The 57,671-nt window shown below is 61.5% G+C and carries 39 protein-coding genes (1 of these 39 running past the window's edge); 10 read left to right on the forward strand and 29 right to left on the reverse strand.

Going from position 1 to position 57,671, the window contains the following annotated elements; translation table 11 throughout:
* The first annotated feature begins 115 nt into the window (after positions 1-115).
* Both ASF13_RS20090 and ASF13_RS20095 read left to right on the forward strand, forming a co-directional pair.
* Complete coding sequence (locus tag ASF13_RS20090) at positions 116-487, forward strand: type II toxin-antitoxin system RelE/ParE family toxin (RefSeq protein ID WP_056240725.1); 372 nt, start codon at positions 116-118, stop codon at positions 485-487.
* Complete coding sequence (locus ASF13_RS20095; RefSeq protein ID WP_056240727.1) at positions 468-770, forward strand: helix-turn-helix domain-containing protein; 303 nt, start codon at positions 468-470, stop codon at positions 768-770. The genes ASF13_RS20090 and ASF13_RS20095 overlap by 20 nt, the downstream gene beginning before the upstream one ends.
* 39 nt (positions 771-809) lie before the next feature.
* Here ASF13_RS20095 and ASF13_RS20100 read toward each other — a convergent pair whose 3' ends face one another.
* The 4 genes from ASF13_RS20100 to ASF13_RS20115 form a co-directional block, all read right to left on the reverse strand.
* Entirely contained in the window at positions 810-2,870 is a 2,061-nt protein-coding gene (locus ASF13_RS20100) for an AsmA family protein (protein WP_056240729.1), read from the reverse strand.
* Between the two features lie 58 nt (positions 2,871-2,928).
* A complete protein-coding gene (pdeH, locus tag ASF13_RS20105; RefSeq protein ID WP_056240733.1) occupies positions 2,929-3,705 on the reverse strand; it encodes a cyclic-guanylate-specific phosphodiesterase in 777 nt (258 codons plus the stop codon).
* A 151-nt stretch (positions 3,706-3,856) separates the two neighbouring features.
* On the reverse strand, positions 3,857-5,152 hold the full coding sequence (locus tag ASF13_RS20110) for an alginate lyase family protein (protein ID WP_056240736.1): 1,296 nt from the start codon (positions 5,150-5,152) through the stop codon (positions 3,857-3,859).
* Positions 5,153-5,292: 140 nt separating this feature from the next.
* The gene (locus ASF13_RS20115; RefSeq protein ID WP_056240738.1) at positions 5,293-6,786 is read right to left on the reverse strand and encodes a pitrilysin family protein; all 1,494 of its coding nucleotides are present in this window, start codon (positions 6,784-6,786) and stop codon (positions 5,293-5,295) included.
* On the opposite strand from ASF13_RS20115, the gene ASF13_RS24525 reads away from it, so the two are divergent.
* Positions 6,787-7,041: a hypothetical protein gene (locus ASF13_RS24525; RefSeq protein WP_146005453.1), complete on the forward strand. Its 255-nt coding sequence runs from the start codon at positions 6,787-6,789 to the stop codon at positions 7,039-7,041.
* 9 nt (positions 7,042-7,050) lie between these two features.
* Here ASF13_RS24525 and ASF13_RS20120 read toward each other — a convergent pair whose 3' ends face one another.
* Together ASF13_RS20120 and ASF13_RS20125 are read right to left on the reverse strand one after the other, a co-directional pair.
* Complete coding sequence (locus tag ASF13_RS20120) at positions 7,051-8,325, reverse strand: dicarboxylate/amino acid:cation symporter (RefSeq protein ID WP_056240741.1); 1,275 nt, start codon at positions 8,323-8,325, stop codon at positions 7,051-7,053.
* A 229-nt stretch (positions 8,326-8,554) separates the two neighbouring features.
* Positions 8,555-10,042, reverse strand: a complete 1,488-nt coding sequence (locus ASF13_RS20125) for an EAL domain-containing protein (RefSeq protein ID WP_056240745.1) — start codon at positions 10,040-10,042, stop codon at positions 8,555-8,557.
* Between the two features lie 293 nt (positions 10,043-10,335).
* Here ASF13_RS20125 and bcsE point away from each other — a divergent pair, with 293 nt between their 5' ends.
* Complete coding sequence (gene bcsE / locus ASF13_RS20130; protein ID WP_072166451.1) at positions 10,336-11,742, forward strand: cellulose biosynthesis protein BcsE; 1,407 nt, start codon at positions 10,336-10,338, stop codon at positions 11,740-11,742.
* Positions 11,743-11,789: 47 nt separating this feature from the next.
* On the opposite strand, the gene ASF13_RS20135 is transcribed toward bcsE, so the two are convergent.
* The 15 genes from ASF13_RS20135 to ASF13_RS20205 form a co-directional block, all read right to left on the reverse strand.
* On the reverse strand, positions 11,790-12,782 hold the full coding sequence (locus tag ASF13_RS20135; RefSeq protein ID WP_200929800.1) for a glycosyl hydrolase family 8: 993 nt from the start codon (positions 12,780-12,782) through the stop codon (positions 11,790-11,792).
* 15 nt (positions 12,783-12,797) lie between these two features.
* On the reverse strand, positions 12,798-13,262 hold the full coding sequence (gene bcsD / locus ASF13_RS20140; RefSeq protein ID WP_056240752.1) for a cellulose biosynthesis protein BcsD: 465 nt from the start codon (positions 13,260-13,262) through the stop codon (positions 12,798-12,800).
* 2 nt (positions 13,263-13,264) lie between these two features.
* On the reverse strand, positions 13,265-17,305 hold the full coding sequence (locus ASF13_RS20145) for a cellulose biosynthesis protein BcsC (RefSeq protein WP_056241187.1): 4,041 nt from the start codon (positions 17,303-17,305) through the stop codon (positions 13,265-13,267).
* Positions 17,305-20,241: a cellulose biosynthesis cyclic di-GMP-binding regulatory protein BcsB gene (gene bcsB, locus ASF13_RS20150; protein WP_072166452.1), complete on the reverse strand. Its 2,937-nt coding sequence runs from the start codon at positions 20,239-20,241 to the stop codon at positions 17,305-17,307. The genes ASF13_RS20145 and bcsB overlap by 1 nt, the downstream gene beginning before the upstream one ends.
* A complete protein-coding gene (gene bcsA, locus ASF13_RS20155) occupies positions 20,238-22,337 on the reverse strand; it encodes a UDP-forming cellulose synthase catalytic subunit (RefSeq protein ID WP_056240755.1) in 2,100 nt (699 codons plus the stop codon). Before bcsA ends, bcsB begins: the two co-directional genes overlap by 4 nt.
* A gap of 89 nt (positions 22,338-22,426) precedes the next feature.
* Positions 22,427-23,224, reverse strand: coding sequence for a cellulose biosynthesis protein BcsQ (gene bcsQ, locus ASF13_RS20160; RefSeq protein ID WP_056240759.1), 798 nt, complete (start codon positions 23,222-23,224; stop codon positions 22,427-22,429).
* Complete coding sequence (bcsO, locus tag ASF13_RS20165) at positions 23,215-24,219, reverse strand: cellulose biosynthesis protein BcsO (RefSeq protein WP_056240763.1); 1,005 nt, start codon at positions 24,217-24,219, stop codon at positions 23,215-23,217. Before bcsO ends, bcsQ begins: the two co-directional genes overlap by 10 nt.
* A 298-nt stretch (positions 24,220-24,517) precedes the next feature.
* Positions 24,518-25,525 carry a dipeptide ABC transporter ATP-binding subunit DppF gene (dppF, locus tag ASF13_RS20170; RefSeq protein ID WP_056240768.1) on the reverse strand — a complete coding sequence of 336 codons (1,008 nt, stop codon included), beginning with the start codon at positions 25,523-25,525 and terminating at the stop codon, positions 24,518-24,520.
* A complete protein-coding gene (dppD, locus tag ASF13_RS20175) occupies positions 25,515-26,501 on the reverse strand; it encodes a dipeptide ABC transporter ATP-binding protein (RefSeq protein WP_056240770.1) in 987 nt (328 codons plus the stop codon). The genes dppF and dppD overlap by 11 nt, the downstream gene beginning before the upstream one ends.
* An 8-nt stretch (positions 26,502-26,509) precedes the next feature.
* Positions 26,510-27,412 (reverse strand): dipeptide ABC transporter permease DppC, encoded by a 903-nt coding sequence (gene dppC / locus ASF13_RS20180; protein WP_056240772.1) that lies wholly within the window; start codon positions 27,410-27,412, stop codon positions 26,510-26,512.
* A gap of 8 nt (positions 27,413-27,420) precedes the next feature.
* Positions 27,421-28,440: a dipeptide ABC transporter permease DppB gene (dppB, locus tag ASF13_RS20185; RefSeq protein WP_056240776.1), complete on the reverse strand. Its 1,020-nt coding sequence runs from the start codon at positions 28,438-28,440 to the stop codon at positions 27,421-27,423.
* 191 nt (positions 28,441-28,631) lie between these two features.
* Complete coding sequence (gene dppA, locus ASF13_RS20190) at positions 28,632-30,242, reverse strand: dipeptide ABC transporter periplasmic-binding protein DppA (RefSeq protein WP_056240779.1); 1,611 nt, start codon at positions 30,240-30,242, stop codon at positions 28,632-28,634.
* A gap of 651 nt (positions 30,243-30,893) precedes the next feature.
* Positions 30,894-32,588, reverse strand: coding sequence for a kdo(2)-lipid A phosphoethanolamine 7''-transferase (gene eptB, locus ASF13_RS20195; protein WP_056240782.1), 1,695 nt, complete (start codon positions 32,586-32,588; stop codon positions 30,894-30,896).
* A 466-nt stretch (positions 32,589-33,054) separates the two neighbouring features.
* Positions 33,055-33,483 (reverse strand): organic hydroperoxide resistance protein, encoded by a 429-nt coding sequence (locus ASF13_RS20200; protein ID WP_056240785.1) that lies wholly within the window; start codon positions 33,481-33,483, stop codon positions 33,055-33,057.
* 110 nt (positions 33,484-33,593) lie between these two features.
* On the reverse strand, positions 33,594-34,052 hold the full coding sequence (locus ASF13_RS20205; protein WP_056240788.1) for a MarR family winged helix-turn-helix transcriptional regulator: 459 nt from the start codon (positions 34,050-34,052) through the stop codon (positions 33,594-33,596).
* A 62-nt stretch (positions 34,053-34,114) separates the two neighbouring features.
* Here ASF13_RS20205 and ASF13_RS20210 point away from each other — a divergent pair, with 62 nt between their 5' ends.
* Positions 34,115-34,720, forward strand: coding sequence for an HD domain-containing protein (locus tag ASF13_RS20210; RefSeq protein ID WP_056240792.1), 606 nt, complete (start codon positions 34,115-34,117; stop codon positions 34,718-34,720).
* Positions 34,721-34,852: 132 nt separating this feature from the next.
* Positions 34,853-35,476 carry a hypothetical protein gene (locus ASF13_RS20215; protein WP_056240796.1) on the forward strand — a complete coding sequence of 208 codons (624 nt, stop codon included), beginning with the start codon at positions 34,853-34,855 and terminating at the stop codon, positions 35,474-35,476.
* Between the two features lie 60 nt (positions 35,477-35,536).
* Here the strand turns inward: ASF13_RS20215 and ASF13_RS20220 are convergent, their stop codons facing one another.
* The 7 genes from ASF13_RS20220 to fepB form a co-directional block, all read right to left on the reverse strand.
* The gene (locus ASF13_RS20220) at positions 35,537-35,881 is read right to left on the reverse strand and encodes a CaiF/GrlA family transcriptional regulator (RefSeq protein ID WP_056240799.1); all 345 of its coding nucleotides are present in this window, start codon (positions 35,879-35,881) and stop codon (positions 35,537-35,539) included.
* An 82-nt stretch (positions 35,882-35,963) separates the two neighbouring features.
* Positions 35,964-39,164, reverse strand: coding sequence for an autotransporter outer membrane beta-barrel domain-containing protein (locus ASF13_RS20225; protein WP_056240802.1), 3,201 nt, complete (start codon positions 39,162-39,164; stop codon positions 35,964-35,966).
* 690 nt (positions 39,165-39,854) lie between these two features.
* A complete protein-coding gene (locus ASF13_RS20230; protein WP_056240805.1) occupies positions 39,855-42,092 on the reverse strand; it encodes a condensation domain-containing protein in 2,238 nt (745 codons plus the stop codon).
* An 89-nt stretch (positions 42,093-42,181) separates the two neighbouring features.
* Positions 42,182-44,317, reverse strand: coding sequence for a TonB-dependent receptor (locus tag ASF13_RS20235; RefSeq protein ID WP_056240809.1), 2,136 nt, complete (start codon positions 44,315-44,317; stop codon positions 42,182-42,184).
* A gap of 362 nt (positions 44,318-44,679) precedes the next feature.
* Positions 44,680-45,726, reverse strand: a complete 1,047-nt coding sequence (locus ASF13_RS20240; protein WP_056240812.1) for an iron chelate uptake ABC transporter family permease subunit — start codon at positions 45,724-45,726, stop codon at positions 44,680-44,682.
* A complete protein-coding gene (locus ASF13_RS20245; RefSeq protein ID WP_056240815.1) occupies positions 45,723-46,733 on the reverse strand; it encodes an iron ABC transporter permease in 1,011 nt (336 codons plus the stop codon). Before ASF13_RS20245 ends, ASF13_RS20240 begins: the two co-directional genes overlap by 4 nt.
* Entirely contained in the window at positions 46,730-47,695 is a 966-nt protein-coding gene (gene fepB, locus ASF13_RS20250; RefSeq protein WP_082502394.1) for a Fe2+-enterobactin ABC transporter substrate-binding protein, read from the reverse strand. The genes ASF13_RS20245 and fepB overlap by 4 nt, the downstream gene beginning before the upstream one ends.
* A gap of 138 nt (positions 47,696-47,833) precedes the next feature.
* Here fepB and ASF13_RS20255 point away from each other — a divergent pair, with 138 nt between their 5' ends.
* Positions 47,834-49,138 (forward strand): NtaA/DmoA family FMN-dependent monooxygenase, encoded by a 1,305-nt coding sequence (locus ASF13_RS20255; RefSeq protein ID WP_056240817.1) that lies wholly within the window; start codon positions 47,834-47,836, stop codon positions 49,136-49,138.
* Positions 49,139-49,255: 117 nt separating this feature from the next.
* On the forward strand, positions 49,256-53,845 hold the full coding sequence (locus tag ASF13_RS20260; RefSeq protein ID WP_082502395.1) for an amino acid adenylation domain-containing protein: 4,590 nt from the start codon (positions 49,256-49,258) through the stop codon (positions 53,843-53,845).
* A gap of 97 nt (positions 53,846-53,942) precedes the next feature.
* On the opposite strand, the gene ASF13_RS20265 is transcribed toward ASF13_RS20260, so the two are convergent.
* Positions 53,943-55,274 carry a condensation domain-containing protein gene (locus ASF13_RS20265; protein ID WP_056240820.1) on the reverse strand — a complete coding sequence of 444 codons (1,332 nt, stop codon included), beginning with the start codon at positions 55,272-55,274 and terminating at the stop codon, positions 53,943-53,945.
* Between the two features lie 243 nt (positions 55,275-55,517).
* Between ASF13_RS20265 and ASF13_RS20270 the strand changes: the two genes are divergently transcribed.
* Positions 55,518-56,621: an ABC transporter ATP-binding protein gene (locus ASF13_RS20270; RefSeq protein WP_056240824.1), complete on the forward strand. Its 1,104-nt coding sequence runs from the start codon at positions 55,518-55,520 to the stop codon at positions 56,619-56,621.
* Between the two features lie 38 nt (positions 56,622-56,659).
* A protein-coding gene (locus ASF13_RS20275) for an ABC transporter substrate-binding protein (protein ID WP_056240828.1) crosses the window boundary here: on the forward strand, positions 56,660-57,671 show its 5' portion. It continues 269 nt past the right edge of the window; 1,012 of the gene's 1,281 nt are visible here — the first part of the coding sequence; the start codon lies at positions 56,660-56,662; its stop codon lies off the right edge, out of view.

Here is a 57,671-nt window from a genome sequence, read left to right on the forward strand (position 1 = left end):
CTTCCTTGCATACTTTTTTTCAGCGCCACATTCCTGCCTGAAATCGTCGCCATCGACAAAAAAACCGTTCAGTTTATGCTCAAATATAGATTACACTCTATCAGGGAGCATAACCATGTGGACGGTGCTGACCACCGAACTGTTTGAGCAATGGCTGTGGAAACAGGATGTCGCCATACGTAATAAGACGCTGGCTACCCTCAGCCTGTTACAGAAAAGTGGCCCGGTACTCGGCAGGCCGCTGGTCGATAGCGTTAAAGGCTCCGCATTTATCAATATGAAAGAACTGCGAATACAGGTTAGCGGCGTGCCGTGGCGCGCATTTTTTGCATTCGATCCGCTACGCCGTGCAGTCATCCTTACCGCGGGGTGCAAAAAAGGTGATGAAAAGCGCTTTTACAGCCGGATGGTTCGCATCGCCGATGCACAATTTCAACTGCATTTAAACTCTATGGAAGGCCAACAAGATGGGCAGAACACTGAATGAAATACTGGCGCAGCTTCCTGATGAAGACCGCCAGGAAATCAACGACCTGACCCGCCAGCTGGAACTTGAGTACCACCTTTACCAGCTGCGTGAACGGCTTAATCTGACCCAGCGCGATCTGGCGCAGCAGATGGGCATCAGCCAGCCGACCGTGGCGGCGATGGAAAAACGCGGGCAGGATCTCAAGCTGATCACCCTGAAACGCTACGTGGAAGCGCTGGGCGGTGAGGTGAAGGTGGATGTCAGGCTGGCGGATGGCGAGCACTTTATCTTCGCCTTATAAGGGCAGAGCGGCCAGCCAGAAGACCGCTCTGCCCGCCCGCTACTTCCCGCTTTTCATCTGCTGCAGTACCCGCGTGCACTGGTTGTCGTCGTTATCGCTGGGGGAGATCAGCGCCAGCAGCGCGGCGGCCGGCGCCACTACCGCACCGAGCGCCACGGCGGCGGCACCGCGGGCGATCAGCGGCCCGGCTTTCACCCCGGCGTCCGGATTTTTAAAGGTGCCGCGCACGTAGAGCGGCGAGCGCAGGGTAATAATGCGGATGCCTTTGCTGTCCGGGTTGATGTTCAGATCCAGCCGTTCGTTAGCAAAGTTGGCGGTACCGGCGATGTTGATGATGGCGTTCTCGGTATCAAAGACAAACAGCCGGGTGGCGGCCAGCCCGTTATTCACCTGCAGGCTGGCCGCCGCACAGTTGATCTTAACCTCATCGTCGCCAAACAGCTTGCCGACCACGTAGTTGCCGACGTTCAGGCCGACGATCTCCATCAGGCTGCGGCTGATCACGCCGTCATTCATCAGCAGCTTCAGGTCGCCGTTGCTGGTCGCCAGCAGGTCGGCCACCGAGTTACCGCGCCCGCTCAGCGTCGCGTCGCCGTTCATCTGCCCGAGCGCGTTCTGCATCGCCTGCACGTCCGGCATCAGCTGGCGCAGCTTCAGCCCGCGGGCGTGAATATCCGCGCGCCCCTGCATCGGTGACTTATCCCCCGCAAGGTGGATGGTGGAATTGATGCTGCCGCCTGCCATGCCGAAGCGCAGCGGATCGAGGCGCAGATCGCCGTTTTTCAGCGTCAGATGGGTGGAGAGATCGCTTAGCGGCAGCGAGGTGCTGTGCTCAATGCGCTTGCCGCTGAAGCGCACGTCGGCGTCCATCACGTCCCAGTTTTTGGTGTCGAACTTATCATGCGGCAGTACGCGATCGGCCGGCTGGCCGGAGGCATCGCCGCGCTTCGCCTTCGCCCGTTCGGTTTTGTCACTGCCCTTACCGGAATTCACGCCGATCAGCGGGCCAAGGTCGGCCATCCGCAGCTGCTTCGACTCCAGCGACCCTTCCAGCTTGGGTCGTGGTTTGATCTGGCTGTAGGTCAGCGAGCCGTGAATGTCGCTGTCGCCAATGTGGCCGTTGAAGTTCTGATAGCGGAATACCGGCCCGCCCTTGTCGCGGAAGCGGGCGCTGAGCTGGCCATCGGTTTCATACGGCGGGGTATCCGGCAGCAGCACGCCGGTCAGGCCATAGAGGTTGGCCAGGGTATCGCCGGAGAAGCGCAGACGCAGGTCGATGCCGCCGAGGTTGAGCGGGTCCTGCACCGTGCCGCTAAGCCGCACGCGGGTGGTGCCGCTGCGCAGGTCGGCCTGAATCGGGAACGGCGTGGTCTGGCTGCGCAGCGACAGCATGCCGCCGATTTTGCCGTCACCGCTCAGCCGCTCGTTTTTATAAGTGCCGCTGGCCTTCCAGCCGAAGACAAAGTCCGCCGCGCCCTTCTCATCGTCCTTACCACCCGCCAGCTGCGCGTAAGGTACCGGTTTGCCCAGCGGGTTAACGGTGACCTGCACGTTGGCTTTATTGATCGCGTCGCGATAGCCGAGGGTGCCTTCGTCAAAGACGATATTGTCGAGGCGGAAGGACCAGGCGGAAGGGGTTTTAGCGGCGTCTTTATCGTCGCTACCGGCGAGGGTAAAGGACCAGTTATTTTTACCGTCGGCGGTCTGAACCAGCTTCGCCTGCGGCTGTTGCAGTTTGATCCACGGCAGATAAACCTGTTTGCCCAGCAGCGCCAGCGGCGACAGCGTGGCGTCCACCCGTGCCAGGTGCGCCATGGTGACGTCGGCAATTTCCGGCGGGTTGCCCAGCATAATATCCTGGGCATGAACCTGCGGCCACGGCACCCAGCGCCGCCAGCCCGGTTCGCTGCGGTTACGCTGCCAGCTGACGTCCAGATCGCCACGAATGGCAAACGGACGGTTCAGCTCGGCGGAAACCTTGCGGTTGATGGTCGGTTTCAGCCGGTTCCAGTCAAAGGTGGCAATCACCACCACGATGACCGCTACCAGCAGCACCAGAATGGCCGCTACCCAACTCACTACCTTGCCGCTACGAGACATTCCTGTTCCTCACACTGGCTCAACGCTTATGTAAAGATAGTCGAAAAGGGCGTAACGGCTATTTAATGAAGGTCAGCGGCAGCGTCTCCAGCTGCGCAAAAGGGGCCGGCCGGGCAAAGAAATAGCCCTGTGCGGCATAGGCGGGCGAGTTACGCACGGCTTCCCACTCCTCCGCGGTTTCCACCCCTTCGACGATCACCCCTTTGCAGTAGCGGTTGATCAGCGCCAGCAGCATGTTGAACAGGCTGCGCCCTTCATCGCTCTCACGCAGCATAATAAACAGCTCGCGCGCCAGCTTGATGTAGTCATATTTCAGTTCGGTCAGGGCCGAGAAGTTAGCCATCCCCGAACCAAAGTCATCCAGCCACAGCGGCCCCAGCTCCGGCATCTGTGCGACGATCACTTCCTGCGGCAGCACGTGGTGTTCCACCAGCTCGAAGCGCACCCACGGGCAGCGGGCAATCAGCTGGCGCACTTTCCGGTCATGCTGAATCGCCAGCAGCGTCGGCCCGTCAATATTGAGCGAAGCTACCGTATTGCTGGCGATAAAGACTTTTTCCCATTGGAGCAGCAGTTCAAGCTGCTCGGCGACAATCAGCAGGCGTTGAGGGATCTCAAGCGTTGCAAAGTAAAGCTCCGGCGATACTCGTTGGTTCGGGGCGGTGGGGTGAAACACCGCCGTCAGCAGCTCTATCGCCATCAGGCTACCGTCAATGCGGTAGATCGGCTGGAAGTTATAGGCGCGCTGGCACTGATGCCAGTAGGCACGCTCCTGAAGCTGCTGTTGAACGGCAATTGAGGACGGAAGCCGGTGGCTGAGTTGATCCAGCACCATGGTTAAGATCCTTAGGGTTGAGTCCGCCTTCGTTGGCATCCCGTGTGGCAAGTATCGGCACTGCACTGCGGAACTTTATGCACACTGTGATCACATATACCCCCCGATGGTAACAACCCCTGCGCGATTCAATCGCTGTAACAGACGCCTTTTAGGGCGTTTTATCATCATTTGGCCGCGGCTGAGCGCGGGCAAAGCGCGGCACCGACAGCAGCCAGGTTTCGCGCAGAGCGGCCTGTGTGGCTCCGCGGGCGGCCCCGGCCGGCGGCAGCGTCCAGTCCGCCTGTCCGATCTCACGACGGTAGCGATCGCCGCCCGTCGCGTCAGCGGCCTGCGCCAGCAGCGGAATCAGGCGTACCGCGATACGGTCGCGGTTTTTGTACGGCCACGGCCGGCCGGCGTCACTCCAGGGAGCCATAAAGTCCAGTGCGCTCAGCAGCCCCGGCTGCCCCGCCGCGCTGCTCTGCCACAGGTCACCGTTACCGCTGCGCGCAGCCAGCCCGGCCAGCGCGGTCAGCGCCTGTAAATTGAACCAGCTGTAGTGGAAAGAGCGGGTACGCGCCAGCTCCAGCGGCTGGCTGCCGTCGGCGGCAAGCTGACCGTTAAGGCGCTGCCGCGCCTGGCTGACCATTTCACGTACGATCTCAGGCCGCTGCAGGTACCAGGCGATGCCCGCCACCTGGGTACTGTACCAGCTGCCGTGATTGTTTTTCGCCGCGGCTTCGCCCAGCGCCCGTTTGCTGGTTAACAGCCAGTCGAGGTAGTCGCTCAGCCAGCGCCGCATCTGCCGTTCATCGGCCGCCTGCCAGCCGGGGGCCTGGCGCAGCATCACCAGCGCGTCGACCAGCCGGGTGGCAAAGTAGCGGCCGTCGAGCACGCCGGTGTGGCGGCCCGCGGCGATGCCGGGCACCCCCTGGGCAAAGTTCAGATTGGGGTTCATGCGGCTGGCCGGGTCAATAAACCAGTGGCGGATCAGTTCGATGGCGCGGGTGGCGTAGCGGGCATCGCCGGAGAAGTACCAGGCGAGAGTGAGTACCTGCACACGTGAGGTAAAGGTGGCCAGCCGCACGCCGTCGCTGTCGTCGTTTTTGCTGGCCGGGTTCACCTGCCCGTCACGCTGCCGCCAGGGGAGGCCGTCCGCTTTTTCCGGATCCGGCCACCAGTAGGCGCCCAGGCTGAGGTAGTCATGTTTTGTCCCGCCCGGAGGGGTCAGTCGCTTATCCGTCACGCTCAGCAGCGGCTGTTTCAGCGCCTTATCCGCCTCGTGCTGCAGCTGCTGCCAGGCGGTCAGGGTCAGCCCGGGGGCGTTGTGCTGCGCCAGCCGCTGACGGTTGAGCGCCAGGTCGGCAGCGTTAAGAAACGCGAACGACTCAGCCTGGCAGGCCAGGCTGAACAGCAGGCCGGCCAGCAGCAGCAGTCGACGTATCGGGCGGATAAGCGGGTTCATGGTGGACTCTCCGGACGGGTGGGACCGGTCGCCGGAGATGCGCGGGCGGGCGATGGTGCTGCAGACCTGCGCAGACCGGCGGTCAGGATGCAGGTGGCCTGAACGGCCACCTGCTACGGCTCACGCGAGTGAGCGTTGACTTACTGCGCGGCGCTGCTCTCGGCGGGTGCGGTGGCGTGGCCATCGTCAGCCGCCGCCGGGGCAGCGTCAGCGACCGGGGCCATCACTTTCTGCCAGTTCTGCTGCAGCAGCCTGACGTTGGTTTCCGGCTCGCCCGGTGGCTGCATCAGCACCATGGTCATATCCTGGCTTAGCTGCTGGCGCAGCTCCTGATTAAGCATCGGAAGCGTCAGGCCGGCGAGGAACGCCTGGCGCAGCTTCTGATACTGTTCCGGAGCGATATCCACCACCGCATTCTGCTGCGAACGCAGGCGCTGGCTCATCAGCACGTCCGTATCGGTGCGGGCATAGGTGGCAAACAGCTTGTTCAGCTCGTTAGTTTTCTGTGCCATCAGCTGATCGAACTCCGCCTGGCTCAGCCCTTTGTCACGCACGCTGGCCATCTCTTTTGCCAGCAGGTCGGTGGCGCTGACCAGCGCCGCGTTGTCGGCGTCCACATTAATGGCGCACTGCGCGCGCTGGTAGAGCACCCGGCAGTCGAAACCAACCTGCACGCCCTGGGTCTTATTCTCACCCAGGGTACGCTGTACGTGCCAGAACAGCGCTTCCCTTGCCAGGTCACTCTGCCAGTAACGCAGCAGGTTTTGTGATTCGCGGATCGGCGGCCACGGGTTATCCCATACCAGCGACAGGCGATCCTGGCCGATGGCGTTATTCACCAGGTTGACCGGCTGGGTCGGCAGCGGAGAGAGCGTCGGCAGCGCCGACGGCTGATCGCGTTTGCCTGACAGCGGCGAGAAGGTTTTGGTAATCTGCTCGGCCAGGCTGCGGCTGTCGACGTTGCCGACCACGATCAGCGTCATCGCATCCGGCGTGTACCACTGCCTGTAGAAGGCGGTGAGCTGCGCCATATCAACCGGGGTTTTGACCGCCGCGGCCGGTTCATGGCCCAGCAGGGCCGAGCCTTTCAGGCGATAGCGCCACCAGACGTCCTGCGGGTTGGCCGGCCAGGTAGCAATCGGGTCGTCCGCGTTGAGCGCGGTGTTGACCACCTGCTCGTTAATGGTCATTTTGCCCACGGTGGCGGCCAGCCAGCTGAGGGCTTCTTTCACCATTTCCGGGCGGTTGTTGGGCAGGCTGAGGTTGTACTGGGTGTAGTCATAAGAAGTCACGGCCGGCGGCAGCGGATGCTGCGGGTCGATGGCCTGCTGCCACAGCGAGCGCTGTTGGGCCGGGTCGAGGGTGGCGTTATGCACCAGCGCCAGGCGCGGCAGCAGATGGCTGTAACCCGCCTGCTGAGCGCTCTCTACCAGCGATCCGGTGTTAACGATCAGCCGAACCTCGACGCGGTCGCTCGGGCGCTGTGGCGTGGTTAACAGCTGCCAGCTAAAACCGTTTTCCAGTTTTCCCTGCTGCCAGGCGGGATCGGGCTGGAGTGTCTCCGCCTGTGCCGCGCCGCCTGCCAGCGCCAGCACTGTCCCACCGATCCAAAGACGCATTCTGGTGCCCTGCATGTGAACCCCTACTCAATCACAAACCAAAAAAAAATCACTGGCGATATGCTTCCTGCTGTACCTGATGTCATCCGGCGGCTGATGCCTTTTGCCCGGTGGTGTTCAGCAAACAGCTTTTTAGACCACGCATTGGCGAGGATGTCACACAGCGGAATAAAAAATCATAAAAAAACCTGGGGTTATTATGCAAATGCCCGCCGCGAGGGCAAGTCGCGGCGGGCATTTGTCGGCTATTTTGATGAATTAACAGCGTAAATTACGATTTCACAGCGCTTTTTCCGCCGTTTTGTCACCTTTCAGCGTCGCCTGCAGCTGCTCTTCGTCGAGATGGCCAACCCATTTTGCCACCACCACGGTCGCCACCCCGTTACCAATCAGGTTGGTCAGCGCGCGCGCCTCTGACATAAAGCGGTCAATGCCGAGGATCAGCGCCAGCCCGGCCACCGGCAGATGGCCGACCGCAGAGAGCGTAGCCGCCAGCACGATAAAGCCGCTGCCGGTGACGCCAGCCGCCCCTTTCGAGGACAGCAGCAGCACCACCAGCAGGGTTATCTGATGCCAGATGTCCATATGGCTGTTGGTTGCCTGGGCGATAAACACCGCGGCCATCGTCAGATAGATGGACGTGCCGTCGAGGTTAAACGAGTAACCGGTCGGGATGACCAGACCCACCACCGATTTCTTGCAGCCAAGCTTCTCCATCTTATCCAGCATGCGCGGCAGCGCGGACTCGGAGGAGGAGGTCCCCAGCACGATCAGCAGCTCTTCTTTGATGTAAGCGATAAACTTGAAGATATTGAAGCCGGCCAGCCGGGCGATCAGCCCCAGCACCAGCACTACAAACAGCACGCAGGTGATATAGAAGCAGATAATCAGCTGGCCGAGCTGCACCAGCGAACCGACGCCGTACTTGCCGATGGTGAAGGCCATCGCACCGAACGCCCCGATCGGTGCCAGGCGCATAATCATATTGATGATGCCGAAGATCACTTTGGCGAAGCTGTCGATAAAGTTGAACACCAGCGTGCCTTTATCGCCGAGTCGGTGTAGCGCAAAGCCGAACAGCACCGCAAACAGCAGCACCTGCAGGATATTACCGCTGGCAAAGGCGCCGATCACGCTGCCCGGGATCACGTCCAGCAGGAAGGCGACGATCCCCTGCTGCTCGGCCTGCTGGGCGTAGACCGCCACCGCTTTGGCATCCAGCGTCGACGGGTCAACGTTCATGCCCGCCCCCGGCTGCAGCAGGTTCACCACCACCAGCCCGATAATCAGCGCAATGGTACTGACCACTTCGAAGTAGAGCAGCGCTACCGCACCGGTGCGGCCAACCGCCTTCATGCTCTCCATGCCGGCAATGCCGGTGACCACGGTACAGAAGATCACCGGGGCAATAATCATTTTAATCAGTTTGACGAAGGCATCGCCCAGCGGTTTCATCTGGGCACCTAACTCGGGGTAAAAGTGGCCGAGCAGCACCCCGACGGCGATCGCGGTGAGCACCTGGAAGTACAGACTTTTGAACAGGGATGTTTTCATTGAGTATCCGGTTTACGACGTGGTGGTTGCGCATATTCTGCCGGAGCGGAGCGGCGTGCACGCTGGCGGCCGCACCCGTTCGGCGAATAATTATTTATAATTTTGTGTTGGAACAGCGCGAAAATAACACCCGGTTAACAGGATTAATACCCGTGGTCGACCAGATCGGCCAGCGTTGTACTGATTTTATGAACTGAATCACGTCAGCAGATAATTTTACCCAAAAGGTTCAATTATCGCTGATTGCTGAGGAGTGCGAAAAGTAGCGGCGGTCAAAAACGGCCGGAGGCAGCGCCTCGGCAAACAGGAAGCCCTGGCCAACCGTAAGGCCGAGCGCCAGCAGCGCATCACGCTGCTGCGGCGTTTCCACGCCTTCGGCGACCACGTCCAGCTCAATGATGCCGGCAATCGCCGCGATAATGCGCACCATCACATCGTCCGCCGGCAGGGTGGCGACAAAGCTGCGGTCAATTTTGATTTTACTCACCGGCAGCGTTTTGAACTGGCTTAGCAGGTCAAGGTTGGCATAACCCATACCGAAGTCATCCAGCGCCACCGACAGCCCGCTCTGACGCAGCTGACGCAGCAGCTGCAGCGCATGGCCCAGCTCGCCGACCTGCGCGGTTTCGGTGATCTCCAGCATCAGGCTGCCGGGGGCGATCGGGTAGCGCTGCAGCAGCGACTGCAGATGCTCAATTACCAGCGGGTCCCTGAGCTGAATCACCGACAGGTTGGCGCTCAGCGGCAGCGTAATCCCCGCCTGCTGCCAGCCGGTCAGCAGCCGGCAGGACTCTTCCAGCACCCAGCGCCCGAGCGGGCGGATCTCGCCGTTCTGCTCGGCACAGGCGATCAGGTCTTCGGGCAGGCTCCAGCTGCCGTCAGGCTGCTGCAGGCGCAGCAGCGCTTCTGCACCGACCAGCTCGCCGCTGCGCATATCGATCTGCGGCTGCAGCCACAGGGCAAATCTCCCGGCGGCCAGCAGGCCGACGATATCATAGTTGTCCGCCAGCGGTGACGACAGCGCCGCCAGCTGGCGTTGATTACGGTTGTAGTGGCGAATCAACAGGCCGAGCTCATCGTTGCGGTGATAGCGTGGCAGCTCCAGCTGATGGCCTGCCAGCGCCTGTGCCGGCAGGTCGCGCAGCTCATGGGCGATTTTACGCAGTGGCCGCACCATCAGCCGGTTGATGCACCAGCTGATGGCGATCGACAGGATCAGCGCCAGCAGCAGAAAGGTGGTGACCATCGTCGACATGGCACTGAGGATAAACTGATAGACGCGCCAGGAGTCCGCCTGCAGCACCAGCATCGCCAGCGGCTTCGGGTTGGCGGGTTCGACCGAGTAGAGCGGCACGGTAATCTGTACCGGCAGCTCGAACAGCCGGGCGACGAACCGCGGCACCGGTTTTTCCGGCTCGAAGTCGGTGTGTAGCGCCTGCAGGCCGTTCGGCAGCACCACTTCGGCGCGGGCGAGGATCCCGGCCGGGCGCAGCGAGTTAAGAATGCGTTCCGCCTGCGGGATATCGGCCTTCAGCACCGCCTGAGACAGCGGCTGGCGCACCGTGTGGGCGACATTCTCCATCTGCTGGGCGTAGTCAATCCTGCGCTGTTGCACAAAGTGGAAAAGCTGGATGACGATAAAAATACAGATGGTGACTACCGCAACGCCTGACACCGTCGCCATCTGCTTAATCGTTAATGATCGACTGATGCGCAAACCTGCTCTCCGAATCCCTGACTACCCGATCCCAAACACCTCGGGCCTACCAGCCCAGAGTATACCTGAAACGCGGGCAGGTAGCGGGACAGCCTGCGGATATCCCACCGGCCGGGCCGATTTCACGACTTACGTTATCACGCCTGATGAGGATTGGTTTAAGGCTTTTCTTAAAGATTCACGCGCGGTGGCGGCATTTACGTTGTAAGGTATGCGGACTGATAAGAGTTTATCTCATTCTTGTTAAGGACAGTCAGACCTCATAACCGAACATCCGTGATGCGAACACGATTATGACGATTTCATTTACCTTAGGGCTGAGTCAACTTCAGAATGAATTAATACTGATGCAATCGCCGGGCTGCTACTGGGTCACGGTGGATCGTCAGGAGGACGCACGCCTGCTGGTACGGCAAATCGTCGCCGCGCAGCCGATGCTGGCGCTGATCGGTACGGTGGCCGAACCGCCTGAGCTGCTGCTGCCGGACGGGCTGGTCAACAGCGCGGATGTGGCGTTCTTTGCTTTGCCTGAAACGCCTGATGCCCTGCAGCAGCTGACCGATATGCTGTCACGCGGCCTGACATCTGCCCCGCGATTTCTTTTATTTTATCATTCGGCTTCGCTGTGGCAAAAAATAGCGCCCGGGGCGTTAACCCGCTGGCTGCAGAATGTAAAAAACTGGTTATCAGCACGACAGTCAACCCTATTAATCATCACCCGCGAAACGGAAGGTCCCCCCCTGCGTGACCGGCTGCAAACGCTGCACAGCCACATTGATGGACTCTCTCAGCTGGATAAGCAGCCACATGACTGGGAATACCGGATCCGCTGGTGGCGCTATCAGGGCGGGGAGCTGCAGGATAAGACCTTTGCGCTGACCACCGACAGCCACGGATTCACCCTGCACAGGGAGGCGGCGCCGGTGATCAACGATGACCTGCTGTTTTTAGCCAGCAGGCATGCCGTCGCCGATATTCTGCCGCGTGGCAGCCAGTGGACGCTGTTCGAAGATAACCACCAGCTGGCACGCGCCGCTGGCCACCTCAGCGCCGCCACGGTGGTGTTCAGCGTTGAGCACAACAGCCAGGTGGTGGAGCTTGCCAGCCACGTTCATGCGCTGCGCTGCCAGCGCGGCAGCGCACTGAAGATGGCGATCAGAGAGACGCGTACCGCACTGCGCTACAGCGATGAACGTCTGCTGCTGGCCTGTGGCGTCAACGCCGTGATCCCGTTCAATACGCCGGACAACCGTTTTCTTGCCGTGCTGGACGATCTGCAGGGGCAGATGTTTAACCGTTTTGTCCCTGCACAGATCGACGTGCTGTTAAAATCAATCCAGCCGCTGAAGGAGAAGGGGTTATTGCCGACGGCGGCTTTTTGCCGGGCGGTACACGGCTTACTGCACAGCTCGGCGCTGCCTGTTGACGGTAAAGGCCTGCTGGTCGCGCTGCAGCCGGTCAGCGGGATGAGCCTGGCAGAGGTGCTGCCACAGTGCCAGCCACGCCGCTTTGGCGATCTGCTGACCACCGCAGACGATCTAATTTATCTGTTCCTGTCATCCTGCCGCTTCAGCGATCTGAGCATCGCGCTGAAATTTATCTTCCGCCGCCCCCATGCCGAGCTGGTGGCGCTGCAGAGCGTCTGGTATGGCGATGCGCAGATCGCCGATGAACTGCGCCAGCTGGAAACCGCAGAGTGACCTGAGGCAGGCCGTACCATGCGGCCTGCCCTTAACGCACCGTTTCCCTAGCGAGCTTTATACGCCAGCCAGGTCAGCAGATGCAGGCTGGAGGAGTAGTAATCTTCCGTTGGCGCCAGCGTATCGTTGAGATAGCCGGTTTCATTCAGCGTCAGATCGCGCACCGCCAGCAGCCCACCGGCCATATTGTAGGTGGCCTTGTTGTTGCTCATCACATCGATCCACGCCGGGGTTTGCAGGCGTGAGAAGTTCATCCAGAAGCGCTGGAACGGCACCAGCTGCAGGCTCTGAGGGTCATACCAGGCGAGATAGAGCGGAATGCGCACCGCATCGTAGCTGAAGCGCGGCGGCCAGGCGGTAGCCGGGGCCAGGCTGCCGTCGGCGTTCAGTACCACCCAGTCCAGCGGCAGGTTGCTGTCGCCAAAGTGCATGTCACCCAGCAGCGCCAGGCCGTCGCTAATCAGCTGATTCCACACCTGCAGATGGCTGCGGCGGGCGAAATCCTGCCAGGCGGGAAAGATAAAGTAGGACGGATTGAGGATCACGTAGGTGTTTTTATTAAACCCCTGCTCGCCGGGCAGCATCACCGTGCGGTTACCGAAGGTGGTGACGTTACGCGCCAGGATCTCACGCTGAATGGCGTCAGACGCCTTCAGCCACGCGGGCACCTGCCATTTTTCACCGGCTTTCAGCAGCGCCCAGGCGATCAGTACATCACCGTCCGAGGCGTTGTTTCTGTCGGCGATCGGATCGGCGGCCGCGGGCTGATAGCGCCAGTAAAACAGCCCGTTAGCCGGGTTTTTCAGGTGGGTTTCGGTCCAGCCCCACAGCTGTTCAAAGCTGCTGCGATCGTTGTAAAACACCGCCATCAGCATGGCATAACCCTGCCCTTCGGTATGGCTGATGTTCTTGTTACCGGTGTCCTGAATACGACCATCGCTGGTCAGAAAACGCGTTTTAAAACTGCTCCAGCCGTCTGCAGCGCTGGCCTGAGCCGCGCCCAGCACCATCGCCAGTGCCAATACCATCACCCTCAACATGCCCTGATAATCCTCTTAAACCTGATAACGAAAGCGCAGCGCGGTTTCGCCGCTGGCTTCAACGGCCAGCGCAACGTGCTCACGCCCGCCCTGCTCGCGCAGCCAGCGCGCGTAAAGGCCCAGCAGCACCGCAGCAAACGCCTGCTGCCACTGCTCCGGCGACAGCAGGCTGTCCCCCGGCGGCAGCGCGACGTGATCGATAACCATCGCCGTCTCATACGGCTGAATGTCGATCACCCCCCAGCCAAACCGCGCCAGCACCTGATTAGCCCGTGCCTCCAGCTCGCTGACGGTGGCGGCGCGGCCCAGCGGATAGCGGCGGGCCAGGTTATCGCCCATCTGCTGTAAAAATGCCTGGCTTTCGCGCTCGCCGGCGTTGTGCAGCATGCCGTGAATCATCACGCTCAGCAGATCAAACCAGCCGGGCTGAACCTGCTGCTGGCGATAGTAGTTCAGGGTGCGATCCGGTAACTGACTCATGCTTATTTGCCTCCCAGCATGTAGCGGAAATAGAGTTGCGCCGTACTTTCGTTATATTCACCAAAGGTGTCATAGCCGATCTGGCCGCCGATGGTGACGTCTTTATTAATTTTGTAGTCCGCGCCGGCGTGCAGATTATAGCCGATGCCGCTTTTGCTGCCGCCGGAGTAGTAAGCCTCTTTGGCGAAACCGGCGGTGGCCGCCGCCTCCAGCGCCGACTGCCAGTCAGCGTTGTTCGGGAAGTAGGCGCTGCGGTCCTGGGTATAGGACTGATAGCCCGCCGAGCCGCCGACGCGCACGCTCAGATCATCATAGGTCTGCGAATAGTCGACCGGGAACGAGACGCTGACGAAGTTCTGCGGGCTGAAGTAGCCGCCCTGACCGTAGCTGTAGTAGCTGAGATTTTTCGAGAAATCCATCCAGCTGATGCTGATACCGGTCTTCAGCTCGCGATCGTTATAGTGGAACGGCCGCACGTAGGCACCGGCGTTGCCCACCAGCCCTTTGTTACTGGCCACGTTCTCACCGAGGTAGCTGTAAACGCCGCCGCCGACGTAGAAGCCGGCGTCACCGTCGTCGTAGCTTAACAGCGCGTTACCGCCGTTTTTGGTCACCCGGCCCCAGCTCTTGCCGGAGAGGCGATCTTTGGTGCCAACGTAGGAGAGCAGGCTGTCGGTGACCGCCCGGCGCTCGCCGGTCAGGATCAGCGTCAGGTAGTCGGTGAGTTTCGGCGCCCACTTCACCCCACCGACCAGGGTGCTGAGATCCTGGCCGAGCGGCGTGCTGCCGAGGTCGATTTTGTAGTTGCTGCCGGTCAGCGCCAGGTTCAGCTCGACGCCGGTGGCGCTCTGCGAATCGCTGGAGCTGTTCATCGCCGTTTCGGTGTTCGGCTTACGCGATGACGCCACCAGATAGTTTTTCAGCGCGGTGTTGTTGTTCAGGCTGGTCAGGTTGTTCAGCCCGGTCAAGGTCAGCGGGTTGAGGTCGTCAAACCTGACGCTGCCCAGCGCGGTCAGCGCCGTCGCCACGCCCGGATTCGCCGCGTTAAAGGTGGCCAGATCGGTGGCGTTCAGCGTCGCCAGGTAGGCCTGCTCGCTTTTGATGGTGGTGATCAGGTTGGAGATCGCCTGCTCGCCCGCGCCGCTGCCGAGGCGGCGGTAGGCGTCGCCGCTGGCGCTGCCCGCACTCAGGGTGATCGGCGTGACGGTAAAGTCAAAGCGTGCGTCGCCCAGCGGGGCGCTGGACCAGGTGAGCGGCGCTTTGGCTTCGGTCAGCTTGCTCAGGCCGTTCTCGCCGTCGCGCCCGCGGATCTGGATGCCGGCCTGTGCCCAGGTGCCGGTATCTTTCTCCATCTCCGCCATCATGGTGTCGATCTGATGCAGCGTCTGGTTCTGCTGCGTCGCCACCTCTGTGCCACCGTTCAGCGGTACGCCGTCAATATTGCGGTAATCGCGGTAGTTCGGCGACTGCTGCCACGGCATGGTGCTGCCATAAGCGGAAGGCGACGGACGCGGCGACAGCGTGGTGCGGTTGATAAACGGGTTATCGGAGGCCAGCAGGCCGCCTACCGACGGATTGCTGCCGGTCTGTGCCCCTTGCAGACCAATCATCTTGCCGCGCGCGGTGCGCAGGTAGCTGAGCGCCTGGTTATGGTCGCCCTCGGCTTCGGAGACGCGGGCCAGCAGCAGCAGGCGCTGCGGCGTCTGTTCACCGCGCAGGCCGCCGGCCAGCGCGCGGGCTTTCGGCACGTCGTCCAGCGCCAGCGCCACGTTGACCGCCCCTTCGCGGGCGTCCTGGGTTGGCGTATCGCGGGTCATCAGGTAGTCATAGACCACCCCCGCCTCTTTATTCATCTTGCCGGACTGATACAGGCGCGCCATGGCAAACATCAGATCGGTGTTCTGCGGATCGTTCTGCACCGCCGAGATCAGCTTGTCATACGCCGCCGCATACTGTTTCTGCTCGCGCAGGCGGTCGGCTTCCTGAATCACCCCGCCGTTACGCAGGCTGGCCAGCTGTGCCGGGGTGCTGCGCGACTGCAGCTCCGGGCTGCTGAGGAAGCTCTGCCCTTCGGCGCCGAGCCCGGCCTGGTTCAGCACGTCCACCTGCGCCGCATAGTCGCCGGCGTTACCCTGCACGCCGCGGCGCATGTTGCCGCGCACCACCGCTACCGCGCTGGCCATATCGCCGGACTGCGCCAGCGCTTTCGCCAGGTTACCGGCGTCTGCCGGGGCGGAGGGCGGGTTAGCCGCCAGCGCCTTCAGCGTGTTAGCCGCCGCCGCGTTGGAGCCCTGGTCGAGATACTGCTTCGCCACGCTCATCTGCTGATTGAAGTTAACCCGCTGCGCCAGCGTGCGCATGTCGGCATTCTGGCTGCGCGCCGGAATGCGCGCCAGCAGGCTGTTGGCCTGCGCCCAGGCCCCGCTTTCGCTGGCAAACAGCGCCGCCGCGTAGACTTCGTTGCTGCTGGCGCCGTTACGGTAAGCAGGCTGCATCACGCCCGAGGCGGCAGCAGCGTCACCCTGCTGCTGATAGATGCGCGCCAGGTCGAGGCGCAGCCAGGCATCATTAGGGAAGCGCTGCATCCCCTGCTGCAGAAGGGTGATGGCGCGCTGCGGGTTGCCGGCGGCCAGCGCCTGTTTCGCGTCACGGCGCACCGGATCGCTGGTGGCCAGCGGGCGCGGCGTTACCGCCTCGCGCACGCTGGCGGGCAGCGAGGCCAGCAGAGTGTTGGCCTCTGCCGTGCGGTTCTGCTGACGCAGCACGTAGAACAGCCCCTCTTTCGCCGGGCGGTTGTCGGCGTCAGCGGCCAGCACGCTGCGGTAAGTCTGCTCGGCCTGGTCCAGCTGGTTGTTGCGGCGCAGCACGTCGGCGCGGAACAGCTTCGCCGCCTCGCCCTTCTCACCGCTGGCCTGCACCAGCGGCTCGCTCAGCGCCAGCGCTTTAGCACTGTCGCCGGCTTTCATCGCCTGCTGTGCAGTCGCCAGCTGGCCGTAGAAGCGCGCATCGTCCGCCTGCTGCTGGCGCTGCTGGCTGTCGTTGCCGCCGAGCTTCGCCGCCCGCTCCAGGTAGTCAGCCGCCTGGGCATAGTTACCGCTGCGCTGCGCCACGTAGCCGAGGCCGGCCAGCGCGTCGGCATCCTGTGGGTTGGTCTGCAGCACCTGGTTAAAGGCGCTCTGCGCGCTGGAGACGTCGCCGCTGTTCAGGGCGGTAAAGCCCTGGCCTTTCGCCGCGCCGCCGACGTTTTTACGGAAGTGGTTCATCACCTCCGTATCCTGCGGGTGGCGCTGCTGGAAATTCTGGTACAGCGTGCTGTCGGCGGGCTGCGGGCCCAGCCACAGCAGCGCCTGCCGCAGTGAACGGTCGGCGTCCGCACTGCCGCCGGCCATGCTTTCCAGCATCTGCACACCTTCGCGACGCGTCGACTCCTGGTAGGTCAGTGCCTTACCCAGCGCCAGCCGCGCGGCGTTGTCCTGCGGGTTCTGCGCGCTGAACTGGCGCAGGTTATCCACCGCCTGCGGCAGCAGGGTGCGGTCCCCGGCCATGGTCAGATAGTACTCTGCCGCCACGCTCGGCGGCGGCACGTTGCCGCTGAAGGTGTTACGCCAGGTCTGCAGCGCGGCGGCGGTGTTGCCGCTGCGCGCCTGCTGACGGGCCAGCGACAGCTGCGCCGCCGGGATGGTCTGCAGCTGGCGGGCGTTATCCAGCTCGACCAGCCGCGGATCGTTCGGCGACAGCGCGCTGAGCCGTTCACGCCATTTGGCCCCGGCGGCGTTGTCGCCGTTCTGCTGCGACCACAGCGACATCAGGTAGATGGCTTCGGTGTTATTCGCATCCACCATCAGCACCTTCTGCAGCGCCTCACGCGCCAGATCGTCGTGCGATTTCTGGTGCCAGTAGTTGGCCTGGGCGAACAGCGCCTGCACCGCCGGGTTTGCGTCTGCCGCCAGCGCGGGCAGGCTGAGCAGCGACAGCGCCAGGCTGCCGCCCGTGATCCAGCTCTGACGTATTCTGGCATTTAACAGCGTGAGGGACGTTTTCATCATTCTTTATCCTCGCCAGAGTCTCGGGAAGGGTTCTGCGGGTGCAGACGCCGCCAGGCGTGACGCTTCAGCAGCGCACAGGTACTGAGTCCGATTAGCAGGGCGCTGAACAGCGCCAGCAGCGCCAGCAGCACCGCGTGCTGGTTGGCGTACCACACCACCATCATGTACCACGGCATCTGGCCGCTCGGGAACTGTGGCCCGACGCGGAAGCTGCGGATACCGGTCTCATCGGTGATCACCGCGGTGTCGCCGCGGATGCCGGCGTTAATGCGCGGCTGGGTCAGATCGTTCTGCAGACGCGCCAGCTGATCGTCATCGGTGGCGACGGTCATCACCACCAGCCGGCTGCTGTTCCACGGCGAGCGATAGCTGACAAAGCCGCGCCAGTCCTCGTTCGAGGAGAAGTAGCGATCGGCATCCAGCGTCTGCTGGGTCCAGTCACCGGTCAGCCAGGCGCGCGCCTTGTCCAGCGTGCCCGGCACCTTCACCCCCAGCGTATGGTTCTGCACTTCGTACGGCGAAGCGGAGAGCATCTCCTGGTTAAAGGCGGTCTGTTTCAGGGTCGAGACCGACAGCACGTCGCTGTTCTCCAGCCGCTCGCGCAGGGTGCCGCCGCTCGGGATGCCAAACAGCACGTTGTTATGACTCAGCGCCACGCCGGTGGCGTTACCGGAACGGCCTGCCAGATCCAGCAGCGTGCTGATTTCGGCGTTAGCCGGATGCTCCGGCAGCATCAATACGGTTTGCGAGTAGTCCGCCAGCCGCGAGAACGGGAAGGAGGCACCGACAAAGTAAGAGAGGTTCGGCAACAGAGTGAAGTGCCGGGTGTTGCTCAGGTCGATATACGAATCTTCATCAATCCGGCTCTTGATGTTGTTGTTGCTCAGCACGCTGCACGGCGCGCTGGCCTTCGGTTTGATATTGAAATAGAGCTGCAGCTGGTTATCACCGTAAATCAGATACGGGTCGAGCTTCAGGGTGTATTTCTCCTGGCGCGCGTCGCCGCCCAGCCGGTGCCAGATGTTCTCCAGCAGGCCGATTTTGTTTACCGTCAGGTTGCGCAGGAAGGTGCCGTTCAGCGTGACGTTCAGCACCGAGTTATCTTCATCGATCCAGCTTTCCGACGGGAAACGGTAATTAAGCTGCACCGGCAGGGTGTCGCCGTCCCACAGGAACAGGTCCGGCGCCGCACGGAAGTTGACGCGCAGCGCATCGTGCCAGATGCCGTTGGTGGTCAGGTTCTGATCCTGGCGCAGCAGTTCGCTGAGGCGCACCGGGCGTTCGGTATTGATCCAGCGCGGCGCATCGTAAGGTTTACGCACCGGCATGGTTTGTGAGGCCACATCCAGCTGCGGCCGATCGTCGTTGAACGGCTGCATTAAACGCCAGGCCGCCTGGCGCATCTGCGCGTCGTCTTTACCGACCACCAGCAACAGCTTATAGACCGGGTTATCCGGGTTATCGACGATCTGCAGCAGCGGCGTGCTGGCCGCCGGCAGCGTCAGGTTACCGATCTTCTCGCCGGGGCGGCCAAACACCACGCCGTTTTTCTCCGGCAGCTGGCCGCGTAGCACCGGGAAGCTGATGCCGCGGTAGTCGGCCTGAATGCCCATCCACGAGGCGAGGATCGCCGCCGCCGAAACGTCACCCGGGTTAACGTTGTCGCTGAAGATCATCGGCACGCTGGCCGGGTTCATGCGCAGCGGGTCGATAAACGGCCGCGGGAAGTTACGCAGGCTGGTACCGATATTCAGCTGCTGGCCTTCCAGCGCCAGGGTGGTGGCGGGCAGGATGGTGACCTGATACTGCTCGGCGCTGTCGCGCTCGCACATCAGCTGGTCGGCGTCGTTGATTTTAAAGCTGAGGTTGTTGTTGGAGACCACCATCGCCGCCGGGATATCCAGCTGGAAATCTTCAGTGTTGCGATCCGAGGCGCTGAGCGGCAGGGTGCCCAACGGCTGGCCGTTCAGCATCAGCTGCAGCGAGGTGTTGCGCGCCGCCAGCGCCTGCGACACCTTCAGCGACAGGTTCAGGCGGGCGTTAGTGATCACCTCATCGGTCGGCAGGGTAAAGACGATGCCGGACTGCAGCTGGCCGCCGGTCAGGGTCACACCCTGCGGCTGACCCATCTGCGCCACGCTGACCTGGCTGCTGAGCGGCTGGTTGATCGACATGCCGGCCAGCGACGGCGCGCTGCTGGTCGGGGTGGCATCTACCGGCGCAGGCAGCGGCGGCAGGCCGGGAATATCGCTGACGCTGGCCGGTGGCAGCGCCGCATCGTCACCGGACGGCAGGCCCTGCTGCCCGCTGTCATCAGCCGGGGCACCAGATCCCGCGCTGGCGGCAGCGTCCGGGGCCGCGCCGGTTGCGGCAGCATTACCGTTTGGCCAGGCCGCATTGCCGCTGGCGGTTGAGTTACCGCCAGCCGCGTTGCCCGCAGCGCTACTGTCATTCGCCGGCCAGGCCGGTGCGGCGCTGCCGCCAGCCGTGGTATTACCGGTGGCAGCAGCATTACCCGCAGCGCTACTGTCGTTCGCCGGCCACGCCGGAGCCGCGTTGCCGCCAGCCGTGGTATTACCGGTGGCAGCAGCATTGCCCGCAGCGCTACTGTCATTCGCCGGCCAGGCCGGAGCCGCGTTACCGCCAGCCGTGGTATTACCGGTGGCAGCAGCATTGCCCGCAGCGCTACTGTCATTCGTCGGCCACGCCGGTGCGGCGTTGCCGCCAGCCGTGGTATTACCGGCAGCAGCAGCGCTGCCGCCAGCCGGTGTACTACCGCCGTTAGCGGCGGCGGCCGGGTCACTCTCCTGCCCCTGCGGCATAAAGCTGCGCAGCAGGTCATTGTCCGCGCTGCGGTCAGCCGGGGTCGCCTGGGCGCTGCCGAGGGTCAGTGCGGTGACGAGGCAAAGCGCGCGCCATACCAGTTTCTTCATGCCACGCCATCCTCTTCCGCTTTCAGCTTATTTTTCTTGTTCGATCGGCCATCTTTCCAGCTCAGCCAGAACAGTTCGAAGACGGTGCGAATAATGGTCATCAGCGAGCGCAGCGGATTGTCCTTGCGGCCCGGCGGGTTGATCCAGGCATCGGCGCGCGACAGCACCACCCGCACCAGCTCACGGCGGCGCGACAGCGGAATATCCTGGAACTGCAGGCGAATAATGCCGGCACTGGCGTCGATCAGGTGCACCGGAATCGAGATTGCGCCGGTCTGCAACATCAGGTCGACCGCTTCGATCTGATCGTCTTCATGACGACGATCCGGCGCCTTCAGCTGCACGCCGCCCATCGACAGGTTGATGGTCTGGCTGCGCGAGGAGATGCCGCTGGCGTAGTGGACAACCACCGGAATACTGACGTCGATACGGATGGTTTTACGCACCTGCTTGGTTTCACGCGCCACGGCGATCGCCGCCATCAGAATAATCAGGCTGAACAGCGCCCAGCCAACGTTAAGCGCGATCACGTAAGGGTCCACGCCGAAGTAGTCATGGGCGAAGGCGCGCACCAGTCCGCTGATCACCCCGGCGGTCAGCAGCAGCGCGCAGATGACGTGCGGGCGCACGATGTTGAAGTCGAAGAAGCCGACGTCGAGCAGGCCGCCCTTATCGGTCACGTTAAACTTACCGTGCTTCGGCGAAATCATGGTCAGCAGCGTTGGGATCACCAGGTGGAAGGCCATCACCGTTTCGTAGATCTCCCCCCAGAAGGTGGCGCGGAAGCGGCCGTTCATCCGTGAGTTGACGTACAGCGACATCACCAGGTGCGGCAGCACGTAAGAGAAGATCAGGCTGGCCGAAGAGTGAATGATATTCAGGTTAAACAGCAGGTACGCCAGCGGCGCGGTGAGGAAGATAACCCTCGGCAGGCCGAACTGGAAGTGCAGCATGGCGTTGAGGTAGCACAGGCGCTGCTGCCACTTGAGGCCGCGCCCCAGCAGCGGGTTATCAACGCGGAAAATCTGCGTCATGCCGCGCGCCCAGCGGGTACGCTGCACGATATGCAGGCCGAGACGCTCGGTGGCCAGCCCCGCCGCCAGCGGGATCGCCAGGAAAGCCGAGCCCCAGCCGAGGCGCTGCATTTTCAGCGCGGTATGCGCATCTTCGGTGACGGTTTCCACCGCAAAGCCGCCGATCTCTTCCAGCGCCGAGCGGCGGATCACCGCACAGGAGCCGCAGAAGAAGGTGGCGTTCCAGTTATCGTTGCCCTGCTGCACCGGGCCGTAGAACAGCGCCCCTTCGTTGGGGATTTCGCGTGCCGCCTTCAGGTTACGTTCAAACGGATCCGGCGAGTAGAAGTAGTGCGGCGTCTGCAGCAGCGCCAGCTTGTCGTCTTTCAGGAACGCGCCAACGGTGGCCTGCAGGAAGGTTCGGGTGGCGACGTGGTCGCAGTCAAACACGCAGATCAGCTCACCTTTGGTGATCTTCATCGCGTGGTTGAGGTTGCCGGCCTTGGCGTGGCGGTTGTCATCACGGGTGATGTAGCCGACGCCCACGTCGGCGGCAAAGCGGGCAAATTCGCTGCGCTTGCCGTCATCCAGCAGGTAGATTTTCAGCTTGTCACGCGGGTAGTCGATGCACTGCGCCGCCAGTACCGTGTCGCGCACCACGTCGAGGCTTTCGTTATAGCTGGGGACGTAGACGTCCACCGTCGGCCACAGGCTGACGTCATCCGGCAGCGGCTCGATGTTGCGCTTCAGCGGCCACGAGGTCTGCAGATAGCCGAGGATCAGGATCAGCCACACGTACAGCTCGGCGATAAACAGGCCGATCCCGAGGATCGCCTCGACTTCCGAGTTGAAGTGCAGCGTTTCGGTAGCCCGCCACCAGATATAGCGCGTCGACATCATGGCGGAGAGAAACACCATGATCATCGACACTTTCTGGCTTTTAATCCGGCCGAGCAGAAACAGAATGGCGATAGAGATCAGACCGAAGGTGTACTGTTTCTGGCTATCCATCGGGGTAATGATGATCACCGCAACCACCGGAGCCAGCAGCAGTAGCAGCAGATAGAACAGGGCTTTTTTCATAAGGTCATCCTGAACACGAACAGGCATTCATTTCGTAGTGGCGACACCACGCGTATTCAGGCATCCCTGCCCGGCATCAGTGCTGATGGTTAACGTGATTTCAGCGGTGCACTCATTTCGCCATCGCCGACTTTGATATCCAGCAGGGCGGAGAGGCGTTTGGCGATCAGTTCAATATCAAAGGCCGCCGCAGAAACCGGGCTGAAATCAAAAATCGACTGCTGGGAGGCGTTAGCTTCGGCCACGCTCTCATCGCGGTTGACCACCCCGACCAGCTTGTCGCCCAGCCGCTGCTGCATAAATGCCGTGACGTCGCGGCTGATATGGCGGCGGCTGTCGCTCTGGTTGAGCACGAAATAGTGGCCGCCACGGTGGTTCAGCGCACCGCCGATCATTTTTTCGTTCTCAACCTGCGGCAGCAGCGACAGCGAGGCGGTATCCGCCAGCATCACCACCAGATGCATATCGGCCAGCGCCGCCATGGCTTTAAGCGCCGGACCCGGGCCCGGAGGAAAATCGGCGATGATCACCAGCCCCGGGTAGTTAAGGACGGTATTCAGCCCACGCACGAGGAAGTTGGGATCGTGGGAGAGATTATTTTCAAACTCCATTCGCTGATCTTCGCTGACGTCGCCGTACGGCAGTACGAAGATATTGCCGCCGGTGGTCAGGATTGACTGACTCCAGTCAGAGGCCTCTGACGACTTCGCCACATAGCCCCGCCCGTCGGACAGCGGCACGCCAAAGTGCAGGCGCAGCGCGTTCTGCACGTCGAAATCAATTGCCAGCACTTTGCTGCCCCCGCGCGCCAGCGCATGGGCAAGGTTGGCTGCCATAGTGGTTTTACCCACACCGCCTTTAGGGGAACAGACGCAGACTAACGGCATGAGGCAATTTTCTCCAACAGGGGTTGTAATAAACTCTCTTTGGATACCGCGCGGGCAGCGGCACCGGCGGAACCAAATAACTGCTTATAGTGGATATCCGCGCTACCGCTCTGCGGCGGGACGTTCCACGCCGGAGGGGTGGCCGCTTCCCGCGCATCGGCGGTGCTCTGCACCCAGCCCGTTGCCGGAGCCGCTGCCGGCTGGGCGGCGGCCGGCGGGAACAGCCCGTGCGGCGAGGGTGGCACGCTGGCAGAGACGCTGCTGAGCGGTGCCACAGGCTGCTGCGATGGCACAGACTGCGGCGTGCTCTGCTGCTGTAACTGTGCGATAAGCGGCGTGCTCTGCTGCTGTAGTGGTGCACTGTGCGGCTCAACCGGCGCGGCGGCCGATGCGCCCAACGTCGTGGCCGGGGCCTGAGCAGGCGCGGCAACCGCCACAGCCGCCTGCAGCGGCGTCACCGATGCGGCGGCGCGCGGCGGCGTCTGTGCCGCCAGCTGTTCAAACAGCGAACTGCCCGCCGCCGAGGTGATTTGTGCCACCGGCGCCGGGCGCAGGGCCGCCGACTCCGCCGCCGTTTCCGCCGGGGTTAAACCCGGGTGCTGGGCATGCGCGGCGGAGGCCATTGCGGGTGGCGCAGTAACCGGTGCAGCGGCCGCGGCGGTGGCCGATTTCAGCGATGAAGAGATGCTGTCGAGCAGTGAACTGCCGCTGGCCGCCGTGGTGGTGGCAAAGGACTGCACCGCCGGTTTAGCGGGCGCGGCGGCCACCGGCGCAGCCGGGGGCGCAAACGACGAAGGATCGATCGGCTGCGGTGCCGCCACGTCGATACGCTGGCTTTTTTCCAGCACCGAACCTGCGTCATCATTCAGTAACTGTTTGATTATCGCCCAGTTAGTGGTATCTGAATTAAGCGACTGCTCCGACATGTCTTTGAACTCAATATGGTCCGTTTGCGTTTTTTCTTTAAAACGCTGCAAGTCATCATAGCTTTTCATGAGAATGATCGCGCAGGTTGTGGATTTTTCGCAATATAACACACTCTAATAAAGAGTTAAGAGAGTTCTGATGGCATATTCACATTATTTTTGTCAATGAAATGAACGACACTAAGTGAAATTATTCATTGCAGATGTTATTTATCATCTGTGTAATTATCGGTTGGAGTTTATTAATTACGTGAGGGGAATCTTAGGCTTTCGAAATATCTTACGGTTAATTTTCACATTACCGTTATTCCGCTAGCGTTAATGAAAATTTCAGCTAAGGCGACCTCCCTGTCCCCTTAGCCGAACCTTACGGCGTCGGCAGCGTTGCCTCATCCTGCTCAACGGCAAAACAGGCCACCTGCTGTTCACCAAAACGTTTCAGCTGTGGCTGTAGCTGGGTGCAGCTGCTCATCCGCCGGCGGCAGCGGGCGTTAAACGCACAGCCCGGCGGCGGATTCAGCGGGCTGGGCAGCTCGCCGGTCAGCTTAATACGCTCACGCCGATCGTCCGGGTTGAGGCGCGGGGTGGCGGAGAGCAGCGCCTGGGTATAGGGATGGCGCGGGTTGGCGAAAATCGCCTCCTTACTGCCCTGCTCCACGCAGCGGCCGAGATACATCACCATCACTTCATCAGCAATGTGTTCGACCACCGACAGATCGTGGGAGATAAACACGTATGAGAGCCCCAGCTCCTGCTGCAAATCCATCATCAGGTTCAGCACCTGGGCACGCACCGACACGTCGAGCGCCGACACCGGCTCATCGGCGATCAGCACGTCCGGGTCCAGCATCAGCCCGCGGGCAATGGCGATACGCTGCCGCTGGCCGCCGGAGAACATATGCGGATAGCGGTCATAGTGTTCGGTTTTCAGCCCGACTTTGGCCATCATCTCCAGCGTTTTCTCGCGGCGTTCCGCCCGGCTCAGCGAGGTATTAATCATCAGCGGCTCTTCCAGAATCTGGCTGACTTTCTTACGCGGGTTCAGTGAACCATAAGGGTTCTGAAAGACGATCTGAATTTTCTGTCGGCGCAGCTGCTGTGCCTTAGGGTCGGGCTGCAGCAGATCCTGGCCCTGGTAATAGAGCTGGCCCTCGGTGGGCGTTTCAATCATGGTCAGCAGGCGGCCCAGCGTCGACTTGCCGCAGCCGGACTCGCCGACCACCGCCAGCGTTTTGCCGCGTTCCAGGTTAAACGAGACGCCGTCCAGCGCCTTGACCAGCCGCTCCTGGCCGAAGAGGCCCTTTTTCACCGGGTAGTGTTTTTTCAGGTCGATCGCCTGCATCAGCAGCGCCGGGTTGAGATTTTCAGGCTTCATAGACGGGTCTCCCGGCATCATCCAGTGGGAAATGGCATTTCGCATAACGTCCGGCCAGCTCATGCATGGCCGGCTCTTCGGTACGACAGCGTTGGGTGGCGTACGGGCAGCGCGGGTTAAGCAGGCAGCCGTCGGGGCGGTCATATTTGCCCGGCACCACGCCCGGCAGGGACGCCAGCCGCGCTTTGTCGCTGGAGAACTCCGGCAGCGCGCGCAGCAGCGCCTGGGTGTACGGATGGCGCGGTGCCTTAAACAGCTGCGCCGCCGGCCCGGTTTCCACCACCTGCCCGGCGTACATCACGATGATGTGCTGCGCGGCCTCGGCCACCAGCGCCAGATCGTGGGTGATCAGGATCAGCGCCATATTCTCCTGACGCTGCAGATCCAGCAGCAGCTCGATGATCTGCGCCTGGATGGTCACGTCGAGCGCGGTGGTCGGCTCATCGGCAATCAGCAGCTTCGGCCGGCAGGCGATGGCCATGGCGATCATCACGCGCTGGCTCATGCCGCCGGAGAGCTGGTGCGGGTAAACGTCCAGCCGCGAGGCCGGATCGGGAATGCCCACCTGGGTCAGCAGGTCAATCGCCCGCTGACGCCGGGTGCGGCGGTTGCCGCCCTGGTGCACCTTGATCGCTTCCATAATCTGGAAGCCGACGGTGTAACAGGGGTTGAGGCTGGTCATCGGGTCCTGGAAAATCATCGCCACTTCCGAGCCGACCAGCTGGCGGCGCTCTTTTTCGGAGATGCGCTGCAGATCGCGCTGGTTAAACACCAGCTGCTCGGCCATCACCCGGCCGGGATAGTCAATCAGGCCCATGATCGCCAGCGAGCTGACCGATTTACCGGAGCCGGACTCGCCGACGATGCCGACCACCTGCCCCTGCTCAACCTGATAGCTGATGCGGTCGACGGCGCGGAAGGGTGCCTTTTCGTCACCGAAGTGCACCGAAAGTTGGTTTACTGTTAAGAGTGCCATCGCGCTGCCTACTGTTTGAGTTTCGGGTCGAGAGCGTCGCGTAATCCGTCGCCCATCAGGTTAAACGCCAGTACCGTCAGCAGTATCGCCACGCCAGGGAAGGTTACCACCCACCAGGCGCTCTGCGCGTACTGCAATACGTCGGAGAGCATGGTGCCCCACTCCGGCGTCGGCGGCTGTGCGCCCATTCCCAGGAAACCCAGCGCGGCCATATCGAGGATCGCGTTGGAGAAGCCCAATGACGCCTGCACGATCAGCGGTGCCAGGCAGTTAGGTAAGATATTGATAAACATCTGCCGCAGCGGCCCGGCCCCGGCCACGCGCGAGGCGGTGACGTAGTCGCGGGTGGTCTCCACCAGCACCGCGGCGCGGGTCAGGCGGATGTAGTGCGGCAGGGCGACAAAGGTCAGCGCCAGCGAGGCGTTAACGATCGACGGGCCGAAAATCGCCACCAGCACCAGCGCCAGCAGCAGGCTCGGCAGCGCCAGCATGATGTCGACTAAACGCATAATCGCCGCGTCAACCGCCCCGCCGACGTAGCCAGCCAGCAGGCCAAACACCACGCCCATCACCAGCGACAGCACCACCACCAGGCAGCCGACCAGCAGCGACAGCCGCGCGCCGTACATCAGGCGCGACAGCACGTCACGGCCGACGTCATCGGTGCCCAGCAGGAACTGCCAGCTGCCGTTTTCATGCCACACCGGCGGCTGCAGCAGCGCCTGGCGGAACTGCTCGGACGGCGCGTGCGGTGCCAGCACGTTGGCAAAAATGGCGATTAACATCATCAGAACCACGTACACCAGGCCGATCACCGCGCCTTTATTACGCTTAAAGTAGTGCCAGAATTCCTGTAACGGGGTCATCGGCTTGGGGGCAGCAGCGGCGCTGCCCGAATTGATCACAGACATATGGCCCCCTATTTTCTGTGGCGAATGCGCGGGTTAACCACGCCGTAAAGCAGGTCAACCAGCAGGTTGACGAGGATAATCAGCGTGGCCACCATCAGCACGCCGCCCTGCACCACCGGATAGTCGCGGCGTTGCAGCGCGTCGATCAGCCAGCGGCCAAGGCCCGGCCACGAGAAGATGGTTTCGGTGAGGATCGCCCCGGCCAGCAGCGTACCCACCTGCAGACCAATCACCGTGACCACCGGCAGCATGGCGTTACGCAGCCCGTGCACCACGATCACCCGCAGCGGCGTCAGCCCTTTGGCGCGCGCGGTGCGGATGTAGTCTTCGCTGAGCACTTCCAGCATCGAAGAGCGGGTCATACGCACGATCACCGCCAGCGGGATGGTGCCGAGCACGATGGCGGGCAGGATCATATGCATCACCGCGTCTTCGAAGTCGCCCGGCTCGCCCCAGATCAGGGTATCGATCAGCATAAAGCCGGTCAGCGGCTGGCTGTCATCAAGAAACACGGTATCGCCGATGCGGCCGGAGACCGGCGTCAGGTTCAGCTGCACCGAGACCAGCATGATCAGCATCATGCCCCACCAGAAGATCGGCATCGAATAGCCGGTCAGCGAGATGCCGACGGCGGTGTGATCGAAAATGGAACCGCGTTTGACCGCCGCCAGCACGCCTACCGGGATACCGACGGCGATAGCAAACAGCATCGCGCAGACGCCCAGCTCCAGCGTGGCCTTAAAGCGCGGTACGAACTCGTCCCACACCGGCACGCGGCTTTTCAGCGACAGGCCTAAATCGCCGTGCAGCACGCCGTTGATATAGGTGATGTACTGCTGCCACAGCGGCTTATCCAGCCCCAGCTGGGCCATCAGTTCGGCGTGACGTTCAGGGGAGATCCCGCGTTCGCCGACCATAATCATCACCGGGTCACCGGGGATCATGTGGACAAACGCAAAGGTTAACAGGGTGATACCAATAAACGTTGGGATGACAAGTCCCAGACGTCGGAGTATGAACTGCAGCATAATCCGGATTCTCTTGTGTTCCCGCCGACCGTAGCCAACGGGATTATTATTGCTCACATCCTGCGGCGGCGTGAACGCCTCCGCGACGCAGCGGACTGCGCCTTGACGACCTGGTTTTGCTTCCGGGCAAAGGGGCCACGCGGCGGCCCCGGCAGAAAGTCCTCAGGACCGGTTCTCACCGGCCCTGAGCATTACTCCTGGATGTCCACGTTATCGAAGTGGTGTTTGCCCAGTGGATCGACTACGTAGCCAGACACTTTTTTGCTGACCGGCTCATAGACGGTGGAGTGGGCAACGATCAGCGCCGGCGCCTGGTCGTGCATCACCACCTGCGCCTGCTTGTAGTACTCAATGCGCTTGTTGTGATCGGCTTCGGCACGCGCCGGCTGGATCAGGTCTTCAAACGGTTTGTAGCACCAGCGTGAATAGTTGGAGCCGTCTTTTGCCGCGGCGCAGCTGAACAGGGTCGCGAAGAAGTTGTCCGGGTCCCCGTTGTCGCCGGTCCAGCCCATCATTACCGTCTGGTGCTCACCGGCTTTGGCGCGTTTCAGGTACTCGCCCCACTCATAGGTGACGATTTTGGCCTTCACGCCGATTTTCGCCCAGTCGCTCTGGATCATCTCGGCCATGCGGCGCGCGTTCGGGTTATACGGACGCTGCACCGGCATCGCCCACAGGTCGATGGCGAAACCGTCCGCCTTGCCCGCTTCTTTCAGCAGCGCTTTGGCTTTTTCGACGTCGTAGCTGTAGTCCTTAACGCTGTCGTTGTAGCCCCACATGGTCGGTGGGATCAGGTTTTTCGCTGCCTGGCCCGCGCCCTGGTAAACCGCGTCGATGATCGCCTGCTTGTTAACGGCCAGCGTCAGCGCCTGGCGCACCTTGACCTCGTCCAGCGGCTTCTTCTCGGTGTTGAACGAGACGTAACCGACGTTCAGGCCCGGCATCTGCATCAGGTTGATGTTTTTATCTTCCTTCATGCGCGCGATATCGGCCGGGTTCGGGTACGGCATCACCTGGCACTCGCCCTTCTGCATTTTGGCATAGCGCACCGAGGCGTCCGGGGTGATCGAGAACACCAGGCGGTCAATCTTCGGCTTGCTGCCCCAGTAGTCCGGGTTGGCCTTATACAGAATGCGGGAGTCTTTCTGGTACTGCAGCAGCTGGAACGGGCCGGTACCGACCGGGTTCAGGTCAAGTTTGTCCTGGGTGCCGGCTTTCAGCATGTTGTCGGCATATTCGGCGGAGAGGATTGAAGCGAAGTCCATGCCCAGATCGGCGAGGAACGGCGCTTCCGGGCGGGTCAGAACAAAGCGAACGGTGTGATCGTCCACCTTCTCAATTTTGCTGATCAGCTTCGGCATATCCATGCCTTCGAAGTACTCGTAGCTGCCGCCGGAGACGTTGTGATACTTGTTGTTTTTATCCAGCTGGCGCTCAAACGAGAACACCACGTCATCGGCGTTAAACTCGCGGGTTGGCTTAAAATCTTTGGTGGTCTGCCACTTCACGCCTTTACGCAGGTGGAAGGTGTAGGTTTTACCGTCTTCACTGACGTCCCATTTCTCCGCCAGGCCCGGAACCAGTTCGGTGGTGCCGGTCTTGAACTCCAGCAGGCGGTTATAGATCGGCACCGAGCTGGCGTCATAGGTGGTGCCCGAGGTAAACAGCTGCGGGTTAAAACCCTCCGGCGAACCTTCAGAACAGTACACCAGCGTTTTGGCCTGCACGCCAGCGGTGATCAGCAGCGCAATGGCGCTAAGGCCGACCTTTAGCATGGCGGATTTTTTGGCGGAGTGGGTCATTCGTGTGCTCCAGTAGTCATGTGATGTTGTGTTGTTGTTTGCTGTACGCCGATCGTTTTTTTTGAGTGATCTGTGCGTGGTGCCTTGCGGCGTCACCAGGATTAGTCGGAATTACATTCCCTTACCTTTTGTAGTGAGGCTCCAATTTGGCAACTGTTGCAGGTAACGTCAATACAAACGAAGGGTATTTACGCAGAGTGTGAGTCACTGCAAGCAACGATAAAAAAAACAATTCGAGCACATTTTTAGCGTTACCGTTTTAAAATATTAAAATAAACGCTATTTCATGCTGGATATTTAGCGACAAACCAGTCAGTTTCATTGCGAAAAAACGCCAAAATTAATCTCTATGTGGTGCGTTATGGCGCGATAAAGTTGTCCATATGGCTAACTTATAGATAAAAATGCTGCAACAGTCGCTGTATTTTCATATATACAACGCAACATTGAGCAGAGTAATACGCGATGCGAAATAAGTGACTGATTACTGGCGGGTTGCCGCTTTTACGCGGTAAATCAGTGCGCCACGCGCGGGGAAGCAGGGCAAAGGAGATACCGGCATGCAGCATAATCTACGGTGATGACCGATCGCAGGGGATCGCGGCTTACCAGGGAAGGACCCGGCCCGTCAGGGCCGGGGTCATACGGAGATCAGGGCTTCGCGGGGGCGGCTTTCGCCTGCGGATCGGCACACCAGTTGTTGGCCGGATTAATGCCGCCGTTCGGCGAGGTGTAACCCAGGCAACCCAGAATGGTGTCATACAGCTCGACGTGGCGGTGCGTGGCCCCGGCGCGCTGCTGCGCCCGCAGGCGATCGAACGCCTGCTGGTTCGTCGGCTCGGCCAGCCAGCTGTCGGAGGCCCAGACGATCATCGGCACGCGGAACTGCTCCGGCGGCGCCATCTGCCGCGGCGTGCCGTGCAGGTGCATATTCTCACTGATTGACTCACCGTGGTCGGCGGCGTAGAACACGATGGCTTTCTTATCGCGCAGCTGGTCAAACACGCTGTCGAGCACCGAGTCGGTATATAGCACCGAGTTATCGAAGGCGTTAATCAGCATCGCTTTGCTGCAGGTATCGTCCACGCCCATGCACTCAGGCTGGTAGCGGGCGAACTCACGCGGATAGCGCTGGGAGTAGAGGTAGTGCGAGCCTTTGGTGTGCAGCACCACCAGGTGTTTACCCTGCGGGTGCCGGTCGACCGAGGCCTTCAGCTCCGGCACCAGCAGCATATCGTCGACCGATTTACCCTGGTTGCGCTTTTCGGAACCAATCTGTTCGCGGAACGAATAGCTGTCGGCGTCGGTGTTGTTGTAGAACCACACCTCGCTCTGCATGGCGAACAGCTCCGAGCTGAAGCCCAGCTCTTTCAGCACCGCAAACACGTTCTGCTCCTTCAGCGTGCGGCCCGGGTTATCCATGGTGCCGCCTTCGCGCACAAACATGCAGCGCAGCGACAGCTTGGTGGCGGTGTCGCAGGACTCGCCGCGGAACGCCACCAGGTTTTTCTCCCGCGCCATCTTCGGCGTGGTATCACGGTCGTAGCCCAGCAGGCCCATATGGTCCCAGCGGGTGGTTTCACCGATCACAAACACCACGTAGGTATCATCAATCCCGGCCGGGGCCTGATAGGTAAAGTTTTTCGCCGGGTCGAACAGCGACTCGCCGTGCATCTTCTCGTCATAGGTGGTGTAAGCGAACAGCCCGAGCGCCGACAGCCAGTTAGACGGCAGGTAAGAGTGCGCCACCACCCCGCCGTAGCTGGGCAGGTCGACGTTGGTCAGCTTCTCGTTGGCGCTTTGTGTGCGGTCAAAGTAGCGGATCGGCAGCCAGACCAGCGCCACCGCCAGCAGCAGGGTCAGCAGCGGTTTCAGCCGCTGACCGCGGGTTTTCAGCTGTGCCAGCAGCGTCATCTGCTGCGGGTTGAGCCACAGCAGCAGCAGCGGCAGCACGCTGCCCAGCACCATCCACAGCACGAAGTGCAGACCGATCACCTCTTTCGACAGATCGACGTCGGTGGTCATCACCGAGGCGACGATGCCGTAGCCGATCACCACGTTAAAGTTGGCGATGTAGTAGCTGGCCGAGACCGAGACCAGCACCAGTACGCTGGCGGTCAGCCGGTAGAACCAGCGCCCGCCCAGCGACAGCACGCGCAGCAGCACGAAGGTCAGCAGGGTTGCCGCCAGCACTTCGGCCAGCGCCGACAGCCACTGCATGGCTTTAAATTCAGCAAGATAGGGTTCAAAACGACGGTAAAAAACCGGCAGGTTGAGCAAAATACCAATATAGAAGGCCAGCAGCAGACAGACCTTCTGCTGGCTAAGAGACTTTATAAAATTCATGCGAGCATAATCCTGGCGTAATCTGAACAAAACCCAAACACGATCTAAACGCTAGTCAGACCCTGATGCCGCTTCAGAGTTCGACCGGAGAGCCGATTATCCGCAAGGCCGTCGATTACCAGAGTGTTCTGATGACGAAAGTGGGGGTGTTTCCTGAAAGCAGGGCGCCAGTTAAGCACAGCGGCGGAAATTAGTCTGTCAAAGGCTGTAAAAACATTTTAAAAAGTCAGGATTTCGCAAAAAAGACGATATTTTCCGTTCATGGTCACGCCAGCGGTAATCCGCCCCGGACGGGGGACAGCCCGCCCGGGGTCGGTGAACGGGCCAGTCGCGGCGGCAAAGGCGGGTACGCTGAATCCGCAGCCTTTGCTGAAGGCAACCCGGCAGCGCTGGCGGGTACGCCGGTATCCTCAGGGCAGGATGAGCCGGCGGCCCGCCGCCGGGGCTGGGGCGGGCGTTCGCGGTGTCAGCGCAGGATGTTCAGCGTGACGTCGATATTGCCGCGGGTGGCGTTGGAGTACGGGCAGACGATATGCGCTGCATCAACCAGACGCTGAGCCTCGGCCTCATCCATTCCCGGCAGGTGGATATCCAGCTGCGCCTCAATGCCAAAGCCGGTAGGGATCGGACCAATGCCGACCTGACCTTCGATAAATGCCTCTTTAGGCATGGCAATCTTGTCGCGACCGGCGACAAACTTCATCGCGCCCAGGAAGCAGGCCGAGTAACCGGCGGCAAACAGCTGCTCCGGGTTGGTCACTTCGCCGCCCAGACCGCCCATCTCTTTCGGCACGCCCAGTTTGACGTCCAGTACGCCGTCGGACGAGGTGGCACGGCCATCACGGCCGCCGGTGGCTTTCGCTTTTGCACGGTAAACGACTTTTTCTAATGACATGGTATAGCCCTCTGTAAGTGAATCAGGAATATATTTTGCGATTAAATCGCGCACTACATAAATAACAAAACCTGTCTCTGATGCAGGCAGCGGGATCCCCCCCTGCCTCATTAACCCTGCAGATTATCGCGCAGCGATTCCAGCTGGCCCTTCAGCGACTGCAGCTGTTCCAGATCGCAGGCTGACGCGCAGCGTACCGAATCCGGAATCGATAATGCCTTATCCCGCAGGCCGCGCCCGGCGTCGGTCAGCGTCACCGCCACCTGACGTTCATCCTGACGCGAACGCTGCCGCAGCAGCAGGCCGGCGCTTTCCAGTCGTTTTAACAGCGGGGTCAGCGTGGCAGAATCGAGAAAAAGACGCTTGCCAATCTGCGAAACCGTTACGTCATCCTGCTGCCACAGCACCATCATCACCAGGTACTGCGGATAGGTGATCTCCAGCGGAGCCAGCAGTTGCCGGTACAGCTTGTGCAGCGCCAGGTTGGCCGAATAGAGCGCGAAGCACAGCTGCTGGTCGAGCAACAGTGGCGCATCTGCCGGTTGTTTGTCATCTTTATCTGTAGTCATGAGAGAAAATATAAATAGTGCACTATACAATTGCAAGCAATTTTATTTCAGGGGAGAAAACCATGCAATCACTGGAAGAACGCGCGCGGCGCTACGCCAGCAAAGCCCATGCGGATGCGGGGCAGCGGCGCAAATATACCGATGAACCCTATATCGTTCATCCGGCGGCGGTAGTCGAGCTGGTGCGCAGCGTCAGCGATGATGAGCAGATGCTGGCCGCGGCCTGGCTGCACGACACGGTAGAGGATACCACCAGCACCGGGGGCGATCTTAGCAGCCATTTTGGCGAGCGGGTGGCCGCTCTGGTCGCCGAGCTGACCAACAGCGGCGACAGGCCCGGCCAGAACCGCACGGCGCGCAAAGTCGCACATTTTGAACACACCGCGCACGCTTCACCGGCGGCACAGACCATCAAACTGGCGGATATTATTGACAATACCCGCGCGATTATCGATTTCGATCCCCACTTCGCGCGCATTTATCTGGTGGAAAAGCGTCTGCAAATTGCCCTGCTGACCAAGGGCGATCGCCAGCTGTTTAACCAGGCATCGCAGATCGTTGAGCAGGGTATCGCCCGGCTCAGCCAGCCACCCTACAACGTGCCGCCGGCGTGGTTCGACCGTCAGGCCGAAAAATATCGCCAGCTTGCGCACAAAATCGGCGAATAAGCGACGAAACGCGACGATAAAAACGCCTTAACACGCATTTTGTGCGGTTGCCGGTTGCAGGGCATAGAATGCGAGGAATTGAGCGCTCAATTGCCTACACTCCCCCGTTTTGCCAGCGTAACGGGGAAAATTATGTCGACCGATTTGAAAATTATCAGAAACACCACCATCACCTTTCTGGCCTTTGCCGCCTTTCTTAGCGCGATGATGGGGCTGGTATTTATTGATGTGGTGTGGATGCACAACGCGCTGCATGAAACCTCATTTACCGAAATCACCCAGGAGCTGATCCTCGCGGTCATCGCCCTGCTGTTTTATCGCCGCGCCAGGCGTCTGCCGGCCGAACGCCCGCTGCTGCTGCTGGTGGCCGGCTTCTTCGGCTGTATGCTGATCCGCGAGCTGGATTTCCTGTTCGATCTGCTGCACCACGGCAGCTGGTTCTGGTTTGCGCTGACCCTGACCCTGGTCAGCCTGCTGCTGGCGTGCCGCCAGCCGCGTCTGCTGATCGCCGGGCTGGCTGACTTTATGCGCGCTCCCGGCTGGGGCATGATGTCGGCAGGTATGCTGACGATTCTGGTGTTTTCACGCTTTTTCGGCATGCATGAGCTATGGCAGACCCTGATGCTGGACGGCTACAACCGCACGGTAAAAAACATGGCCGAAGAGGGCAGCGAACTGCTGGGCTACAGCCTGTGCCTGTTTGCTACGCTGATCTACGTCTGCCCGTGCCTGACAATAAAAAGGCAACCGGCTTAAGCGGTTGCCTGATGATGGAGCAGGCAGCGTTCAGGCTGCCTGTGACGTTACCCGACGATGCTAGCGCCATTTCACACGTTGTACCCATATTTCCCGAGAGATCCGTTGCGCCCCTTCAGATTTGACCTTTCTCACCTGCAGCTGAATGCGATCGCTTTTTTGCGTCAGATAGGAAACCTGAAACGACGCGCGTCGCTCGGTGATCTCAAACACGGATGAAATAGTTTTATGATCCACCCACCTTTTCTGCTTCCAGCACCACAAGGCGATCAGCATATATAAGGGCTGGCCGGCATATCTGGCCAGTTCGGCAGGAATACGGCTACCTTCATGGTTACGTTGCTGCACCACTTTGGCGATTCTGCCAGGTTTGGCAACAGAAGGGGTCTTACCGGCATCATTCATCGTTCTCCATCCCTGATAAGTGTCTCGCCCTCCCTGCGGATAGAAAGGCCCCCGCAGTCTGAAGAGCGCGGGGGCGTTTTCATTACCAGGAGTAATTGACGCCAACGTTAGCCTGCCATGGGCGCTCAATATCATTGCCCTTGGTATAGGTGAAGCTGGCGTAGCCGCCGACGTTTTGCATCAGCTTAACTTCAGCCCCGGTCCCAATCTGGAAGGCCGCGTTATCAATGCTGTTGTTGAAGGTATGGTTGTTGATTTTCATCTCATTGCTGTCAGCAAACTCGTTGATCGCCGCCAGGTGCAGATAGGGTTTAACGTAGCCCTGCTGAATTTCAAACGTGTAGCCCACATCGGCACCGATTTCGCCCTGCAGTGACTTATAGTCGTCCCCTTTCACCACCATGCCGTTATTCATGGTGTAGTGCATGCCGTCAAAGGTACGTCCGGTTGCTTTGATGTACGGGTCAGCAAAGAAGCCTTCGTACTGCCAGGCATAACCGATCTTCATCCCCAGGCCGTAGCCGTTGGTGGAGAAGTCTGAACGGGAACGCTGGCCGTCAAGCATGTGGGCGTCGCCACTGTTGCTGAAGTGGGTGAACTGCGCCGCGGTATCAACAAAAACACCGTTCTCAAAACGACGTGACAGGTAGAACTGCGCACCGTAGCTGTCGAGATCGCCGCTGCTGTTCATCACCTTAACGTCTGAACGGGCAGATGAGAATGCCAGGCCGCCCAGCCAGCTGCCGCCGCCTTTGGCGTCAAACAGGTTATCGACACCGACCATCACACCGTTGGTCCGCACATCGTAAGCGGCACCGGCGTTGGTTTTATTATCAGACTTGCCGCCGAAATAGCTGACCCACACGCCACCTTCATCCCTGGCGTGGCGTGACGCGTTGAAATGCTGGTTCAGCGCATCGCTCTCCTGCTCGGCAACGTTAACCTGTGACGCCGCCATGCTCAGCGCTGTGGCCGCGCTGTTCGACAGCTCACCGGTTTTTTTAAAGTACACGTTACGTTCGCCGTGCACGGTGTCGTTGCTGACATCCGCTGCCGCATACTGCCAGGCACCCAGTTCGGTTCTGCCGGTGAAGTGGGCATCGCTGCCCTTCTCCAGGTAGTTGACGAAGCTGTGCGGGCTGGTTTCACCCGGGCTCGCCACCAGGCCATTCAGCGCATGTGGCTCAACGCCCGAGCTGGCAACGCGCAGCTGGTAGTTACCCTGCGCCGTACCGCGCACCTGCATCGAGCCCCAGACATAGTCACCGCCAAGGTTGATCAACGGATCGACCACCGCTTTACCGATATTGATGACAGAACCCTGATACTGGCCTTTGGCGTCTTTATCCTGGGTCAGGTTGCCGTGCACGGTCACACGCGCGCTGCTCAGATCCTGATAACGTCCGCGATCGCCCAGCGTGGCGGTGCGTTCATCCAGGTTGACCAGGTTCAGCGTCGAGCCGGACAGGTTCAGGTCGTGCACGTGGCTCTGCACCAGGCCGCCCTTGCCGGTTGCCGCCGCGTTCCATACCGCGCCATTTTTCACGCTGAGATCGGGATTCATCGAGATCACCGCGCTGCCATCCGGCTGAGCGACGCGGGTAATGCCGCTGACGCTGCCATTCAGCGTGCTGTGATCCAGTGCCACGCTCACTGGCGTCCAGGCATTTCCGCTATTGGTGATTAGCGTCTGGTTGATGCTGTTGATCGCGTTGTTATAGATACCGTTCGCGCTCGGAGAGCCGCTGACCTCCTGCGGAGTAAGGATTACCACCGCCTTCGGATCGGTCACATCGGTGAGTTGCACCGCGTAAGCGGTATCGCCGCCGGCATAGATATTGCCGTTCACCACGCTGTTATTGGTGATATTCAGCGCGGTACCGTTATGGGTGCGGTCCAGCGGCGACGCACCGGCCACAGAGGCTCCGGTAGCCGTATAGTCGCCCGTTTTGGCATCCTTTTGCACGGTCACGTTGATCACCGGCTGATAGCCGTCGTGTAACACCTGCACATCACCGTTCAGGGTCGAGCTGTTGACGTCTACCCGGTTAGCATGGCCGTTAATTTTCAGTGCATAGCCGGCATTATTCACGCCACCGGTCAGCACCGAGTTATTTTTAACCGAGGCAAAAAGTCCGGAACCGCTGATAAAGACCGCGGTGGAATTTTTGTCGGCATCGTATCGATAGCTGCCGTCGTTTTTATAGCCTGGCCCCCTGTCGTGGTTATCACTACGAACGGCAGCCAGGTTCTGTGCGATAACCTGGGTATTATCCAGTATAATATTGGGCGCTGTGGCGACCTGATGAGTCAGTACCTGTTTCCCGGCAATAACCTTGCCGGCGCTATCCACACCGTAGTCCACGCTGTTGCTAATAATGCTCAGCCCGGTGGCAAAAGGACATTTCGAGTAGTCGTGCTCATCGCTAAATTTATGGCCGTTATTTTCCTTACCGGAGCCGGATGCACCCAGCCGCTCCGCATCGCTATTCAGCGTATTATCGATCAGGCTATTTTTAATCGTCAGCACATCCCGCGCACGATCGTTAATCGTATTTTCCTGCAGATTACCCTCTACAGCCACGGCTCCAACAAGATGATTGATGCTTTTCACCTGCGAGTAAATTTTTGCATCCTGCAGACCAAACTGACCACCACCCTGCGAAACAGGGTTGATAAAGACATCGGGATCCTGATCCAGCACCAGAGTTTTACTGACCGTCAGCGGGATTTTATGGCCGCTTTTATCTGTGACAAAATTACCTTTAGCATCTTTCTGATATTGAATGACGCCGCTGGCATCCCGCTGGTACAGAGTCACCGTTTGGGTCTTCTGGTAACGGGTATCTTTATTACCCATTTTCAGGCCGTTAACCATACCGACCGGTTGAGATGTTTTATCCGCACCAACCGCATGAACAAGCCGTTCACCGTGCAGGGCCCGTTGATAAGTTTCATTCAGAGGATAATTATCGTCTCCTTCAAGAGTCGGGTTGGCCGGGTCGAGGTAACCTGTGTAACCGCTGCTTTCCACCAGCGTTTTGAAACCGGCGGTATCGGTATTAATCGCCAACCAACCATCGCCCGCAGCTAAATTACCCTTCGGTGGCAGGTAACTCCCGCCAATCGCCACCATACCGCCACCGTTATACTCACCCTTCACGTTCTGACTCAGCTTAACCGTGTCCTGGGCCGCCGGTACGGCTTTTGCCAACGCCGCACCGCTAAAGCAAACCATTACCGATACGGTTAATGCATTCAATTTGAATTTTTTCTTGTTCATCACTGCCATTCCTTATTATCGAATAAAAACCAACAGCCCGCCTTCTCTGGCTGCCGTTTTCTATGAAAATATTCAGACGCGCTTACTACAGAAGTAAGGATTATTATTTCTGTCAATTAAAAAAACCTTAACGCCGAATTTACTCTTCTCAGGCTCCACCCCTTAAATTAAATAAAATTGAATGCAGTGAAGTTTGTTGATTGCAGGTATTCCCTGTAAAACAAAAAAAGATTATCGCCATGACAACCTAAATCAATCAGTAGGTTATTGCAGGGTGTGTCACAACAAATTTTACCCATTCCCACTTGCATTTCTATAAACTAAAAATGTCGCGAGATTTAAAATACATAATGGCGTTTTATTTAAAATAAAATATCGCATTAAAATATGGACTAAAATCCATTATTTTTTTCAGGTTGTCTTACGGTAATAACATTAGTGCAGCGTTTAACGGGTTGGCTTAATGCGCAGGCGGTGGGACGAAAACCGGGCAGGCTAACGGACAGGAGCACAGCAGGGGCAGCAGGTGAGTATCAGATAAACAGGTTTTTACGTACACAAGCAGTCAGGCCGACGGGGAGAGAGAAAGAGGCAGGCAGAGTGGGCCAAAAGCACCGCGCGATAAAAGCGATCGGGCAGCGCCTCCGGTCAGAAAAAAAGGACGGGGCGGGTGCCCCGTACGTTGTCAGTTTACAGCGCGAGCTCCGCGCGCAAGCTGGCCAGCAGCGGATCGCTGGCCGAAGGGCGTGAGAACAGCCCCAGCAGTGCCTGGGTGGTGGCGGTGATTTTCTCCGCCTGAGCCGCCGTGTAGTGGTCACTGCGGTAAGTCATCATCAGACGCAGCGATTTTTCACCGGCCTCCCACTCTTCCATGATCTCAAACTGCAGGCCGAGGATCGACTCACTCTTCTCGCCGTCCACCTGGCGCCAGGCAATCTGCCGGCCGTCCGGCAGCGTGAAGGCACCGTTCAACTTGATGCGCGAATGGATCTGGATAAACGCCTCAAACATATGCGCATCCTCGCGGGCGCCCTCACCCAGCAGCGCCTCTTCCACCATGTCGATCGGCACATCGGTGTGCGGCATTGAGTCGTTGATGGTGCTTTTCACCTGGGCTACCAGCGCGGCCAGCGTTGGCGCACGGTCAAAGCGCAGCCGGTGCGCTACCACGGTGGTGAAGTAGCCCACCGTGTCAAAGTAGCGTGCGTCGTTACGCCCGGAAGCCGAGGTTCCGATGACCATATCCGCCGGTCCGCCGAGGAAGTGCAGCGTGCTGGCGATACCGGCATAGACCACGTTAAACAGCGAGGCGCTGTGGCGCTTGCTCAGCGCATACAGGCCGGCGGTCACCTCCGACGGCAGGGTGAATTCCAGGTTGCTGCCAGAGAGATCGGTAGTGGTATCAATGATCTGGCTGTCTGCCGCCTGGCCGGAGAAGATCGGTTTACCCAGCGGCACGCCGCGCAGGGTCTCCAGCCAGTAGTTCAGATGCTGCTGGCCAAGGCCCGACTGATGCTGGCCGATGGCAAACTCATGGAACGGGATTGCCGCTTCCTGCCACTGCGGCAGACGGTCAGCGGCACGTGCCTGGTAGGCCTGCTGCAGATCGTCCATCATCAGGTTGAGCGACCATTCGTCCAGCACCATATGGTGGAACAGCAGCGACAGCAGCTGCTCGCCGCTGGCGGCGTCACGGGTAAAGCGCAGGCGCAGCGGCAGCTCGTGAGCCAGATCAAAGAGATGCGCAGCTTCCTGTTTCAGCAGCGTCGCGGCGGGTTTCTGTTCAGCGGCAGAAGGCCAGAACCAGCGATAGTTGCCCAGCTCAGCGGCCGGTACGATACGCTGGCGCACCCCCTCACCGGTGGTCATAAACAGCGTGCGCAGCCCGGCGTGACGCACCAGCACATCGTGCATCGCCTGATGCAGCAGCTCTTCATCGACCTCATCCACAAAACGCAGCACAAACGGCAGGTTGAAGATGTCGCCATAGCCCATCGCCGCGTAGATTTTCCACAGCGACTGCTGCGCCAGCGACAGCGGGGCAGACTTTTCATTAAAGGGCGTTACCGCCGTGGCCGCCGCAGCGGCGGCAGGCTGGTGCTGTTTCGCCTGGGCAGCCAGCGCCTGCGCGGTCGGGTAGCTGAACAGATCGTTAATGCTCACCTCAATCTGATGCAGGCTCAGCAGCCGGCCGATCACCCGGGTGGCAATCAGCGAGTGGCCGCCCTGGTCGAAGAAGTCATCTTCGGCGCGCATCTGCGGCATCGCCAGCGCGTCGCGGAATTCAGTGAGGATTGCCGTCACGATGGCGGCGTTATCAGCGGCTACCGGCGGGGCTTCCGCCGGAGAAGCGACGGCGGCCAGCGCCAGCGGCTGGCTGATGACGCCTGCAAGCGTCAGCGCAACGTGCTGACCGGAGGTCGCCAGGTCGCAACCCGCTGCCGCCGGACCGTTCAGCTGCGCGGGCTGCTGCTGATACGCCGCCGACAGCGCAGCGCTGAGCGCGTCCCACGACAGCTGCTCCGCCAGGATCTGGTGCGCAATCACGGCCAGAATCGCTTCGCCGGACGCCAGGCTGAACAGCATAAAGCGCACCGGCGAGGTATGGTGAAGATCGAACGCGCTGGCCTGCTGCAGCGTTACGGCGTCCAGCGCCTGCTGCACGCTGCTGGCCGGATGACGCGACACCGGCGGCAGCGCGGCGGCGTCGGTGGTTTTAATCAGGCCGCTGCGATCGTCAAAGCGGTAGCGCAGGCTGAAGCAGGGGTTGGCGGCAACCAGTGCCACCAGCCCGCGTTCCAGCTGGTTGAGATCCAGCGCAGCATCCAGCTGCCAGGCCAGCGCATGCTGCACCGGCGGGATCTGCTGCTGGTGGATAAACCACTCCTGCTGTTCAAAGTCACTTGGTTGGATGAGATCGCCGTTCACGTTGTTCTCCTGTTAGCGGCTGGTGCCAGCGGACTGGCCGGAAAAGAGGTCGGGGAGCGCAGGGCTCCCCGGGGGTCGGACGCGGTGTGTCAGAAGTTAAATTCGACGGTGGTACCGACTAAGCGATCGCGCAGCGTGATTGGCACGTTACGGTCGTTAGAGACGATGTTGGTAGAGTGATCGTTATCAAACAGGTTCTGCGCATACAGGGTGGCGCGACCATACTGGAAGGTCCATGCCAGCTGCGCATTTGAGGTCCAGAACGGCGATATGCGGCCGCGATTGTCGTTATCATAGGCGGAGTAGTAAGCGCCACTCCACTTAACGTTGCCGCTCAGTTCCCAGCCCGGGAACAGCATATACCTGGCACCCAGGTTAGCGGTGTAACCCGGGGCACGCGGCAGAGAGTTGCCCTCATTCAGGCTGCCGCTGAACTCTTTGATTTCCGTTTTCAGCAGGCCCACGCCGCCGTTCAGTTCGAAGTCAAAGGTCGGCTTCCATACCGCCCCCAGCTCAGCGCCATAGGTGACGACTTTATCCGCATTACGGATCACCGTCGAGCCCGATGCCAGACTGTATGGCAACTGCATATCTTTGTAATCGTTATAGAAGATGTTACTGGTCAAATCGAGGTTTGCCGCGTCGATATGATGACGGGAGTACAGCTCGTAGTTCCAGACGTATTCCGCACCATAACTGTAAGTAACGATCGGCGCGGCGAAGGTCACGCCCGCGCCACCTGCGTTATAACCGCGCGCGACTTTTGCACCGTAGGTCTGGCCCTCGGTCGGGTGCCAGGCCAGGTCCAGCTTAGGCAGGAACACATCGTATGTTTCATCAAAATCAACGGCGGATGCACTGCCAATACCGTAACGGCGACGGTGCTCACGCTCAATACGGCTGGAGCCGGTCAGCTCCCACTGTGGATTGAAGGCATACGTCAGCTCGGCGAACGCCGCTTGAGTTTGCGTTTCATCCCGGAAGTTGGCCCCACCGGCGAAGAACGAGGCGAGGTTCACAAACTCGTCCTGGCTGGCGCGGAAAAAGTTCAGCCCTGCCAGACCACGCCAGGTATTGTCATCTGTAGCAAAGTTCACCAGCGGCGAGGTCTGGAACTCGTGACCATCCACTTTGGCACTGACGCCACCCAGCGAATCGGCGATATGGTGACGATGCTGGTTGAAGTCGGTATAAATCATTTTGTTTGAGAGTTTCAGCTGCTCGGATTGCTCCCAGCTGATATCCCAGATGGTGCTGTTGTACTGGCTCTGGAACACCGCGCGGCGACGATCGTATCGGGCCACGTTCGGATTCGTTTCCGGACTCAGCGCTTCATTCTGTGGTGCCACGCTGTCGAAATGGTTAAACGTCAGCATGGTGCTGAGTTCACGCAGGGAAGACGGGTTATACAGCAGCTTCATACGCGCGGTGTTGGTTTCGATCTCTTTAACCTTGTGCGGATACGGCTCATAGTCAACCAGATCAACAAAGCTCAGACGACGCTGACGATCGGCGCTGACGCGGAAGGCCAGCTCATCCTCGACCAGCGGGCCGGAGACCATCGCCGCCATCTGTGAGCTGTGCTGGTTGCCCCAGCCGCCTTTTACCGCGCTCTCCCACTCAAAGGTCGGGTTACGGGTGGTCATGACCACCGCACCTGCGATGGCATTACGCCCCTGCACGTAGCTCTGCGGGCCAAGGAAGACTTCGGCACGATCCATATCCCACAGCGACTGGCTGCTGTAGGCCATTTCGTTGTAGCCAAGAGAACGGCCATCGACGGACATATTGATACGCGGACGGTTACCGGTGACAAACGCACCTGCACCCGTCGCCGGGCCGGAGCCGTCCAGGCCGCGCACGGTCGGCAGATCGTTACCCGGACCTACGTCGGTAATATTGGGGATCTGCTGCATGATGTCGCGGATTTCTACCGCGTGCGGCAGTGCGTCGATGGCGTTTTTATCAAAGACCTTCACGCTGGAGCCGGTGTCGTAAATTGAGCGGTTGGATTTCTCACCGGTGACGATCAGCGTGCCGTCCACCGGGGCTTTTTTATCCTGCTCTGCGGCGTCCGCCTGCTTAGCGTCGGTCGCGGCGGCGGTTTCCGCTGCTGCGGCACTGCCTGCGCCAAAAATGCACAGACTAATCAGCATTGATGAAACTGTTCTTTTGACCACCAGGCCTGCTGCCGGGTGTCCTTGAGCCTTTAAGCGCTCAGCCATGTGTCCTTCTCCTGTCCCAGATGCGCACTGCTTTTTGTTGTTTTGAAAGGTTAAAACGACAATATCATTCACATTACTAATGGCTTTACCGGCCATCATGGCCTGATTTACTGCATATCCCTGCTAATCCGCCAGAGCGTTACCGCCAGCTGATACCAAAACCATTGCGCACTGTGTGGCTTAGCGCATCGTCATGCCGCTTTTTCGGGGTAAGCGGCAGGAAGATGGTCTGGCAACAGAACGTAAAAATTCGTTAAGGAGGATAATGATTTGCACATGCTAATGCAAATCATTATCAGAGAGATTTCGGGGAAATTTTGAACTTCGCATGAAATGCCCGTTCTAACGGGCACTTATGTGAGTCAGATTTGTCGCGTGCGGGTCAGCAGCCACAGCAGATACAGGCCGCCGATGATGCCGGTCATGCGGCCAACCGGCACGGTCAGCCCGGCGGGCAGCAGCTGGATCAGCAGGTCGGCCAGCATCAGCAGGCAGGCCCCCATCAGCGCCGCGCCCATTACCGGGATGCCCTGGCTGCGGGTCAGGCGTACCACCAGCTGCGGTGCCGCCAGCGCCACAAAGGCGATCGGCCCGGTGGCGCTGGTGGCCACCGCGGCCAGCAGCACCCCGGCAAACAGCATCAGCGCGCGCATCCGCTCGACCGGAATACCCAGCTGGCTGGAGAGGTCGTCGCCCATCTCCATCATTTTCAGCCGCCGGGCGCCGATCAGTATCAGCGGCAGCAGCAGCACGAAGCCGGCCATCACCGGCAGCGCGTGATCCCAGCTGCGCGCGGCGGTGGTGCCCGCCAGCCACAGGTTGGCCGACACCGAGTTATCGAGATCGCCCTTGACCAGCAGCAGGCCGTTAAGGGCATGCAGGATCGCCCCGACGCCGATGCCGGTGAGGATCAGCTGATAGCCGCGCAGCGTGCCGTTCTGCCGCGCCAGCAGCCAGACCACCAGCGCGGTGAACAGCCCGCCGCACAGCGCCCACAGCACCACCTGCAGGGTGCCGCCGTCAAACAGCACGATCTGCAGCAGCGCGCCGCTGGCCGCGCCGGTGGTAAAGCCGATGATATCCGGCGAACCGAGCACGTTGCGCGAAATCGACTGAAACAGCGCGCCGGAGACCCCCAGCGCCGCGCCGACAAACAGCGCCACCAGCACCCGCGGCAGGCGGATATTGCGCACGATATGGTCGCGCATGCCGCCGTCGCCGTGGCCGCTTAACGCCGAAAACAGCTGGCCCGCGCTAATCGGCAGCCGCCCGACGGTCATTGCATAGCAGCCCATCACCAGCGCCAGCAGCAGCAGCGCGGCGCACACCGTCACGTTGCGCGCCGAATAGCGCAGTGACACTCCCCGCCAGCGCAGCACGCTGCCGGAAACCGTCCATTCCTGTTTCATGGCTGAACCCTCTTCCAGCGCCGTACCAGGCCGATAAACACCGGCCCGCCGAGCAGCGCCACCATAATGCCAACGCTGATCTCGCCGGGGTAACCGACCAGCCGCCCCAGCGTATCCGCCGCGACGATCAGCAGCGCCGACAGCAGCATCGCGTACGGCAGCAGCCAGCGGTGGTCGTTACCGGCGAAAGCGCGGGCGAAGTGCGGTGCGGTCAGGCCGATAAAGCCGATCGGTCCGGCCGCCGCGGTGGCCGCGCCGGACAGCAGCACGATCGCCAGCGCGGCCAGCAGCCAGACGCGCAGCGGATTGACCCCCAGCGATTTGCCGAGATCCACCCCCAGCGCCAGCGTGTCCAGCGCCGGGGCCAGCAGCAGCGCCAGCCCGATGCCCAGCGCCACCAGCAGCGTGGTCGGCAGCAGCACGTCGTAGCCGCGCCCCTGCAGCGAGCCCACCGCCCAGTGGCGGAAGCGATCGAAGATCGCCTCATCGCTGTTGACGGTAATCAGCGAGGTCAGCGCCAGCAGCACGATCGACAGCGCCGCCCCGGCCAGCACCATGCGTACCGGGTTATTGCCGCGCAGGCCGCCCAGCGCGCACACCGCAGCACCGGTCAGCGCCGCGCCGCCCAGCGCAAACCAGATGTACTGGTTGATATCCACCAGCCCGAGAAAGGCGATCGCCATCACGCAGGCCAGCGTCGCCCCGGCGTTGACCCCGAGAATGCCCGGATCGGCCAGCGGGTTGCGGGTCAGCGCCTGCATCACCGTTCCTGCCGCGCCGAGCGCGATGCCAACCACCAGCCCCAGCAGCGCGCGCGGCAGGCGCAGGTAGTGCACCAGCAGATGCTCGCTGTTACGGCCGTCAACCTGCCACAGCGCCTGCCAGGTGACCGATGGTGCGATCGGCCGCGAGCCGATAAAGACGCTGCCCAGCGCCAGCAGCAGCAGCAGGATCAGGCCGCAGAGAAATCCCGCGCGGCGCAGCCGGGCGGGCAGGATCGGGGTCATTGCGCGCCGTTTTCCGCAGGCTTAGCGAAGTTTTTCACCACGTCGCGCACGATCTCGTTCGCGCTGTAATAATCCACGCGGAACGAGTTAATCCCGAGGCTATAGACCCGCCTGCTCTTCACCGACGGCAGATTGGCCAGCATCGGATCGTGCAGGAAAGCGTCCACACGCTCCTGCGGCGCGCGCAGCAGGAAGCTGGTTTCGGCGGTGAGCTGGGTCAGGTTTTCATAGGTGGCCCAGACAAAATCATTCTGCGCCTTGATGGTGGTCTGCCAGGCCGGGTTCGGGTCTTCCATGGTGAAACCGAGGGACGCCAGCAGGCGGCTGTGCACGCCGCGCGCGGTGGCGATCGGGTTAGGGATACCGGCACCGTTGAAGCTGATGATATTGGCTTTGCCCGGCGGCACGCTGATTTTAGCGCGCGCCTGCTGCACGGTCTGGTCAAATTCGGCAATTCGCGCTGCCGCGTTCTGCTCGTGGCCGGTGGCGACGCCCAGCTTCTCTGCCAGCTTCTGCCAGGTCTGGCCGCCGTAGTCGACGACGATGGTCGGGGCGATTTTACGGAACTCCGCCAGCTGCGCCTTCGCCGAGTCGGCCCCGCCGGTGGAGACCACGATCAGGTCCGGTGCCACCGCATAGGCCTGCTCCAGATCGACGCTGCCGGCCGGCCACAGTTTCTCCAGCTTTTTGGCCTTCGCCACGCTGTCCCACTGCGCATACCAGTCGTTGTTCGAGCCGGTGGCGCTGCCCGCCAGCGGCGCGTCAATCGCCAGCAGCGTGCCGGTGACGGTCACCGAAGTGGAGAGCACCCGCTTTGGCTGCGCCGGAATGCTGGTGGTGGTGCCGTCGGCATTTTTAAACTCACGTGGCCAGCCTTCTGCCGCCTGCGCCTGCCCCTGGAACGCCAGCAGCAGCAGCGCCAGCGGCATAATAAACCGCGATAACAGATTAGTCTTACTCATATTTCCCTTCGCTCTTCAGGGTTAATCCATGCAGCGCCGCAGCCCTGCTCCATTGCGAAATCCTCAAACGACGGGCAGTATATTCCCCGAGCAACGCGACAACAACAGCAGTATTTGCAAGGATATAAGGAGAGTGCAATGGGTCACAACAGGCAGTTATGCGTAGGATTATCACTGGCCGTCACCTGGCTGACGGGCAACGGCTGGCGCCGTAACGACAGTAACGTGGAAGGAATTTACTCAAGCGAATTTTATCTTGATCTCGCGCGTCGCGCCGAAGCGGCGAAAATGGATTTCCTGTTCCGCCCGGACGCCATGTGGCTGTCCCGCCAGGGCGCAGTGGAGTCGCCGCACTTCAGCAGCGTCGATCCGACCCTGCTGATGGCCTCGATCGCCAGCCAGACAAGCCATATCGGCCTGGTCTCTACCGCCTCCACCACCTTCATGACGCCGTTCCTGGTGGCGCGCCAGTTCCAGTCGCTGAACCAGCTGAGCCGCGGCCGCGCGGGCTGGAACGTGGTCACCTCGCTGGCCGGGAATCTCAACTTTGGCCTCAGCGAGATGCCGCCGTCCGAACAGCGCTATGCGCAGGCACGCGAATTTGTTGAGGTGGTGCGCAAGCTGTGGGCCAGCTACCCGAGCGACGCGGTACGCATCGATCGCGAGGCGGCGATTTACGCCGACTTCGACAGGCTGCAGCCGATCGACCACGCTGGCGAGTACTTCAGCGTCGAGGGCCCGCTAAACGTGCCGGCGTGGAACGGCCCGCGCATTCCGCTGTTCCAGGCCGGTGCCTCCGATACCGGGCGTGACTTCGCCGCCAGCACCGCCGATGCGATCTTTGCCGCCACCCCGGACCTGGCCGCCGGCGTGGAGCTGCGTAACGATCTGCGCCGCCGTGCGGTGGCCCACGGCCGCCAGGCCGACGATATCCGCCTGATCCCCGGCGTCAGCCTGTACCTGGCCAACACCCGCGAAGAGGCGCGCGAACTCTACCGCGCCACCCACGCCGGGCTGAACCCGGAGCGCACTTACGCCCGCGCCAGCGAGCTGCTGGGGATTAACCTGCGCGAGCTGTCGCCGGACCAGCGTATCACCCCGGAGATGCTGCCGCCGCCGGGCAAGGTCTTCAGCCAGACCCACGCCATCCTGCTGCGTCGCCTGATCGAACGCGATCAGCCGCTGCTCAGCGATCTGATGACCCGCCCGGAAGTGGTCGGCTCCGCCTACTGGCAGGTGATCGGCACGGTGGAGGACGCGGTAAGCGAGATCCGCCGGCACCACGAGGCCGGCGCGCTGGACGGCTTTATCGCCTGCCCTGGCGGTTCACCGGGCAGTATGGATCTGACGCTGGCGGAGCTGATGCCGCGCCTGAGCGAAGAGGGGCTGCTGCGCAGCGAATACACCAGCAGCACGCTGGGCGGCCATCTCGGTATCGAATAAGTTCAGGTGGTTTAAGGGGATTCTTATTTGGCATGAATGTAATAAGAATCATTTTCATTTAGTTTCGTATTAGCATATATTCGGGCAGTCTTCGTCACTTAATCATGAGGGAATCTGATGAAAGCGCTGACTGCCATGCAAGCCGCCTCCTGGGTTGGCCGGCAATCTGAACCGCATCTCGGGGGCGTTGCCGCCCATCTTTACGCCGAATTCGACGGCCACGCGCTGGACGCCGGCCGGCTGCGGCAGGCGGTGGAGGCGCTGTATCAGGTTCACCCGATGCTGCGCCTGCGCATTAACGCCGACGGCCAGCAGCATACCGACGGCCCGCTGCCCGCCACCCTGCTGCGGGTGGACGACCTGCGCGCCGCTACCCCCACAGAATGTGAAGCCTTTCTTGCCGAACGCCGCCTGCACGGCAACACGCGCCTGCCCGATCTGACCGCGGGCGAGGCCTGTGAGATCGGCCTGACGCAATTATCCGACGATCGCAGCCGTTTACACGTCGGCCTTGATATGATCGCCGGCGATGCCGAAAGTTTCCGCCTGCTGGTGGAGGATCTGGCGCGCTTTTATCATCATCCCCGGCTGGCGATCGCCGCCACGGAGAACCGCTTTTTCCACTGGCTGGAACAGCACCAGCAGGCGACAAACCTGCAGCAGCGCGACCGCGATCGCGACTGGTGGCGGGCACGTCTGCCATCGATTCCCCCGGCGCCGCCGGTGCCGATTCAGGACGCCCGCTGCCATATCGACCGGCTGGCGGTCAGGCTCGACGCACAGCAGAAGCAGGCGTTAACCGCGCTGGCGCGGCAACAGCATCTGACCCTCAGCGCGCTGTTCCTCGCGCTGTTTGCCGCCACGCTGGCCGAAGGCTGGGCGCTGCCGCGCTTCCGCCTCAACGTGCCGTTGTTCCATCGTGACGACTACGGCAGCAAAAATGACGACATCATCGGCGATTTCACCAATCTGCTGATCTTCAATGCCGAGCCCGATCCGGCAGCCAGCGTGGTGCAGTACGGCCAGCAGGTGATGGCGCAGCTGGGCGAGCTGATTAGCCACGCCGCCTGGCCGGGGGTGAACGTGATGCGCGATCTGTCGCGCCATCACGGCAGCCTGCAGTTCTCGCCGGTGGTGTTTACCGCCGGTTTTGGCATCGACGGTGACGAACTCTGGTCTGAGCAGGTGCAGCGCACCTTCGGCAGCATGAACTGGGTGATCTCCCAGGGGCCGCAGGTGGCGCTGGACGCCCAGGTGGCGACCTGCGACGGCGGCATTCTGATCAACTGGGACCTGCGCCGGGATGCGTTCCCTGCAGGCAGTATCGACGGCCTGTTCGATCGCTACCACCAGCTGCTCAGCCAGCTGGCGGCCGAACCTGAACGCGCTACGCAGCCGCTGGCCGCGCTGCTGCCGGGGCTGGGTGACGATCGGGCGGCAGATGCAAACGGTGCTGCGGCGGCGGGCCGGGCGGCCTTATCCTCAGCCAGTCACGCCGGCGGTAACGCGGCACAGGGTTCAGACGGACACCCCGGCGGCAACGGTGCGCACGGCTCAGCCGGTGGAGCGGCCAGCAGCGGCAATACGGCCGGACTGGCACAGCCCGGTGCGGCGCGGGCGATGGCGACACCCTCCGGCGTGAGCGGCCGGCCAGCGGCAGCCGACGGCAGCACGCCGCTGACCCCGCTGCAGCAGGCCTACCTGATGGGCCGCAGCGAGCTGTGGTCGCTGGGCGGCGTGGCGATGCACGAATTCCGCGAATACCGCGGCCACGCCGATCCGGCGGCGTTACGCGCCCGGCTGGAGCAGCTGGTGGCGCACTACGCCGCGCTGCGCACCTGCATTGACAGCGACCGCCTGACCCAGCGCGTGCTGCCTGCGGCAGAGGCGCGGCTGCAGGTGGTGGATCTGCGCCATCTTGAGCGTGCGGCGGCCCTGGCGCAGGTCGATACCCTCCGTGAACAGCACTCGCACAACCGTCACGATCCGGCGCAGCCGCCGTACGGCATCGTGCTGGTGCAGCTGGCGGACGGGCCGTTTGATACGGTGATTTTCACCAGCTTTGACGCGCTGATCCTCGACGGCGAGGGCATTTCAGCCATCATCACCCGGCTGTTTGACGACGCGCCGCTGGCTGCTGCTGCCACACCGGCAACCGTCGCAGCGCCGCCGGTGGACGCGGCAAAACGGCTGGCGGATCAGCACTACTGGCAGCAGAAGCTGCAGGACGTCAGCTCGCCGTCGCGGCTGCCGTGGAGCGCGCCGCTGGAGTCGATCCGCCGCTCGCGCTACCGCCGCCAGACCCTGACCGTCTCACGCGAGCAGCTGAAGGCGCTGTCGAAAGTCGGCTCGGCGCAGAAGCTGTTCCGCAACACCACCCTGTCGGCGATTATCCTCGATACGCTGGCGCTGTGGACGCCGGACGGCGAGATCTGCGTCGGCGTGCCGGTGGCCTTCCCGGCGGCGGGCGGCAACCTGACCAACGCCTCGACCTTTATCGTCGCCCCGTGGCGGCGCGATGCCGCTGCCCCGCTGCTGGCACAGGCGGCGGCGTTCCAGCAGGATCTGCTGACCTCACTGGATCATCTGGCGTTCTCCGGCGTCGATCTCTCCAGGCTGCTGCTGAATAAAGAGAGCAGCGCGCCGGGGCTGCCGGTTATCCTGACCAACTGCCTGTCGTGGACCAACCTGCCCGCCGATGCGCCGGTGCGTTTCCACGACGGCCTGACGCAGACGCCGCAGGTGGCGATGGATATCCGCCTGAATCTCGATCAGCACAAAAACCTGCTGCTGAATATCGACTACGCCGAGCAGGCGCTGGATGACGCGATGATTACCGCGCTGCTCGCCGCCATTGGCGAACGCGTGCAGCGGCTGTGCAGCGGCCAGCCCGCCGACCTCGCCGCCGAATTCCTGCCGTGCGATCACTACCGCCATAACGGCGATGAGCAGCAGGTGGCGGCGTATCCGTTCCTCGCGGTGCTGGCCGGTAACCTGTTCGGCGGCCAGCTGAATAACACCGCGCTGATCTGCGGCGAACGCCGCTACAGCTACCTGCAGCTGGGGGAGGCGGTGCATACCGCCATCAGCCAGCTGCAGCAGCGCGACGTGCAGCCCGGCGAAGTGATTGCCCTCCACCTGCCGCGCGGCCCGGAGATGATCATCAGCCAGCTGGCCTGCGCACTGCTGGGGGCGGTCTGGCTGCCGATCGACATCAACTCGCCGCCGGAGCGCCGCCACTATCTGCTGGAGAACAGCCAGCCGCGCTGGGTGGTCAGCCAGGATATCAGCGGGCTGGCCAACGGCATCACCCCGCAGCAGCTGCTGACGCCGGTGGCGGAGCACGGCCACTGTCCGGGGGCCGCAGAGCTGATCGCCCGCAGCCGCAGCAGCGAACCGGCCTACTTCCTCTACACCTCCGGCACCACCGGCAGGCCGAAGTGCGTGGTGCTGAACAACCGCGCCACCGCCAACGTGCTGGCACACACGATCCAACGCTGGCAGGTGACGGCGGAGGACGTGCTGATCTCGGTAACGCCGCCGCACCACGATATGTCGCTGTTCGACCTGTTCGGCGCGCTGTGCAGCGGTGCGACGCTGGTGCTGCCGGCGGCGGACCAGGAGAAGGACGCCATTGCCTGGAACCGGCTGGTGGAGCAGCACCGCGTCAGCCTGTGGTGCTCGGTGCCGGCGATTCTGGAGATGCTGCTGGCCTGTAAAGCGGAAGGCGGCCTTAAGTCGCTGCGGCTGATTGCCCAGGGCGGTGACTATATTAAACCGGCCACGGTGGCCACCCTGCGCACCCTGCCCGGCCAGCCGCGCCTGTTCTCGCTCGGCGGGCCGACGGAGACCACCATCTGGAGCATCTGGCATGAGATTGAAGCCGGTGATACCGGCCAGGTGCCGTACGGCCAGCCGCTGCCGGGGGTGCAGTACTTTATCTGCAACGAGCAGGGCGAGCACTGCCCGCCGGGCGTCACCGGACGCATCCATACCGCCGGGGCCGGGCTGGCGCTGGGCTATCTGGAGGCAGGGCAGCTGATGCAGCACGACTTTGTCGAGGTGACGACGCCGCAGGGTGAATCGGTGCGGGCGTTTAAAACCGGGGATGAAGGGTACTACCGTACGGACGGCACCATTATGTTTGCCAGCCGCATCAACGGTTACGTGAAGATCCGCGGCATCCGCGTGTCGCTGCCGGAGGTGGAAGAGGCGCTGAAGCAGCACCCGGCGATCCGCGATCTGGTGGTGGTCGACTTTATGGCTGAGGCGCGCAGCGAAGCCAGCCTCGGCCTGATGTACCTGACGCGGGACGACCGGCCGCTGACGCAGAGCGCCCTGCGGGACTTTGCCGCGCGCTTCCTGCCGGCCAGCCATATCCCGACCCGGCTGATCCACGCCACCGCGCTGCCGCTCTCCAGCAACGGCAAAACCGATCGCCATCAGATCCGCCAGCAGTGCATCGCCGCCGCCCCGGCCGCCACCGGTGAAACGCCGCTGCAGAAGGTGCTGAGCATCTGTCAGCAGCATGCTGGCGCCAGCGCCGCATGGGATGAGAACAGCGTGTTTATCAGCATGGGGATGAAGCTGCCGCAGATGCAGGCGATCGCCGCCGATATCAATCAGGCGTTCGGCCGCCAGCTGGCGACCCTGGCACTGATTAAGTGTCGGACGCCGAAGGAGGTGGTGGCGCTGGTGACGGAGTAACGGGGTACACAGCAGACGCTTAAGCGCGTCTGCTGCCTGCACCGTGGCACGGTTTAAACAGGCCGGATAACCCTTTCCGGCCTGATGCCCATTATTTTTACAACAGCTCTGCCAGCCGCCGCTGCAACGCCCCTTTCTCCAGCGCCCGCCCGATAAACGCCAGCAGCTCTCCCCATTGTTCCTCCAGCTCAGCCGCGTTAAACAGCGCCGGTGACGCGTCCAGATCCAGTTCCAGCCCGCTGCCGTCGGTGCGCGCGCGCCAGCTGAGGTTGCAGCCGTCGACGTTGCCGCTGGCCATTACCGAACGCACGGTGTCGCAGCCGAAGAAGGTCGGCGGGTCAAACGGCATCACGTTAATCAGCGGCGCATAAAGGAAGCGCGATCCCTGGGCCAGGCCGCAGTCGGCGGCCAGCCTCTCAATGCGGTAGCGCCCGCAGGCGCGCAGGCGCTGCAGATCGCCCGCCACCTCTGCCAGCCAGTCGGCCAGCGTCTGCTCAGGGTGCAGCTGTAACCGCAGCGGCAGGGTATTCACCGCCAGCGCCGGTACGTAGCCCGCCACCCGCCCGCGGCGGTTCATCAACGGCACCCAGGCGGTAAACGGCGCGTAGGGCTCATCGCGCCGCGCCGGCAGCGCCTGGCTCAGCCAGGCGGCGCTCAGCGCCAGCAGCAGATCCGGCCAGCCGGTATCGCAGCGCAGGGCCAGCTGCTGCAGCCCGGCGCTCAGCTGCGCGGACGGCTGGCCTGCGGCGTGCAGCGGCGCAATGCAGTAGTCGTCGCGATCGGTACTGAGCACCGGCAGCGCGACACCCGCCACCCGCTCCTGCCAGTAGCGGCGATCCTTCACGCAGCGCGGGCTGGCGTCGTAGGTCAGCTCCTCGTCAAGAAACGCGGGAAAGGCGTTCAGACGCTCGCCCGCCGCGCCCTCGCCCAGCGCGTGGCGGTAGAGCGTGGCGCAGCGGTGTTCAATCAGCGACATGGCGAAGCCGTCGATAATGATGTGATGGGCGCGGATGTACCAGATAACGCGTTCAGGGGCGAGCCGGATCAGCCAGCTGGCGGCCAGCGGATCGTGCAGCAGGTCTAACGGCTTATCGATATCCTGCTGCATCAGATGACGGGCGGCGTGCCCGGGATGCTCGCAGTGCTGCAGATCGAGGATCTGCAGCGCCGGGCGACGTTGCGGGTTGACCCGCTGCTGCGGCAGGCTGGCCCCTTTGGGTAGCCGCAGCTCCAGCGCGAACACGTCGGTCTCCTGCAGGGTGGTGGCGATCGCCTGCTGCAGCGCCTGCACCTGTACGCCGTCGCCAAACTCCACGAAGTGGGCCACGGTGGAAAGCGCCCGATCGCGGTGGCAGAGAAACTCCTGCCAGAAGTCGGCCTGAGCGAGGCTCAGCGGCAGCCAGTCACTGGCTGAATCGTGTTGCGGCATAATCCCTACCTCCGTTAAGCCCCCACCCCGCCGGGTGAAGGGTAAGCGCTTCTGCTGTATTTTACTGCAAATGATAATAACACTTATTATCATCATTGCCCGCGTTGATCGACCCTCCGGCGGTTTTTCTGCCCGCCAGCGTCCGGCAGCCGGCGGGATCGCAAACGTCATCCGCCGTTAATAAAAGCGTCATCCGCGCCCGGCAGGATAGGCGCAACTTTTATTCAGCCGATAAGCCGCCCGATGAGTGACCTCTCCCTGCACCAGATCCACAAAGCCTGGGGCCCGAAAATTGCGCTGAACAACATCAGCTTCTCCGTCGCTCCGGGTGAGTTTGTCGCCCTGCTCGGCCCCTCCGGCTGCGGAAAATCCACCCTGCTGCGCACCGTGGCCGGGCTGGAACAGGCCGACGGCGGGCGCATTCTGTTCCAGCAGACCGACGTCACCCGGCTGCCGCCGGCGCAGCGCAAGCTGTCGATGGTATTCCAGTCCTACGCGCTGTTTCCGCACCTCAGCGTGCGCGAGAACCTGCTGTTCGGCCTGCGCGCCCGTGGTGAAGACGCCCGTCAGTTCCCGGCACGGCTGGCGGAGGTCAGCCGGCTGATGGAGCTGGAGCCGCTGCTCGACCGGCTGCCGTCACAGCTCTCCGGCGGCCAGCAGCAGCGCGTGGCGCTGGGGCGGGCGGTGATCGCCAACAACCGGCTGTGCCTGATGGACGAACCGCTCTCTAACCTCGACGCCAAGCTGCGCCAGAGCATGCGCCGCGAGATCCGCGCCATTCAGCAGAAGCTTGGGCTGACCATGCTCTACGTCACCCACGATCAGACCGAAGCGATGAGCATGGCCGACCGCATCATCCTGCTTAACGATGGCCGCATCGAACAGCACGACACGCCGCAGCAGATGTACAACAACCCGGCCAGCGTGTTTGCCGCGCAGTTTATCGGCGCGCCGCCGATGAACATCATCCCGCTGCTGCGCCAGGGCCAACACCACTACCTCGGCGAAATGCCGCTGCCGGTGCTGGAGCACGGCGGTGAGCAGGATCTCAGCCTCGGCCTGCGCGCGGAGGATATTCGGGTCATCGCCAGCGAACACGCGGCGCTGAGCGGCATGGTGCTCAGCGTGGAATATATGGGCGCCGATACGCTGGTGGTTTGCCAGATCGGCGCCTGCGCCCAGCCGGTGACGATCAAGGTGCCGGGCATGCAGCATTTCAGCGCCGGCAGCCGCATTGGCCTGCAGTGGTCGACCGCGGCACAGTACTTTTTCACCACCGGCGATGGCCGGCGCTGCCGGCCGGCGGAGCAACGTATTCTGCCGCTGGATGCGCGGGTTGCCGTTTAACCTTCTCTACTTTTTGCACGTTTACTCAGGGGTTTACTATGTCTTTTGCACCGCGTTTCTCCCGCCTGGCGTCCGCCATGCTGCTCTGCTCGACGGCCTCCGCCTTTGCCGCACCGGTGTCGCTGCAGATGTACTACCCGATCGCCGTCGGCGGTAAGGTCAGCCACACCGTCGAGGCGCTGGTGGCCGACTTTGAGAAGGTTCACCCGGAGATTGAGATCAAACCGGTCTATACCGGCGACTACGCCACCACGGTGACCAAAGCGCTGACCGCGTTTCGCGGCGGTAACGCGCCGCAGCTGGCGGTGATCGGCGATATCGAGGCCTACTCGCTGATCGACGCCGGGGCGATCGCCGCCGCCAGCGATCTGGCAAACGACGCCGGGGGTAAAAAGTGGATCGAGGGCTTCTATCCGGCCTTCCTGCGCCACATTCAGGACAAGGTGTGGGGCATTCCGTTCCAGCGCTCAACGGTGGTGATGTACTGGAATAAAGAGGCGTTCAGCAAGGCCGGTCTCGACGGCGAAACCCCGCCGGCCAGCTGGCAGCAGGTGGTTGATTTCGGTAAAAAGCTGGTGGTGAAGGATGCGCAGGGTGCGGTTTCTCAGTGGGGCATTGAGATCCCGTCGACCCCGAACGGCTACTGGAACTTCCAGGGCCTGGCCGCCACCAACGGCAGCCGGCTGGATAACGGCAAGGGCACCGCCGTCACCTTTAACACCCCGGCCAATATCGAGACGCTGCAGTGGCTGACCGATCTTGGCCAGAAAGAGAATGTCTCACCGAAAGGCGCGATCGCCTGGGGCACCACGCCGCAGGACTTTATCAGCGGCAAAACCGCGATGATGGTCACCACCACCGGCAACCTGACCACGGTGCGTGAGAACGCAAAATTCCCGTTCGGCGTGGCGATGCTGCCGCAGAAAACCCAGCGCGGCAGCCCGACCGGCGGCGGCAACCTCTACGTGTTCAGCAGCGCCTCGGCGGAGCAGAAGAAAGCGGCGATGGAATTTATCCGCTGGGTCTCTTCCCCGGAGCAGGCGGCGCGCT

Origin of the sequence: Erwinia sp. Leaf53 (genome assembly GCF_001422605.1) — a bacterium.
Classification (GTDB): domain Bacteria; phylum Pseudomonadota; class Gammaproteobacteria; order Enterobacterales; family Enterobacteriaceae; genus Erwinia.

What these genes read in the sequence shown, in the direction of transcription:
- bcsE (WP_072166451.1), top strand. Translation starts at nt 10,336, where the DNA reads ATGACGATTTCATTTACCTTAGGGCTGAGTCAACTTCAGAATGAATTA.
- ASF13_RS20265 (WP_056240820.1), bottom strand. Translation starts at nt 55,274, where the DNA reads ATGCCGCAACACGATTCAGCCAGTGACTGGCTGCCGCTGAGCCTCGCT.
- ASF13_RS20100 (WP_056240729.1), bottom strand. Translation starts at nt 2,870, where the DNA reads ATGTCTCGTAGCGGCAAGGTAGTGAGTTGGGTAGCGGCCATTCTGGTG.
- ASF13_RS20090 (WP_056240725.1), top strand. Translation starts at nt 116, where the DNA reads ATGTGGACGGTGCTGACCACCGAACTGTTTGAGCAATGGCTGTGGAAA.
- bcsO (WP_056240763.1), bottom strand. Translation starts at nt 24,219, where the DNA reads ATGAAAAGCTATGATGACTTGCAGCGTTTTAAAGAAAAAACGCAAACG.
- dppC (WP_056240772.1), bottom strand. Translation starts at nt 27,412, where the DNA reads ATGTCTGTGATCAATTCGGGCAGCGCCGCTGCTGCCCCCAAGCCGATG.
- pdeH (WP_056240733.1), bottom strand. Translation starts at nt 3,705, where the DNA reads ATGGTGCTGGATCAACTCAGCCACCGGCTTCCGTCCTCAATTGCCGTT.
- ASF13_RS20225 (WP_056240802.1), bottom strand. Translation starts at nt 39,164, where the DNA reads ATGAACAAGAAAAAATTCAAATTGAATGCATTAACCGTATCGGTAATG.
- dppF (WP_056240768.1), bottom strand. Translation starts at nt 25,525, where the DNA reads ATGAAGCCTGAAAATCTCAACCCGGCGCTGCTGATGCAGGCGATCGAC.
- ASF13_RS20255 (WP_056240817.1), top strand. Translation starts at nt 47,834, where the DNA reads ATGGGTCACAACAGGCAGTTATGCGTAGGATTATCACTGGCCGTCACC.
- bcsQ (WP_056240759.1), bottom strand. Translation starts at nt 23,224, where the DNA reads ATGCCGTTAGTCTGCGTCTGTTCCCCTAAAGGCGGTGTGGGTAAAACC.
- ASF13_RS20220 (WP_056240799.1), bottom strand. Translation starts at nt 35,881, where the DNA reads ATGAATGATGCCGGTAAGACCCCTTCTGTTGCCAAACCTGGCAGAATC.
- dppA (WP_056240779.1), bottom strand. Translation starts at nt 30,242, where the DNA reads ATGACCCACTCCGCCAAAAAATCCGCCATGCTAAAGGTCGGCCTTAGC.
- ASF13_RS20205 (WP_056240788.1), bottom strand. Translation starts at nt 34,052, where the DNA reads ATGACTACAGATAAAGATGACAAACAACCGGCAGATGCGCCACTGTTG.
- bcsD (WP_056240752.1), bottom strand. Translation starts at nt 13,262, where the DNA reads ATGAGTCAGTTACCGGATCGCACCCTGAACTACTATCGCCAGCAGCAG.
- ASF13_RS20215 (WP_056240796.1), top strand. Translation starts at nt 34,853, where the DNA reads ATGTCGACCGATTTGAAAATTATCAGAAACACCACCATCACCTTTCTG.
- ASF13_RS20200 (WP_056240785.1), bottom strand. Translation starts at nt 33,483, where the DNA reads ATGTCATTAGAAAAAGTCGTTTACCGTGCAAAAGCGAAAGCCACCGGC.
- ASF13_RS20260 (WP_082502395.1), top strand. Translation starts at nt 49,256, where the DNA reads ATGAAAGCGCTGACTGCCATGCAAGCCGCCTCCTGGGTTGGCCGGCAA.
- ASF13_RS20240 (WP_056240812.1), bottom strand. Translation starts at nt 45,726, where the DNA reads ATGAAACAGGAATGGACGGTTTCCGGCAGCGTGCTGCGCTGGCGGGGA.
- ASF13_RS20145 (WP_056241187.1), bottom strand. Translation starts at nt 17,305, where the DNA reads ATGAAAACGTCCCTCACGCTGTTAAATGCCAGAATACGTCAGAGCTGG.
- ASF13_RS20120 (WP_056240741.1), bottom strand. Translation starts at nt 8,325, where the DNA reads ATGAAAACATCCCTGTTCAAAAGTCTGTACTTCCAGGTGCTCACCGCG.
- bcsA (WP_056240755.1), bottom strand. Translation starts at nt 22,337, where the DNA reads ATGAAAAAAGCCCTGTTCTATCTGCTGCTACTGCTGCTGGCTCCGGTG.
- fepB (WP_082502394.1), bottom strand. Translation starts at nt 47,695, where the DNA reads ATGAGTAAGACTAATCTGTTATCGCGGTTTATTATGCCGCTGGCGCTG.
- ASF13_RS20235 (WP_056240809.1), bottom strand. Translation starts at nt 44,317, where the DNA reads ATGGCTGAGCGCTTAAAGGCTCAAGGACACCCGGCAGCAGGCCTGGTG.
- ASF13_RS20095 (WP_056240727.1), top strand. Translation starts at nt 468, where the DNA reads ATGGGCAGAACACTGAATGAAATACTGGCGCAGCTTCCTGATGAAGAC.
- ASF13_RS20245 (WP_056240815.1), bottom strand. Translation starts at nt 46,733, where the DNA reads ATGACCCCGATCCTGCCCGCCCGGCTGCGCCGCGCGGGATTTCTCTGC.
- ASF13_RS20110 (WP_056240736.1), bottom strand. Translation starts at nt 5,152, where the DNA reads ATGAACCCGCTTATCCGCCCGATACGTCGACTGCTGCTGCTGGCCGGC.
- dppD (WP_056240770.1), bottom strand. Translation starts at nt 26,501, where the DNA reads ATGGCACTCTTAACAGTAAACCAACTTTCGGTGCACTTCGGTGACGAA.
- eptB (WP_056240782.1), bottom strand. Translation starts at nt 32,588, where the DNA reads ATGAATTTTATAAAGTCTCTTAGCCAGCAGAAGGTCTGTCTGCTGCTG.
- ASF13_RS20115 (WP_056240738.1), bottom strand. Translation starts at nt 6,786, where the DNA reads ATGCAGGGCACCAGAATGCGTCTTTGGATCGGTGGGACAGTGCTGGCG.
- bcsB (WP_072166452.1), bottom strand. Translation starts at nt 20,241, where the DNA reads ATGAAGAAACTGGTATGGCGCGCGCTTTGCCTCGTCACCGCACTGACC.
- dppB (WP_056240776.1), bottom strand. Translation starts at nt 28,440, where the DNA reads ATGCTGCAGTTCATACTCCGACGTCTGGGACTTGTCATCCCAACGTTT.
- ASF13_RS20210 (WP_056240792.1), top strand. Translation starts at nt 34,115, where the DNA reads ATGCAATCACTGGAAGAACGCGCGCGGCGCTACGCCAGCAAAGCCCAT.
- ASF13_RS20270 (WP_056240824.1), top strand. Translation starts at nt 55,518, where the DNA reads ATGAGTGACCTCTCCCTGCACCAGATCCACAAAGCCTGGGGCCCGAAA.
- ASF13_RS20135 (WP_200929800.1), bottom strand. Translation starts at nt 12,782, where the DNA reads ATGTTGAGGGTGATGGTATTGGCACTGGCGATGGTGCTGGGCGCGGCT.